44 protein-coding genes (1 of these 44 running past the window's edge) are annotated in these 57671 nt (G+C 30.3%); 22 read left to right on the top strand and 22 right to left on the bottom strand.

Annotated features, from left to right (window positions below; all coding sequences use genetic code 11):
• From sprA to ACN0WB_RS00185, 8 genes are all read left to right on the top strand, one after another.
• Nucleotides 1-6345: the 3' portion of a cell surface protein SprA gene (sprA, locus tag ACN0WB_RS00220; RefSeq protein ID WP_417427657.1), read on the top strand. The gene continues 726 nt to the left of window position 1, outside the view; only the last 6345 of its 7071 coding nucleotides appear in the window; its start codon lies off the left edge, out of view; it ends in the stop codon at nucleotides 6343-6345.
• A gap of 145 nt (nucleotides 6346-6490) precedes the next feature.
• The gene (folE, locus tag ACN0WB_RS00215; RefSeq protein ID WP_417427655.1) at nucleotides 6491-7156 is read left to right on the top strand and encodes a GTP cyclohydrolase I FolE; all 666 of its coding nucleotides are present in this window, start codon (nucleotides 6491-6493) and stop codon (nucleotides 7154-7156) included.
• Between the two features lie 73 nt (nucleotides 7157-7229).
• The gene (gene cysS, locus ACN0WB_RS00210) at nucleotides 7230-8693 is read left to right on the top strand and encodes a cysteine--tRNA ligase (RefSeq protein WP_417427653.1); all 1464 of its coding nucleotides are present in this window, start codon (nucleotides 7230-7232) and stop codon (nucleotides 8691-8693) included.
• Between the two features lie 171 nt (nucleotides 8694-8864).
• The gene (locus ACN0WB_RS00205; RefSeq protein ID WP_417427651.1) at nucleotides 8865-11519 is read left to right on the top strand and encodes a 4-alpha-glucanotransferase; all 2655 of its coding nucleotides are present in this window, start codon (nucleotides 8865-8867) and stop codon (nucleotides 11517-11519) included.
• A 108-nt stretch (nucleotides 11520-11627) separates the two neighbouring features.
• Nucleotides 11628-12560 carry a hypothetical protein gene (locus tag ACN0WB_RS00200; protein ID WP_417427650.1) on the top strand — a complete coding sequence of 311 codons (933 nt, stop codon included), beginning with the start codon at nucleotides 11628-11630 and terminating at the stop codon, nucleotides 12558-12560.
• 167 nt (nucleotides 12561-12727) lie between these two features.
• Entirely contained in the window at nucleotides 12728-13153 is a 426-nt protein-coding gene (locus ACN0WB_RS00195; protein ID WP_417427648.1) for a hypothetical protein, read from the top strand.
• Nucleotides 13154-13265: 112 nt separating this feature from the next.
• Entirely contained in the window at nucleotides 13266-15155 is a 1890-nt protein-coding gene (locus ACN0WB_RS00190) for a DUF3857 domain-containing protein (RefSeq protein WP_417427646.1), read from the top strand.
• Between the two features lie 21 nt (nucleotides 15156-15176).
• Nucleotides 15177-17114 carry a DUF3857 domain-containing protein gene (locus ACN0WB_RS00185; protein WP_417427644.1) on the top strand — a complete coding sequence of 646 codons (1938 nt, stop codon included), beginning with the start codon at nucleotides 15177-15179 and terminating at the stop codon, nucleotides 17112-17114.
• A 92-nt stretch (nucleotides 17115-17206) separates the two neighbouring features.
• Here ACN0WB_RS00185 and ACN0WB_RS00180 read toward each other — a convergent pair whose 3' ends face one another.
• Complete coding sequence (locus tag ACN0WB_RS00180) at nucleotides 17207-20368, bottom strand: UvrD-helicase domain-containing protein (RefSeq protein ID WP_417427642.1); 3162 nt, start codon at nucleotides 20366-20368, stop codon at nucleotides 17207-17209.
• A gap of 322 nt (nucleotides 20369-20690) precedes the next feature.
• On the opposite strand from ACN0WB_RS00180, the gene ACN0WB_RS00175 reads away from it, so the two are divergent.
• The gene (locus tag ACN0WB_RS00175) at nucleotides 20691-21473 is read left to right on the top strand and encodes a carboxypeptidase-like regulatory domain-containing protein (RefSeq protein ID WP_417427640.1); all 783 of its coding nucleotides are present in this window, start codon (nucleotides 20691-20693) and stop codon (nucleotides 21471-21473) included.
• Nucleotides 21474-21524: 51 nt separating this feature from the next.
• Nucleotides 21525-22256, top strand: coding sequence for an SIMPL domain-containing protein (locus tag ACN0WB_RS00170; protein WP_417427638.1), 732 nt, complete (start codon nucleotides 21525-21527; stop codon nucleotides 22254-22256).
• 13 nt (nucleotides 22257-22269) lie between these two features.
• On the opposite strand, the gene ACN0WB_RS00165 is transcribed toward ACN0WB_RS00170, so the two are convergent.
• From ACN0WB_RS00165 to ACN0WB_RS00140, 6 genes are all read right to left on the bottom strand, one after another.
• On the bottom strand, nucleotides 22270-22785 hold the full coding sequence (locus ACN0WB_RS00165; RefSeq protein WP_417427636.1) for a GNAT family N-acetyltransferase: 516 nt from the start codon (nucleotides 22783-22785) through the stop codon (nucleotides 22270-22272).
• Between the two features lie 3 nt (nucleotides 22786-22788).
• Nucleotides 22789-23010 (bottom strand): PspC family transcriptional regulator, encoded by a 222-nt coding sequence (locus tag ACN0WB_RS00160; RefSeq protein WP_417428736.1) that lies wholly within the window; start codon nucleotides 23008-23010, stop codon nucleotides 22789-22791.
• 88 nt (nucleotides 23011-23098) lie between these two features.
• Complete coding sequence (locus ACN0WB_RS00155) at nucleotides 23099-24361, bottom strand: DUF2851 family protein (protein ID WP_417427634.1); 1263 nt, start codon at nucleotides 24359-24361, stop codon at nucleotides 23099-23101.
• 90 nt (nucleotides 24362-24451) lie between these two features.
• Nucleotides 24452-24829 (bottom strand): GxxExxY protein, encoded by a 378-nt coding sequence (locus ACN0WB_RS00150; protein WP_417427632.1) that lies wholly within the window; start codon nucleotides 24827-24829, stop codon nucleotides 24452-24454.
• A gap of 99 nt (nucleotides 24830-24928) precedes the next feature.
• Entirely contained in the window at nucleotides 24929-26062 is a 1134-nt protein-coding gene (bshA, locus tag ACN0WB_RS00145; protein ID WP_417428735.1) for an N-acetyl-alpha-D-glucosaminyl L-malate synthase BshA, read from the bottom strand.
• Nucleotides 26063-26079: 17 nt separating this feature from the next.
• Complete coding sequence (locus tag ACN0WB_RS00140) at nucleotides 26080-27780, bottom strand: glycoside hydrolase family 3 protein (protein ID WP_417427630.1); 1701 nt, start codon at nucleotides 27778-27780, stop codon at nucleotides 26080-26082.
• Nucleotides 27781-27883: 103 nt separating this feature from the next.
• On the opposite strand from ACN0WB_RS00140, the gene ACN0WB_RS00135 reads away from it, so the two are divergent.
• Nucleotides 27884-28408, top strand: coding sequence for a hypothetical protein (locus ACN0WB_RS00135; protein WP_417427628.1), 525 nt, complete (start codon nucleotides 27884-27886; stop codon nucleotides 28406-28408).
• 29 nt (nucleotides 28409-28437) lie between these two features.
• On the opposite strand, the gene ribA is transcribed toward ACN0WB_RS00135, so the two are convergent.
• From ribA to ACN0WB_RS00095, 8 genes are all read right to left on the bottom strand, one after another.
• Nucleotides 28438-29055 (bottom strand): GTP cyclohydrolase II, encoded by a 618-nt coding sequence (ribA, locus tag ACN0WB_RS00130; RefSeq protein WP_417427626.1) that lies wholly within the window; start codon nucleotides 29053-29055, stop codon nucleotides 28438-28440.
• A gap of 33 nt (nucleotides 29056-29088) precedes the next feature.
• Nucleotides 29089-29520 carry a hypothetical protein gene (locus ACN0WB_RS00125; RefSeq protein WP_417427625.1) on the bottom strand — a complete coding sequence of 144 codons (432 nt, stop codon included), beginning with the start codon at nucleotides 29518-29520 and terminating at the stop codon, nucleotides 29089-29091.
• Nucleotides 29517-30128: a DUF4254 domain-containing protein gene (locus ACN0WB_RS00120; RefSeq protein WP_417427624.1), complete on the bottom strand. Its 612-nt coding sequence runs from the start codon at nucleotides 30126-30128 to the stop codon at nucleotides 29517-29519. The genes ACN0WB_RS00125 and ACN0WB_RS00120 overlap by 4 nt, the downstream gene beginning before the upstream one ends.
• 11 nt (nucleotides 30129-30139) lie before the next feature.
• A complete protein-coding gene (locus ACN0WB_RS00115; protein WP_417427623.1) occupies nucleotides 30140-30379 on the bottom strand; it encodes a twin-arginine translocase TatA/TatE family subunit in 240 nt (79 codons plus the stop codon).
• Nucleotides 30380-30408: 29 nt separating this feature from the next.
• A complete protein-coding gene (locus ACN0WB_RS00110) occupies nucleotides 30409-31965 on the bottom strand; it encodes a peptidoglycan DD-metalloendopeptidase family protein (protein WP_417427622.1) in 1557 nt (518 codons plus the stop codon).
• Complete coding sequence (locus ACN0WB_RS00105; RefSeq protein ID WP_417427621.1) at nucleotides 31962-32756, bottom strand: DUF4292 domain-containing protein; 795 nt, start codon at nucleotides 32754-32756, stop codon at nucleotides 31962-31964. Before ACN0WB_RS00105 ends, ACN0WB_RS00110 begins: the two co-directional genes overlap by 4 nt.
• 89 nt (nucleotides 32757-32845) lie before the next feature.
• Nucleotides 32846-33871 (bottom strand): sugar nucleotidyltransferase, encoded by a 1026-nt coding sequence (locus tag ACN0WB_RS00100; protein ID WP_417427620.1) that lies wholly within the window; start codon nucleotides 33869-33871, stop codon nucleotides 32846-32848.
• Nucleotides 33872-33929: 58 nt separating this feature from the next.
• The gene (locus tag ACN0WB_RS00095; RefSeq protein ID WP_417427619.1) at nucleotides 33930-35378 is read right to left on the bottom strand and encodes an oligosaccharide flippase family protein; all 1449 of its coding nucleotides are present in this window, start codon (nucleotides 35376-35378) and stop codon (nucleotides 33930-33932) included.
• 167 nt (nucleotides 35379-35545) lie between these two features.
• Between ACN0WB_RS00095 and ACN0WB_RS00090 the strand changes: the two genes are divergently transcribed.
• From ACN0WB_RS00090 to ACN0WB_RS00075, 4 genes are all read left to right on the top strand, one after another.
• On the top strand, nucleotides 35546-36880 hold the full coding sequence (locus ACN0WB_RS00090) for a dihydroorotase (protein ID WP_417427618.1): 1335 nt from the start codon (nucleotides 35546-35548) through the stop codon (nucleotides 36878-36880).
• A gap of 154 nt (nucleotides 36881-37034) precedes the next feature.
• Nucleotides 37035-39959: a M16 family metallopeptidase gene (locus ACN0WB_RS00085; RefSeq protein WP_417427617.1), complete on the top strand. Its 2925-nt coding sequence runs from the start codon at nucleotides 37035-37037 to the stop codon at nucleotides 39957-39959.
• 128 nt (nucleotides 39960-40087) lie between these two features.
• Nucleotides 40088-40966, top strand: a complete 879-nt coding sequence (locus ACN0WB_RS00080) for an SDR family oxidoreductase (protein WP_417427616.1) — start codon at nucleotides 40088-40090, stop codon at nucleotides 40964-40966.
• A 112-nt stretch (nucleotides 40967-41078) separates the two neighbouring features.
• Complete coding sequence (locus ACN0WB_RS00075) at nucleotides 41079-43298, top strand: M1 family metallopeptidase (protein WP_417427615.1); 2220 nt, start codon at nucleotides 41079-41081, stop codon at nucleotides 43296-43298.
• 228 nt (nucleotides 43299-43526) lie between these two features.
• On the opposite strand, the gene ACN0WB_RS00070 is transcribed toward ACN0WB_RS00075, so the two are convergent.
• A complete protein-coding gene (locus tag ACN0WB_RS00070; RefSeq protein WP_417427614.1) occupies nucleotides 43527-44105 on the bottom strand; it encodes a YdeI/OmpD-associated family protein in 579 nt (192 codons plus the stop codon).
• A gap of 105 nt (nucleotides 44106-44210) precedes the next feature.
• A complete protein-coding gene (gene clpB / locus ACN0WB_RS00065) occupies nucleotides 44211-46802 on the bottom strand; it encodes an ATP-dependent chaperone ClpB (RefSeq protein ID WP_417427613.1) in 2592 nt (863 codons plus the stop codon).
• Nucleotides 46803-47098: 296 nt separating this feature from the next.
• On the opposite strand from clpB, the gene ACN0WB_RS00060 reads away from it, so the two are divergent.
• From ACN0WB_RS00060 to ACN0WB_RS00040, 5 genes are all read left to right on the top strand, one after another.
• Nucleotides 47099-48187, top strand: coding sequence for an FAD-binding oxidoreductase (locus ACN0WB_RS00060; protein WP_417427612.1), 1089 nt, complete (start codon nucleotides 47099-47101; stop codon nucleotides 48185-48187).
• 281 nt (nucleotides 48188-48468) lie between these two features.
• Nucleotides 48469-48705 carry a hypothetical protein gene (locus ACN0WB_RS00055; RefSeq protein WP_417427611.1) on the top strand — a complete coding sequence of 79 codons (237 nt, stop codon included), beginning with the start codon at nucleotides 48469-48471 and terminating at the stop codon, nucleotides 48703-48705.
• Nucleotides 48706-48839: 134 nt separating this feature from the next.
• Nucleotides 48840-49781, top strand: a complete 942-nt coding sequence (gene paaA, locus ACN0WB_RS00050) for a 1,2-phenylacetyl-CoA epoxidase subunit PaaA (RefSeq protein WP_417427610.1) — start codon at nucleotides 48840-48842, stop codon at nucleotides 49779-49781.
• A gap of 93 nt (nucleotides 49782-49874) precedes the next feature.
• Nucleotides 49875-50792, top strand: a complete 918-nt coding sequence (hutG, locus tag ACN0WB_RS00045) for a formimidoylglutamase (protein WP_417427609.1) — start codon at nucleotides 49875-49877, stop codon at nucleotides 50790-50792.
• Nucleotides 50793-51015: 223 nt separating this feature from the next.
• Nucleotides 51016-52293 carry an aldehyde dehydrogenase family protein gene (locus ACN0WB_RS00040; protein ID WP_417427608.1) on the top strand — a complete coding sequence of 426 codons (1278 nt, stop codon included), beginning with the start codon at nucleotides 51016-51018 and terminating at the stop codon, nucleotides 52291-52293.
• Nucleotides 52294-52502: 209 nt separating this feature from the next.
• Here the strand turns inward: ACN0WB_RS00040 and pyk are convergent, their stop codons facing one another.
• From pyk to ACN0WB_RS00015, 5 genes are read right to left on the bottom strand one after another with little or no spacing between them, the layout of a single operon-like run.
• Nucleotides 52503-53948, bottom strand: coding sequence for a pyruvate kinase (pyk, locus tag ACN0WB_RS00035; protein WP_417427607.1), 1446 nt, complete (start codon nucleotides 53946-53948; stop codon nucleotides 52503-52505).
• On the bottom strand, nucleotides 53941-54411 hold the full coding sequence (locus ACN0WB_RS00030; protein WP_417427606.1) for an IPExxxVDY family protein: 471 nt from the start codon (nucleotides 54409-54411) through the stop codon (nucleotides 53941-53943). Before ACN0WB_RS00030 ends, pyk begins: the two co-directional genes overlap by 8 nt.
• Complete coding sequence (gene rnc / locus ACN0WB_RS00025) at nucleotides 54386-55153, bottom strand: ribonuclease III (protein WP_417427605.1); 768 nt, start codon at nucleotides 55151-55153, stop codon at nucleotides 54386-54388. Before rnc ends, ACN0WB_RS00030 begins: the two co-directional genes overlap by 26 nt.
• A gap of 9 nt (nucleotides 55154-55162) precedes the next feature.
• Entirely contained in the window at nucleotides 55163-56410 is a 1248-nt protein-coding gene (gene fabF, locus ACN0WB_RS00020; protein ID WP_417427604.1) for a beta-ketoacyl-ACP synthase II, read from the bottom strand.
• Between the two features lie 21 nt (nucleotides 56411-56431).
• Nucleotides 56432-56671 carry an acyl carrier protein gene (locus ACN0WB_RS00015; protein WP_417427603.1) on the bottom strand — a complete coding sequence of 80 codons (240 nt, stop codon included), beginning with the start codon at nucleotides 56669-56671 and terminating at the stop codon, nucleotides 56432-56434.
• Nucleotides 56672-56934: 263 nt separating this feature from the next.
• Between ACN0WB_RS00015 and gcvH the strand changes: the two genes are divergently transcribed.
• Both gcvH and ACN0WB_RS00005 read left to right on the top strand, forming a co-directional pair.
• Nucleotides 56935-57312, top strand: a complete 378-nt coding sequence (gene gcvH, locus ACN0WB_RS00010; protein WP_417427602.1) for a glycine cleavage system protein GcvH — start codon at nucleotides 56935-56937, stop codon at nucleotides 57310-57312.
• Complete coding sequence (locus ACN0WB_RS00005; RefSeq protein WP_417427601.1) at nucleotides 57305-57670, top strand: VanZ family protein; 366 nt, start codon at nucleotides 57305-57307, stop codon at nucleotides 57668-57670. The genes gcvH and ACN0WB_RS00005 overlap by 8 nt, the downstream gene beginning before the upstream one ends.
• The last annotated feature ends 1 nt before the right edge of the window (nucleotide 57671 follow it).

Here is a 57671-nt window from a genome sequence, read left to right as displayed (position 1 = left end):
GGAAATGTAAATATGCCACTTTCTACCAGTTTAATTAGAGGTTCTGAAAGTTTATTTGGTTTAAAAACTGAATTTCAATTGGGAAAAACTACGGGAACTTTGGTTTTATCACAACAGCAAGGAGAAGCTAGAAATATTGTCGTTCAAGGCGGTGGCGTTTTAAATACTTTTAAATTAAATGCGATTGATTATGAAGATAATCAACATTATTTTTTAGGACATTATTTTTTAAATAATTACGATAATTCCTTACTCAATTATCCACAAATAAATTCTAGAATCAATATTACAAGAATTGAAGCTTGGGTTTTAGATCAAGGTTCGGGAAATCTTCAGGAGCAAAAAGGTTTAATTGGAATTCGAGATTTAGGTGATGGCATTTCAGGTTATCCAGATAATTCTCAAAATAATTTATACCAAAGTTTACAAAATTTAGGTCCCACTTTGCGCGATGTAAATACAGCTTATAATGCAATCAATGGACAAAATTTACCAAATGCAAGCGGCGGTTCTGAAATTTACAAAGACGGAGAAAATTTCATTTTTAATAGAAAATCTCGGCGTTTAAGTAATAGTGAATTTACTTTTAATCCGCAATTGGGTTATATTAATTTAAACCAAAGACTCAATGACAATCAACTTTTAGCGGTTGCTTATTCTTATACGTTGAATGGTGACAATAAAGTTTATAAAGTTGGAGAATTTTCTGAAGAAAGTCCTGTAATTATTACCAAAGTTTTAAAACCAAATAACATTGTAAAAACCACTTCTCCGATGTGGGATTTAATGATGAAAAATATTTATCCATTAAATGCGAATCAAGTAAATTCCGATGGGTTTTTATTAAATGTTTTTTACCGCGATCCGCAAACAGGAGGGAAAGTAAATTATTTACCAAATACTCCAATTCAAGATAAAACTTTATTAAAATTATTTAATTGGGACCGTCTTAATTTAAATAATGATTTGCAAAGCAACGGTTCAGAAACGGGCGACGGAATTTTTGATTTTGTTCCGGGAATTACAATTGATGCAGAAAATGGAAAATTAATTTTTACTAAAGCAAAACCTTTCGGTCAATATTTGCAAAGCGTTTTAGGTACAAATGATCCGAATTATGTTTTTAATGATCTATATAATCAGCAAAAGCAAGTCGCTTCTGAAAGTAATCTCGCTTTAAGATATACTTTAGAAGGAAGATACAAAGGCGCGCAAGGAAGTGGAATTTCTCTCGGCGCAATTAATGTTCCGCAAGGTTCAGTAAAAGTAACTGCAAATGGCGTTCAATTAACTGAAGGACAAGATTATACGGTAGATTATTTATTGGGTTCAGTTAATATAATTAATGAAACTGTTAAAAACTCTGGACAAGCAATTAATATTTCATTAGAAAATCAACTCACTTTTGACACACAAAGAAAGAGTTTTTATGGTTTAAATTTGGAAAGAAAGTTTAATGACCATTTAACAATTGGTGCAACTGTTGTCAATTATGCAGAAAGACCTTTAACACAAAAAGTAAATTTTGGCGAAGAAGCGGTTAATAATACTATGTTTGGTTTTAATTTATTGTACAATAATCAATTTCCTTTCCTTACAAGATTAACAGATAAAATTCCTTTTGTAAATACAGAAGCGCCGTCTAATTTAAATTTCATGGCTGAAGGTGCGTATTTACTTCCAGGTCAAAATAAAGGAACAGATAATCAATCTTACATTGATGATTTTGAACAAACCACTTCTAAAATTTCTTTAAAAGATCCCTCTTCTTGGAGTTTAGCTTCCAAACCAGAACAAAATCAAAACGATCCTGTTTTTGCAGGCGCGGGTTTAAATGATAATATTCAAAATGGTTTTGGAAGAGGTTTGATTTCTTGGTATAATATAGATCCAAGATTTTACGGAGTCGGTGGAAAAGCTCCGAATGGAATTAATGCACAAACCGTTTCGAACCACGCTTCAAGAAGAGTTCAATTATCAGAATTATTTGATAACCGAGATTTTGTTGCAGGAGAACAAACTTACACCAATACTTTTGATGTCACTTATTATCCTACAGAAAGAGGACCTTATAATTTTAATCCTGCATTAGAAAGCACACAACAAAGATGGGCAGGTTTAATGAGACCAATTTCAGTGTCAAATTTTGTAAATTCTAATATAGAATATGTAGAATTTTGGTTGATGGATCCTTATGCGGATGGAAAAAATCTTGGAGCCGCTCCAAAACTTTTATTACAATTAGGAAATGTTTCTGAAGATGTTTTAAAAGACGGTAAACTACAATATGAAAATGGTTTACCAACGCCAAATGTTCCAGCAAATATTACCACAACAAATTTAGGAATTCAGCCAAATCAATTTCCCATTTTATATGCGTTTTCTACTGAAGGTGAAGAAAGAACTGCGCAAGATTTAGGCTTGGATGGATTAGACGATTTATCAGAAAGTGAAAAATATAATTTCACCGCAATAAATCCAGTAACACAAACAAATGATCCAGCTTCTGATAATTTTTTATATTATTTATCTGATAAATTTCAAGGTGTTTTAGCTGCTTCTTTAACAGACAGATACCGTTATTTCCGAAATCCACAAGGAAATTCTCAAAGTAATTCTTTGGAAGTTTCTTCACAAACTCCAGACGCAGAAGATGCAAATGGAGATTATAATTTAGATCAAAACGAAAATTATAATCAATATACAATTGATTTAACTAAAACTGATTTGGTAGTTGGTCAAAATAATATTGTGGATATGCGTGAAGTTAAAACCAAATTTCAAAACGGACAAATTGGAACTAATAAATGGTTTTTATTTAGAATTCCTGTTGCACAATATGATCAAAATTTCGGAGCGCATGATAATTCTATTTTAAATAATGTGCGTTTTGCAAGAATGCTTTTAAAAGGATTTGATCAAACCTCCACTTTGCGTTTTGGTACTTTTGATTTGGTGAGAAGTGATTGGAGAAAATACACAAAAAATATTGCGAGTTCTTCTGTAACATCCATTGATGAAGGAACTGCGGCTCCAGTAACTCAAAATAATAATTTTGATGTTGGAAGTGTTAATTTAGAAGAAAATTCTGGTGGAAAGCCGCCTTACGTTTTACCTCCGGGAATTGATAGACAAGTTTTAAGTGGAAATGCAGGAGCACAAAGACAAAATGAAGCGTCTCTTTATTTAAAAGCGACTGATTTACGTGACGAAGCGAGAGGTGTTTTTAAAAACACACAATTGGATATGAGACGTTACAAAAAATTAGAAGTTTTTGTACACGCAGAAGATTTGAAAAATTTAATGTCAAGTGATTTAGATCCAAATGCTAAATTCTTTATTCGTTTTGGAAGTGATGCGACAGACAATTATTATGAATATGAAGCTTCTTTAAAATACACCGCTCAAAATGCAAAATCGCCATTAGAAATTTGGCCGGTAGAAAATAATGTGAATTTAGAAATTCAAAAATTTGTAGAAGCGAAACAAAACCGAGATGATAATGCTGCAAATTTAATTACAGATCGCTACAATGATCCAACCTTTGGTGATAGTGACAAAAAAATATATGTAAAAGGACGCCCAAGTTTAGGAAATATTACAACCATAATGATTGGTGTTCGAAATAATTATAAAAATACCCAAGCAAAATCAGCACCGCTTCCTGGTCCAAAAGATTTAATTCTTTGGGTAGATGAAATGCGACTTTCTGGGATTGATAATAAAGGAGGTTACGCAGGAAATGCGTCTTTAAATTTTAACCTTGGAGATTTTGCAATAGTAAATGCAAATGGCTCTTTTTCAACCATTGGTTTCGGAAGTATTGTAGAAAAACCTGCAGAACGCTCTCAAAATAATAATTCTTCATTTAGTATAAATACGACGGTAAATGTGGATAAATTTTTACCAGAAAAATTAGGTTTAAAAATTCCTGTTAATTATTCTTATTCGCAAACCATTCAAGACCCAAAATACAATCCATTAGATAATGATATTGAATTTGCTAATGCTAAAAATAAAGAAAAACTTAAAAAAGTAGCACGAACTTATACACAACAAAGAAGTATCGGAGTTGTAAATCTGCATAAAGAACGTGTAAATACTACGAAGAAACCTAAATTTTATGATGTAGAAAATCTTTCATTAACAACGATTTATAACGACGATTTTTATCGTGATATTTATACCACAAGAAATTACCGCCAATATTTGCGGGGTTATGTAGATTACAATTTTAGTTTCAAACCTTATGTTGTTCGTCCTTTTAATAAAATGATAAGTGACACCGCAAAATCTTACAAATATTTACGTTGGATAAAAGAAATAAACTTTAATCCAGTTCCTACAAGATTATCTTTCCGAGCGGAGATTGATAGAAATTATAACGAACTTCAGTTTAGAAATATTGATGCATTGGTTTCTGGAATTCCAGGAAACGATTTTGATATAATTAAAAATAATAATTTCTATTTTGGATGGCAATATGGAATTGGATTTAACTTTACAAAATCCTTAAAATTAGAAATAAATTCTGCAATGCGAACTTTAAATGATAATGTGAATGTTTATAATATGAACACTTCCTCTATTTTTCAAGATCCTTTACGCGCAGGAAGACCAGTTCTTTACAATCACAGAGTTCAATTAAATTATAGATTGCCTTTTGAGTTTTTGCCCTATTTAGATTTTATAAATGCAGAAGTTGGTTATGGTTTTCAGTACAATTGGAATGCAAGATCAACGGTTTTATTGAACAGTCCAGATGGAAATTTAGGAAGTATCGGGCAAAACACAAATAATATTGTTGCGACTTCTACTGTAGATATTCCGAAATTTTTTAGCAAGTTTAAATATTTCCAAAAGATGAATAAAACTCTGCAAAAACGCCGTCAGGAAATAGATTCTTTAAATAATGTTTACACTAAAGAATGGTCCCAAAAAAATAAAAAATTCCAATTTAAAAATTATAAATTCAAAAATAAACTCACGCCTTTACAAGCAATTGCATTTGCTTTAACTTCTGTAAAACAACTCGATATTTCTTATAATGAAAATAACGGAATTGTACTTCCAGGTTTACTTTCTGCGCCAAATTGGTACGGTTACGGACAAACTTTAGGCGGACCAACTGCAGGTTTCTTACTTGGTTCTCAAGCGGATATTAGAAGAATTGCAATAGAACGCGGTTGGCTTTCAAATTCTACTTATTTAAATGATCCATACACAGAACTCAACAGTAAAAATCTGACTGCGAATTTGCAAATAATGCCCGTAAATGATTTTAGAATAGATTTTAATATTTTAAAAAATTACAACAGAAACTTTACGCAAGGTGGTTTTAATGTAGATGCAAATCCTTCAACTCCATTTTTTGATTTCTCTTATGGAAATGAATTTGTTTCCTATTCTCGCACGGCGTGGACTTTCAATACCGCATTTACGGATGGTGAAACTATTTATGATAATATAATTGCAAATGCTCGACAAATTTCCCAGTCTTATGGCGGAACAGTTGATGCAAATGGTTTTACCGACGGACATAGTCTTGCAAATGCCTATGTTTTAATCCCCGCTTTTCAAAATGCGATAGAAGGAAAAACAGGTTCTTCCCATCTCGGAGACGCAAAAAAATCTGCTTTTCCTATGCCGAATTGGAGAATTACCTATTCTGGATTAAAGAATATTCCGTTTATAAACAGCCAATTTTCTAAATTTGATATTTTACATTCTTATACTTCAACTTACACAGCCACAGGAATTCAAAGCAGTATAGATTATTATAATGCACAAAATACCGGCGGAAACAACCGAGATACTTTTGGTGATATTTTTAATCCTTATTCTTTTTCACAAGTCGGCTATGTTGAAGCTTTTGCACCGCTTATTGGAGGAGATTTTACGATGAGAAATAATTTCCAATTCAGAGTAATGTATAACAGAGATCGTGCATTTTTACTTGGTTTGGTTAATCATACTTTAACAGAAGATGCAGGAAATGAATATGTTATTGGTTTTGGATATCTATTAAAAGATTTACAACTTAATTTTAATTTTAAAGGAAAAGAGAAAAAAATAAAAAGTGATTTAAATATTCGTGGAGATTTTTCTTTACGAGATAGTAAAACTAAAATTACTAATATTTTAAAAAATGATTCACAAGTTACTGGCGGACAGAGATTATTATCGGTAAGACTTTCTGCAGATTATAATATGTCTAAAAACTTTAATTTAAAATTCTTTTATGATCAATTAATGACTAAATATAAGATTTCTACAGCTTTTCCACTTTCCACAATAAGAGCAGGAATTACTGCGACTTTCACTTTTGGAGGTAATGGATTTTAAAAACATTAGATTTTAATCTCACTTGGGCGTAAATTAAAAACAAAATCAAATTTCGTGGTCTTTGCGCTCTCTATGTGAAACTAAAGCGTGAAAGTATTTTTTTTAAATTAAATAATCTTAATTTTGTATTTAAATTAAAAAATTAATGTCAAATTTCACAGATAATGACGATGATGTTTTTACCGGACAAGAACATACGCCTTTAAGAGCAGATGCTTTTGAAAAATTACCAGCGGAAAAAATAGAAATTATTGCAGATCATTTTTCAAAAATAATGGAGACTTTAGGTTTAGATATGACAGATGATTCATTAAAAGATTCCCCAAAAAGAGTCGCAAAAATGTATGTAAATGAAATTTTCGGTGGACTTCTCCCTGAAAATAAACCGACTATTTCCAGCTTTTCTAATAAATACAAATACCGCCAAATGTTGGTTGAAAAAGACATTACAGTTTATTCTTTTTGCGAACATCATTTTTTGCCAATTATTGGAAGAGCGCACGTTGCTTACATTTCAAATGGCGAAGTGATCGGACTTTCTAAAATTAATAGAATTGTAGATTATTATTCTAAAAGACCACAAGTACAAGAACGTTTGACAATGCAAATTGTGGATGCTTTAAAAGAAGCGCTCGGAACTACGGATGTTGCATGTATAATTGATGCGAAACATCTTTGCGTAAATTGTCGTGGAATAAAAGACACGGCAAGTTCTACAATTACTGCAGAATTAAGTGGTATTTTTAGAAGCAATCCAATTACCCGACAAGAATTTTTACATTACGTTGGAAGCCACGCAAAAATTGATTAATATTTACTGAAATTAAAAAGTTAAATTTTTTATTTTCCCAACAACTGACAACTGAGAACTGACAACCAAAAATATGCAACTCAAAATATACAATACACTTTCCGGTGAAAAAGAAATTTTTAAACCCATCCACGAAAATAAAGTCGGAATGTACGTTTGTGGACCTACAGTTTACAGCAATGTGCATTTGGGAAATGTGCGCACTTTCTTATCCTTTGATTTTATTTATCGCAGTTTAAAATATTTCGGATACGATGTTCGTTACGTGCGAAATATCACAGATGCAGGACATTTAACCGATGATGGAGACGTAAATAACGACCGATTTGTAAAGCAATCTCGGTTGGAAAAATTAGAACCGATGGAAATTGTACAGAAATACACTGTTGATTTTCATAAAGTTCTAGAAGAATTTAATTTACTTCCACCAACAATTGAACCAACCGCAACTGGACATATTTTAGAGCAAATTGAATTAACACAACAGCTTTTAGACACTGGTTTTGCATACGAAAGTAATGGTTCTGTTTATTTTGATGTTTTAGCTTACAATGAAAAAGGCTTAAATTACGGCGAACTTTCAAAAAGAAATATTGAAGAATTATTTTCAAATACGCGTGATTTAGACGGACAATCTGAAAAGAAAAATCCGCAAGATTTTGCACTTTGGAAAGGTGCGTCACCCGCTCATATTATGCGTTGGAATTCTCCGTGGGGCGCTGGTTTTCCCGGATGGCATTTAGAATGTACTGCAATGAGCACTAAATATTTAGGAGAAAAATTTGATATTCATGGAGGAGGAATGGATTTAAAATTTCCACACCACGAATGTGAAATTGCACAAGGAAAAGCTGTGAATGGAACTGCTCCAGTAAATTATTGGATGCATGCAAATATGCTTACAATGAACGGACAAAGAATGAGTAAATCCACAGGAAATTATATTCTACCAGCGGAACTTATTTCTGGTGAAAATGATTTTTTTGAAAAAGCATTTCATCCGTCTGTTGTTCGTTTTAATTTTCTGCAGGCGCATTACAGAAGTGTTTTAGATATTTCAAACGAAGCAATGATTGCCAGTGAAAAAGGTTTGCAAAGAATTTTGGAAGCGGTAAAAATATTAAATAATTTCTCAGAAGTTTCCACAGAATCTTCTTTTGATTTTAAAGAATGGAAAACAAAAAGTGATGAAGCTTTAGCTGATGATTTTAATTCTCCGATTTTAATTGCGCATCTTTTTGAAGCGGTAAAATTTATATTTAATTTAAAAGAAGGAAAAGAAAAACTTATTTCTGAAGATTTAGAAAATTTAAAATTGGCTTTAAATAGTTATGTTTTTGATGTTTTGGGTTTAGAAAATTTAGAACAAAACAACAATTCTAAATTAGACCAAACTTTACAAGTTTTAATAGAATTGCGTAACCAAGCCAGAAAATCTAAAAACTTTGAACTTTCTGATCAAATTAGAGATCGACTTTTAGCAGAAGGAATTGAGCTGAAAGATGGTAAAGATGGAACGAGTTATCATTTAAATTAATTAATAAAAAATAATTCTTAAAACTCCGAAAAATTCTTTCGGAGTTTTTTATGTCTCAAAATGAGACTTACAACCAATTGGTTTTCAGTATTTAAACTATTTTTTTATTTTTAAATTCTCTAATATTTTTGATGATAAAATTCTTAATTTAGCATTCACAAACAAAAATTAATGAAACTGTATTTAAACATCAACTTCAATACGAAGTTTGGAGAAAAAATGGTTCTTCAAGTTACTGATGAAAAGTCCGAAATTCGAGAATACGAATTAATTTACACTGTAAATAACGCTTGGACTTTAGAATTAGACTATTATTCCAAAACTATTACATATCGTTATATCCTTAAAAATCAGGAAAATATTTTGCTTGATGAAGAGTATGCTTCACATTATTTAAATTTCCCAAATAACTTTAAAGAATATAAAATTTTTGATGTTTGGAATTTAAAAAACTTCCCAGAAAATTATCTTTGCAATAAAATTTTAGGAAATACTTTACAACCTTTTCAAGCAGAAAAAATAAGTATCTTAAAAAAACATTCCCATTTATTTAGACTTGAAGCACCACTTTATAATAAAAATTGGTCCGTAGTTTTGATGGGAAATGTAGATGGCTTGGGAAATTGGGATACACAAAAAACTTTAAAATTAGTACAAACTGATTTTGGGATTTGGGAAGTAGCCGCAGAAATCTATGCAGATTATCCTTTTCAATATAAATATGCCATTTTTGATAATGAATTAGATAAAATTATTGCTGTTGAAACTGGAAACAATAGATGGAGTGTAGAAAATAAAGATGATAATTTACTTCAAATTCAAGCAGATCATTACTTTAGATTTGGAATCCATCAACTTTATCACGCAGCTGGAGTTGCAGTTCCGGTTTTTGCTCTAAGAACAGAAAATGGTTTCGGAGTTGGAGAATTTTCAGATTTAAAAATTCTGGGAGATTGGGTGAAAGAAAGTAAACTTTCAATTATTCAGATTTTACCAATAAATGATACCACAGCAAATTACACGTGGACAGATTCTTATCCTTACGCAGCCATTTCAGTTTACGCTTTGCATCCACAATATTTATCCATAGAAAATCTAGATTTTAAATTAGATAAAAAATCTGCAGCTAAATATCTAAAAGAAAAAATAGATTTAAATGATTGTGAATTAATAGATTACGAACGTGTAATGTCTTCTAAATGGCAATATTTAAATACAATTTTTAAAGAACATAAAACTGAAATTTTAAAAGATAAAAATTTTAAAAATTTTCTTAAAGAAAATGAATCCTGGCTTTTTCCTTATGCTGCATTTTGTTTATTAAGAGATAAATATAAAACACCAAACTTTACACTTTGGAAAACTCATAAAAAATATATTGCGGGTAAAATTAATGCACTTTTTGTAGAAAAACACAAAGATTTTTCAACCGTGATGTTGCATTCTTGGGTTCAATACCAATTACATTTGCAACTTTCTACAGCGCGAGATTATCTTCACAAAGCAGGAATTTCAATTAAAGGAGATTTGCCAATTGGAATTTATAGATTTTCTGTAGAAGCTTGGACGGAACCAGAATTATTTGGAATGGATTTTCAAGCAGGAGCGCCGCCGGATAATTTTTCTGATTTAGGACAAAACTGGGAGTTCCCAACTTACAATTGGGAAGTGATGAAAAAGAATAATTACGCTTGGTGGAAAAATAGATTTAAAGCTTTAGAGCAATATTTTGATGCCATGAGAATTGATCATATTCTTGGTTTTTTTAGAATTTGGAGAATGCCGATGAGCGCAACTCAAGGGATTTTAGGCTATTTTTATCCAGCTGTCGCAGTGAAAATGGAAGAATTTAATGCGAGAAAAATTCCTTTTAATTTTGACAGATATTGCAAACCTTTCATTAATGAAGAAATTCTTTGGAATTATTTCGGAGAAGAAAAGCAAAATGTTGCAGAACATTTTATGTACAATTATTTTAATGGAAATTATACTTTAAAAGAAGAGTTCGACACGCAAAGAAAACTGAAAGATTATTTTGTGGAAAATCCACAAGGATGGAAGGAAGAGAAACTCATCAGTTTGTGTGCAAATGTTTTATTTCTGCAAGAGGAAACCAAAGACGATTACGTTTATCATCCAAGATTTAATGTTCATAAAACGGATTCATATAAATTTTTAAATGATTTTGAAAAGAATCAGATTTATAATTTGTACATCGATTATTTTTTCAAAAGACAAGATGGACTTTGGTATAAAAGCGCAATGGAAAAATTACCGCCCATTTTAAACTCCACAAATATGCTTATTTGCGGAGAAGATCTAGGTTTGGTTCCAGATTGTGTGCCGCAAGTTATGGACAGATTAGGATTAACTGCTCTCAAAGTTCAAAGAATGCCTTCTGATAATATCCCGTTTTATAATCCGAAATATGCAGGTTATTTAAATGTAGTAACTGCTTCTTCTCATGACAGTTCTACGCTTCGTCAATGGTGGCATGAAAATCGGGAACTCACACAAAATTATTTTAATAATCAGCTTCATCAATACGGAACCGCACCGTGGGATTTAACTCCAGATTTAGCAGAAATGATTATGAAACAGCATTTATTTAACGATGCGATGCTTGCAATTTTTCCAATTCAAGAGTTTTTCGCTTTAGAAAGTAAATTGACTAATCCAAAAATGGATAATGAAAGAATAAATCAACCCGATGTTTTCCCGCATTATTGGAGATATAGAATGCATATTAATTTAGAAAATTTAGTAACTGAAACAAATTTTAATAAAAAAATTGCGAGTTGGATTGTAGATTCGGAAAGAAATTAAACTTAAAGAAAATAATTATTTTAAAAAAGTTAAGCAAATGTGTTTAACTTTTTTTTGTTTTTATCATCTTAATTATAGAACGAATGAAAGTTCTTAAACTTTAAAAAAATGCAAAAAATATTAATTTCTACTTTATTATTGATGGCTTGTTTCAGTTTTGCACAGCAATATCCAGTAAATAACAATTACGGCAATTCTAATAATTATTCAAATAATAACAGTTATTATGGTGATAATTATGATTATCCAGATGATTATTATTATGATTATCCGACGGATTATTATCCATCAAGTTACTATCAAAGTTATTATAATGATTACCGAAATAGTATTATTTCAATTAATTGGCCAAAGTTTTTTAGAAAATACCATTTAAATAGATTTCAAATTGATCAGATAATTTACTTGAATCAATTGTATCCATCATTTAGCGTTTGGGATTCTTATTATGGAACAAATCCAGACAGATGGTATTATGAAAGATTTTATGCTTTGCAAAATATTTTAGGACCACAGATTTTTATAGTTTTTCAAAAACATTATTATCATGGCTATAATCCTGTAGTTTATTTTCAAAATTATAGAAAAACGTATTACGTTCCTCGTTATCATGTTCAAAGACAATATAGAAATGTAAATATTGTTCAGTACAAAGTTGATAGAAATAATTATAAAAATCCAAGAGCGAATAATGGTTTGTATGATCCAAATAATAGAAATACAAATAACAATTTGCAGAATAGAAATTTAGACGGAAACAATTCTACAAGACAAAATAATGGTTTCCGAAATGAAACTAAAAGTGAAAATTCACAATCTGTAAGAAATATAAATACTGAAAATACCAGAAATAATGGTTTTAGAACAGAAAGTAATTCAGAGAATGTTTCACCAAGAAGATATGAACCAAAAATGGATAGAAGTGAAAATAGCAGAATCCGTAATGAAAATTCATCAAGCCGAAATGTTGAAGTTTCTAATACTAGAAAAAGCGAAATAAGTAATAATTCTTCCAATTCAAGAGGTGGGGGAAGAAGATAAATAGGTTTATTAATTAGAGTTTTTAAGTGAGAGAATGAGCAAAATTTAATTTTGCTCATTTTTTAATAAATTTTAACAAAAATTTGTGATAATGGACTTTAACTTTGTTTCTATTAATTTATCAAAAAGAGGAATAAGATTTAATTATTAATTTAAAATAAAGAAAAATGAAAAAATTATTTTTAAGTATGGCTTTCGTAGGTTTAGGAACTTTCGCTATGGCGCAACAAACAGAATCTTCCACAAATAATATGAAACGTGGAGATATGAAGCAAAACATGGAAATGAAACAGCAAAAACATTTGGATAAAATGAAAACTGAACTCAACCTTACAGATGCACAAGTTTTAAAAATTAAAGCGCTTCAACAAAAAATGTCGGATGAAAGAAAAGCTAAAATGGCAGACAGAAAAGCAGCTAAAATGAATAAAAGAGGCGACGTAAAAAATGAAATGAAACAAATTCTAACTCCAGAACAATACACAAAATGGGAAACCAAAATGCATGATAAAATGGCAAAGATGAAAGGAAAAAGAATGAATAGAAAAAATGGTGGTATGAATAATAACCCCATGAAAATGGAAACAAAATAAAATTTCCATATAATAAAAATAAAGAGCAGAGTTTTTCTCTGCTTTTTTTATGCTTTTAATTAAAACTGACACAAATTTATTTATATTTGCTTTAACAAAAATTAACATTTAAATGTTCAAAAAATTATTTTTTCTCTTTTTCTCATTTTTCTTTTCATCCACTTTTAGCCAAGATCTTGCGATAAGTTCAATTCCAAATAATCTCCGTACAAATGCGTATGCCGTAATAAGAAATCATACAGAAAATTATACTGTAAATTCTGTAAAAGATATGGATATTACTGAAGAAACAACCATTAGTATTTTAAGTTCTAGCGGTGAAGATTATTCTGTAATAGGAATTCCTTATGATCCAAATACAAGAGTGAGCGATATAAAAGTGATGATTTATGACCGCGATGGAAAAGAAGTGGAGAAATTTTCGAAAAAAGATTTTTCTGATATTTCAAATAATCCATCAAATGCTTTGTATGTTGATGATCGGATTTTATATTTCAAACCAGTTGTGAGTCAATATCCTTACACATTGAAATATTCTTTCAGTACAAGAACTTCAAACACAGCTTATTTAAATTTTTTCAGACCGATAAACAAATATAATCTCGCTTTAGAAAAATCTCAAATTAACATTAATAATAAATCTGGAATTTTTTTAAACTCTAAATTTTATGATACTTTTTTAGCAAAAGTTTCAAAATCTGAAGTTGCAGGAATGTCACAATACACTTATGAAAATATTCCAGCGCTTGAATTTGAAACTTTAGCACCAAGTTTAGAAGTTCTTACACCGCATATAGATTTTGCTTTGCAGAAATTTACACTTGCAGGAAGAGAAGGAGATAACAGCAATTGGAGCACTTTAGGAAAATGGTATTATAATGATTTAATTTCACCGGTTTCTGCAATTACACCTGAAATTCAGAAAGAAGTAAATGATTTAAATTTAACTGGAACAACCTCAGAAAAAGTAAAAAAAATCTACCAATACATGCAAAGCAAAACCCATTATATTCTTGTCGCAATGGGAATTGGCGGATGGCAACCGATGGTCGCAGAAGATGTTCGGAAAAAAGGATATGGCGATTGTAAAGCTTTGACAAATTATATGAGAACTTTGCTTCAAGTGGCAGGAATTAAAGCTTATTTCTGTGTTCTAAATGATAATGCCTCTGCAAAATCTTATGATCAAGATTTTACTGAACTTTCTGGAAATCACGCAATTTTAATGATTCCCACAGAAAAAGATACCATTTGGCTAGAAAACACTTCGCAAAATATCGCATTCAATCATTTAAATTACACTTCTAATTACAGAAATGTTTTAGCGGTAAAAGAAGATGGAATTGAACTTGTAAAAACGCCAGTTTATAAACCAGAAGACAGCAAAGAAACTTTGAGATCTACGGTAAAAATTAATTTAGATAATAGCATTTCGACAGATTCAAAATTCACTTTTACCGGCGGACAATATGATTTAAATATGCCACTTTTTTATTATGATAATTCTGAAGTTAAAGAATCTTTAAAAAGGAGACATGAAAATTTACATATTCAGAATTTGGATGTAGTAAATCTTAATAATGATAGAGATAATGCAGAAATAAATTATGAATTAAAATTAAATGCTGCAGATTTTTCTAAAAAATTAGGAAATGATATTTTCTTCCGAGTAATGCCGTTTTATAGCGCTACAACTTTTTCTGCAAACTCAGAACGCAAATTACCCTTTGAAACTTCTTTTCCTTATCAAGATGATTATGAGATAGAATTTGAAATTCCGGAAGGTTATAAATTTTCTGAAATGCCAAAAAATCAAGAGATAAAATCTGAATTTGGTGCTTATTCAATTTCATATAAAAACGAAGATGGGAAATTAAAAGTGCATCGGATTTTAACCATAAATAGAGGCACTTATCCGAAAGAACAATTTCAAAACTATGTCAATTTTCGCAAGAAAACCGCAAGTTTAGATAATACAAAAGTTCTTATCACAAAATCTTAACATTAAATTAATTAAAGAAAAATGAAAATAAAATTATTGTTTTTATCTGCTTTTTTGTGCAGTATTTCCTTTTTTGCACAAAAACATGAATTTTTAAACGAGCCAAAATTAACAGTGGAAGATGTTCAAAATATGACGCCTTCCATCAAAGCTGATGCACCTGCGGAAATTCTTTATCGATCTTATCATTATAGAATAGATTATAATGGTTTTATGTACAGCGACGTAATTAGTAGAATAAAAATTTATGACAAAGATAAAGCAGGAGATTATTTAAATACTGAAATTTCACTTTATGAAGCTCCAACTGGAAGTCAACGTGAAAAATTAGCAAGTTTAAAAGCTTACACTTATAACTTTGTTGATGGTAAAATAAAAGAAACCAAAGTAGAAAAAGATTCTAAATTTAAATCTACAGAAGATAAAAATTATACCATTACAAAATTTGCATTTCCGGATGTAAAAAATGGTTCCGTTATAGAATACCATTATACAGTTGAAACGCCTTTTTATTGGTCGGTTCCAAAAGTGATGATTGAGCGAGATATTCCTGCGAAATACATTGAATATGTTTTTGAAACGCCAAAACAATTAGGTTATACCATTAATTATAAAGGTTCTTTGGCACCTACTTTTAGAGACGTACAAGAAAGAAATATTTATGGAGGAGATCATTTCAGTTACAGATTTGCTTATGAAAATGTCCCTGCTTACAAAGAAGAAAGTTTTGTAAGAAATAATGATAATTATAAAACTTCTATAAAAGCTGAGGTAAATTCGAGTAGCATAAATGGAATTTTTACAAGCTTCACTGTAACTTGGGAAGATGTTAGAAAAAGGTTATATAAAAATGAAAACTTTGGAGATCAGTTGAAAAAAATGTCAGCTGTTAAAAATATTCTTCCTGCAGAAATAAAAACAATTACAAACAATGTAGAAAGAGCGGATGCCATTTTAAAATTTGTTCAAAAAAATTATAAATGGAATAACGATTTGGATGTTGTAACCGATAAAGGAATTAAAAATTTGATTTCTACAAAAATTGGAAACAGTGCAGAAATTAATTTGTTATTGGTAATGTTAATGAAAGATACGGGAATTAAAGCAAATCCAATTGTTTTAGCAACTGTCGGGAAAGGACTTCTTCGTTCTTATGCGCCTTCTTTATCTTCTTTAAATTATGTAATTGCGGGCGTTGAAGATGGTAAAAATATCTTTTTATATGACGCAACAAGTAAGTTTTCTAGTAGAAATACAATTCCGCCACGTGCACTAAATTATCTTGGATTTTTAATGGATGAAAAAGAAGCAAAAGAATTGAATATTATTTATCCAGATAATAGCGAAACAGATTTGGTTGTAGATGCAAAACTTAATACCGACGGAACTTTTAGCGGTCACTTTTCTGATACAGACAAAAAATTATACGCAATGATGGCGGAAGAAGCGTATGCAGATAATAAAGAAGATTACCAAAAAGAATACAAAGACAGATATAAATTTCCATTTAAAAATATAAAATCCGGAACTGATGAAAACGGTGCTTTTTCCACTTCATTTGATTTTGATTCTGATACTTTTGTAGATGCAATTGGTAATAAATTGGTCTTCAATCCTTTGCTTTTTCTTTATTCTAAAAACCACGATTTTAATCAAGAAGAAGAAAGAAAAGCGCCTTTAGAATTTTATTCATCTTATGATAGAATTAAAAAAGTAAGCATCACTTTACCAGAAGGTTATGTTTTTGAAAACGTTCCGAAATCTAAAAAATTCAGAACGGAAGATAATTCTATTTCTTATTTGTATGATGTAACACAAGAAGGAAATAAATTAACCGTTGAAACTACAACTACAATTGATGATTCGGTTTTCCCGAAAGAATATTATCTGGCTTTCAAGCAAATTTTTGATAATATTACCAAAATGGAAGGACAAGTTGTAACTGCAGTTAAGAAATAAATTTTTCTAAACTTAATGATAAAAACTCTGCTAAAAAATTAGCAGAGTTTTATTTTTCCTAAATCCTAAATCCTAAATCCTAAATCCTAAATCTACACATAAACAATCTCAGTTTTCAAAACTTTTTTGCCTAATTTTTCTAAAACGCTTTTATAAGTTGAAACTTGTTTTTCATATTTTTTCTTTTTCTCATCGGTTTCTTCACCAGTTTTAAAATCCACAATCAACCAACCATTTTCTTTTTCAATTAATCTATCAGGTCTGTAAATTTCAGAAATTCCGTTTTCAGAAATCAAAATATCTTTTTCATTAATAATATTTAAATCAGAGTTGAAATAATCGGAATTCGCGGGATTTTTAATAATTTCTAAAATTCTTTTCGTAATTAGTTCTTTCTCATTTCGATTAATTATTCCGTCTAAAACATATTGTTCCAAAACAAAATCCACATCTTTTTCAGAATTTATTTTTGATAAAATTTCATGTGTGAAAATCCCCAATCTCACCTTTTCATTCCGAACTTGGTAATTTTTTGAAGGTGTTGCAATTTTCAAATTATTTTTAACTTTCGTTTTCTGCGTTAAAGAAGTAATACTTTTGGTATTAAATTTTTTCTCTTTTTTTATATTTTGCTTTTTGAAAGAACTATTTATTTCTGGATAAAGTTCTAATTCTTCTAAATTTTCAGGGTTTTTAGTTTCAATAAAATCTAATAATTCTAAGTGATTTTCGCCAGATTTGCTTTTATTTTGAAGATATAAAAAAAGTTGTTCTACAGGTCTTGTTGTCGCAACATATTGTAAACAATAACGATCGATTTTATTTTTATAAAAATTTCCAGAATTAAAATTCGCAATTTCTTCGTCATAACTTTCAAGTTTATCTGAAAAACCATCAATGTTAATAGATTTTAATTCTTCATAACCTTCCAAAGTAAGCCAATCATTTATTTTTTTGTCTTTGTTGCTATTTTTCATTGGTAAAAAAACCACGGGAAATTCTAAACCTTTTGCAGCGTGAATGGTCATTAATCTAATTGCATCAATATTTTCACTCGCTTGAATGGAAATTTTATGAGCTTCTTCCGACCAATATTCTAGAAAATCTTTTAAAGTATTTCCACTGTTTTGGCTGTAATTATAAAGCATTTCTAAAAAATTCAAGAGAAAATCGGTTTCAAAGTTTTTCACTGAAAACTCGTGTACAAAAAATTCTATTTCATTATAAAGATTCAATTTGGGTAAATCTTTCGGATTTAAATTTAATTGAAATTGCTCCAAAATATAATTTTCCAAAACATCTTGCTCTTTTATTTCTAAAAGTTTCAACATTTCTGCGGTAAAATCTTCAATGTAAATTCTTCCAGATTCTTTTAAATAATAAAACATTTTTACCAAATGTTGTCTGTTTTTCGGCTGAGATTTCCATTGGAGAAATTCTATTAAAGCTTTTAAGCTTAAAGATAAATCTAGCGTTAATCCTTTCTCAGAAATGGTTTTGATGTATTGTTCGTTGTCATTATAAAATATTTTTTCTTTCCCAAGAAGTTGAGAAAATTCTTTAATTTCATGACCTCCTCTGCAAAGAATTGTGATGTCAGAAAGTCCAAAACCATTATTCAAACATTCTTGAATATCTTTTTGCATTTGCGAAGTTGCCGTTTCAAAAAACTCCGAATTACTTCTGGAATATTCTTGCAAATTCACTTTTACGCGTCCTGCAAATTTTTTCTGTGCGTTTTGCTGTGCTTTTTCACTAAACAATTCTCTGTGTTCTGCTTCTAAATCTTTAGATAAAAAAGCATACAATTGATTATTAAAATCAACTATATTTTTTGCACTTCGCCAGTTATGTTCTAAAAATTCCAGACTTACCGGAATATTGGTTTTTTCATTTCTATTCAGAATATGGAGCATTATTTCACTTTCACCGCCACGAAATCTGTAAATACTTTGTTTTGGATCTCCAACCAAAGTGAAAGAATTTTCTTCAGAATTAATTGTGTGATCTCTAAGAGGCAAAATATTTTCCCATTGCATTTTTGAAGTATCTTGAAACTCATCTAAAAAGTAATGTAGATATTTTGTCCCGACTTTTTCATAAATAAAAGAAGACGGTTCGTTCTTTAAATTCTCATTAATTAAAACATTAAATTTTGAAAGTAAAACCAAATCATTTTCTTCTTCTATTAAAGCCAATTGATCTTGTATTTCTTTATTAATTTTTAAAGGCAATAATTCTTGTAGAATTTTTTCTTTTTTTATGGAAGAAATATAGTTTTTAATAATTATTTGCCGCGCTTCCAAAAGATAATTTAAGATTTCAAAAATTTCAGATTCTTTATGTTTTCCTTTTGTAGAAGCTCCTTTTTCGAAAACTAAATGGGCTCTTTGTTCATCACCTGGAAATGGGAAATCTTTCTTTTCTCCATTTGCAAATTTCAAATATTCAAAGAAAAATCTCCCTAATCCATTTGAATTTCCACCAGAGAAATCTACAATTTCGAGATTTTTTTCTTTTAAAATTTGGAGAGTTTCTTCAACTTTTTCTTTCGCAATATTTTGATGTACAACAATTTCAGCTCGCAATTTTATTTTTACTTTATCATAAATTTTCCAGTTGAAATCTTTGTTATTTTTCAGTTCTTCATAATGCACATCGCTCACAAATTGCTTTGCTTTTTTGTACAAACTTTTGTTGATGTAAACGCGTTCTTCGTTGTCTAATTTGTAATTAATGAAATCCATAAATGCTTCCGAAATGGTTTCATCTGCGCCAATTTTATCAAGCATTTTATCGACAGCTTCTATTAAAAAAGGTTCTGCTTGAATTTCTAAATTAAAGTTTTGAGCCAAACCCAATTCATTAGAAAAACTTCTAACCAATCTTGCATTAAACTTATCAATTGTTCCAATATTTAAAGTAGAATAATGGTGCAAAATATAATCTAAAACTTTCTTAGAACGGCGGTGAAGTTCGTCTAATGAAATTTCTTTGCCTTTTAATTTAAATTTTTGTTGAATTCCAAGTAGCGCTTCATTTTTCTTATAATCTTCTTTGGTGAAACTTTCTAGCCATTCTAGAATTCTAGATTTCATTTCATTCGCAGCTTTATTGGTAAAAGTTAAAGCTAAAATTTGACTAATTCCATCAGATTTTTCAGCAGACTCTAGACAAAGCATCAGAAGTTTTTGTACTAATGAATAGGTTTTCCCAGAACCGGCAGAAGCATTTATGGCGAAATAAGTTTGCATTTATTTTTATTAGAGTTGATGCAATTTAAGAAAATAAAAGATTTATTTAAAGTTAAATTTTGAGAAACATCTGCTTTTGTCATTCTGAACGTAGCAAAGCGAAGTGAAGTATCTTTTTTCTTTAATCTGCTCATTTAGCAAAATATGCGAGAGAAAGAAAAATCCCACGAAATCTACAAGAGATTTTTGTTTAATTATTAGATTTCTTTTGAAGAATTTTAAGATAATTTAAATTAATTATTTACCAAAAAATCTTAAAAAAGTTAAGTCTGGTTAAAATTTTAAATAAGAAGGATTTTCAATTTACATTTACACCAAACTAATGCCTTTGAAACAATATTTATTTTTTTTAATTTTTCTCTTTTCTTCTCACTATTTCTATTCTCAATCTTCAGTTTCGGGAACCGTTTTTAATGAAAATCAATTTGCGCTTTCTGGTGTTTTAGTTGTAAATATTAATACAGATGAGAAAACCGTTTCTGATGAATTTGGAAATTTTAAAATTAATGCAAATGAAAAGGATGAATTACGATTTGTTCGGGTAAATTATGATCGTGCATCTGTGAAAATTACTTCTGCCAATTTTATTTTTTCGGTAAAGATTTTTATGAGTTACACACCAGAATTAATTGAAACGGTAGATTTAAGTTTTGTCCCTTCTGGAGACTTGTCAAAAGATTCGAAAAAATTAAATAGAGTTGATAAAGTGGCACAATTAGAACAGGATATTGGTTTACCAAAATCACCAGAAAAGCCCAGAGAAAAACCCGCAGATTTAAAAAAATCTGTTTTATTACCAATTTTATTTGGGAATTTAAATGTTCAAGGAATTTATGATTTGGCGAGTGGAAAAGCGCGCCGACAAAAACGACTTTATAAATATCAGGATTTTCAAGAGAAAATAGAGTGGATAAAAACCAATCTAAAAGAAGATTTTTTTAAAGAAAATAATATTCCAGAAAATCAGATTTCGGATTTCTTAGGTTTTGCAATTAATACCAATTCCAGCGTTGTAAGTGGTTTTAAACAAAAAAATATTGATAAAGTTTCTTTTGCTTTAATACAAGTTGCCACAGAATATTTAAAAAAGAATAAGAAACAGTAGTTTTTTATGTTTAAATAATTTGCGTAAATTTATAGTTAAATAATCTCAATTATGAACAAATCAATAATCGCGATAAGTATTGCTGCACTTGGTTTTATCATTGGTTTGGCTTTTCTTGGAAATGCTATTAAAAATAGAAACCAATCTGACAATACAATTTCTGTAACTGGATTAGGATCAAAAGAGTTTACTTCAGATTTAATTACCTGGATTGGAAGTTTTACCAAAAATAATTTTGAATTAAAATCTGCGTATGATGATTTAGCGGTTGATAGAAAAGTGATTTCAGATTATCTCATTTCAAAAGGAATAAAACCGAGTGAAATGGTATTTTCCGCCGTTGATATTCAGAAAAATTACAATTATACGAATGATGCAAATGGCGCAAGTCATCAAACTTTTGCCGGATATAATTTATCTCAAACAGTTTCAATTGAAAGCAAAGAAGTACAAAAAATTGAAAATCTTTCCCGAAATATAACTGAAATTATCAATCGTGGAGTAGAATTTACATCTTCTGCACCGCAATATTTTTACACAAAATTAGCAGAAGTAAAACACGAAATGATTGCAAATGCCACAAAAGATGCAAAAGAACGCGCTGAAAAAATCGCAGAAAATGCAGGAGCAAGTTTAGGAAATCTTAAGAAAGCAACAATGGGCGTAATTCAAATTACAGCACCAAATTCTAATGAAGATTATTCTTACGGCGGAACTTTTAATACTTCTTCACGAGAAAAAGAAGCGAGTATAACAATAAAATTAGAATATCAAGTGAAATAGTTTTTTGAAAAAATTATTTCCGATAAACCACATCATAAATATTTTCAATAATTAAATCTAAATTTTCTACTTCCCAATTTGCGAAAAGTAATAATTCTAAATTTGTTTTTCCGTCGCCATAACTGGGTTGTACATAAGAATCTGAAATTTGATGAAAGCCATTTTTTAAATAAAAAGTAATTCGACGTTTTGCATTTTCATTAAAATTTTCTTTTTCAGTCTCTAAAATAATTTTAAAATAATCTCTTTCTAATTCTTTTAAAATTTCTTCCCCAAACTTTTGATTTCTATAACTTTCAAAAACTTCAAAGTGTTCCAAAAAAACAAAACCTTGTAATTCCCAAATGATTAAATAACCGATAAATTTCAACTCGTTTAATAAAGAGAGAACCTTCACATTTTCGTTTTTAAAAAGTTGTCTGAATTGTTTCTCACTTCGTCTTTCCAGTTCCGGAAAAGTGTTGCAATAGTTTTCGTATATATTTTTTACACGAAAATCTTCGAAATTTTTTATCTGAATAAATTCCATATTTTACAAATCAAAAACATTGGGTCTACGAAGAATAAACATATCTTTTATCCAAAGTGTAAAAGCTAAAAAAAGATAAATTAAAAAGAAAATTCCGACCGTAGCAAATGTAGAATAAATGAAAAATACGCGTAATTTCGAGACAGGAATCCCAAGTTTTGCGCCCATTCTGGTAAGAACACCAAACCATTCTCTTTCTATTTTGTGCCGAAAATTATTAATAATTTTAGGTTCTTTCATGTGTGATATATTTAGGAAAAAATCGCAAAATTCATACCTTCTTTTCGCAAATTTTTTCGAGAATTTTAATTCTTCAATTTTTTAATAATTGTAAACCAATGCTGCAATTTAAACATTTTTTTTGGACGCAGAAATTTTTATAATGGTACAGATATGCTTGACTTTCACGTGAAGAATCCATAGGAACTTTTAAATTTTGCCATGATGAAATAATGTTGTTTTTTTCAGCAGGAATTTCTGAATAAAAGTTTAAAATATTTTCTATAATTTCCTCGGAATTATTTTTATGATAATGGTATTTTAAAGGTAAAACTGCATTAATGATAATTAAATTAATAAAATTTTCGGTTATAATTTTAGCATTATTAATTGGCGAAATTTTTCCGAAATTAAAATGATTGTTCCAATAATCCGATGCTCTCACATTTTTAAAAATTAAAAATAAATCTGCTTTTGATTTTGCGGAAATTATTTTTGAAAACAGATTGGGTTGTGAAAAATAAAGATTTGCTAATTGTGAAAGCCGAATGGTTGGGAAATTTGGTGGTCGTAAACGTAAAAATTTTGGTTTAAAACTAAATTCAGAAAGCTGATATTTTGCTTTTAAAAATTCATATTCTCGTTTCCAAATCTGCATTTTTTCATCTTCAGGATTTTTTAACCAACCAAAAATCCCAAAAAATAAGGCTTCAAGTTGCAGATCATTTTGCTTAATTTTATTTATCAAATTAAAATCTATTTCCATTGCAAACTGTTGAAATATTTCTGCATTTACCTTTAAACCAAATGCATAAGCTAAGTTTTGAAAGAGAACTGCTTCGTAATTATTTTGTGTGGAAGATAATTGCAAACTTATTTTTTCGGATTTTTCATCTAATTTTTTGAGTAAAGTTTCATCAGTAAAATTAAAAGGAACTTTTTCTACATCAAAAATTTCTTCGCACGGAATGAAAGAAATCTCATTTAAAAGTTTAGAGTATTTTTCAATTATATTTTTATCAATATAATTTTTGAGTTCAAGCGTCGGAATATTTTTTGCGGAAAATTCATCAATATCTAAATCGTGTTCGTAAACAACATGTAAAATTAAATTGTCAAAATCCTGATTTCCCGAGTGTTGGTGGAAAATCCAATCTGAAGATTTCACGTGAAGTTCGATGTTTCCCGCTAAAATTAAATCATTAAATTTTATTTTTCCTTCCAGAAAATCGGCGCCAGAATTAAAATTCCACTGCCCGAAATTTAAAATTTCTAATAAATTTCCTTCAATATCTTTAAAATCAAAATTGTTGAAAATTTTGAAATTCCAAAGATATTGTAGCAGTTTTTCATTCATGATATTTCTGTTTCTCGCAAAGACGCTAAGTTTTTAGCGCAAAGGGCGCAAAGGTTACTATTGCTATTGGAAGATAAATTATTAAAAAAACTATAAATTGTTTACTACACGGTGGATTCCGTTTTTCAAAAGTTTAGTATTGAAATTTATCAGTAAGCCTAGTTTAATACCCGATAATTTTAAATAAGTTAATGTTTGTGCGAAATGAACTGGTGCCAAATTTTCAATTGATTTTACTTCAATCAATACTTTTTGATTAACTAATAGATCTATTCTATAGCCTATTTCTAAATTAATTTCTTTATAAATAAAAGGCATTGGAATTTGTTGCTTTACCTCATAACCGGCTTCTTTCAAATCAAAAGCAAGCGCATTTTCGTACGCGGCTTCCAGCAAACCAGCGCCAATATTTTTATGCAAATTCATTGCAATTCCGATTATCTTATAAGACAAATCATTTTCTGTCATTATCAAATTTTAAAGAAATAAATTTAATAATTTTTATTTTAAAAGTAATATTAATCTTTGCGCCCTTTGCGCTAAAAACTTAGCGACCCTGCGTGAAAACTATGCCTTGAATTTACTCAAAGTTTCCGCATACATTTTCTCATAAATTGGCAAAATGTTCTTTAAATCAAATTTCACCGCTTGTTTTTTCGCGTTCAATTTCATTTCTGCCAAAAGTTTTTCATCACTCAAAAGTTTGATCGTGTAATTGCTCATTGCTTCTACATTTCCAACTTCGGCTAAAAATCCAGTCACACCTTGAATATTTACTTCGGGAATTCCACCTGCATTTGAACTTATAACAGGAGTTGAAGCAGCCATAGCTTCCAAAGCGGCAAGTCCAAAACTTTCTTGTTCTGAAGGCAAAAGAAAAACATCAGAAAGTTCTAAAATTTTATATAAATCGTTCACCTTTCCCATCAAACGGATTTTATCCATTAATTCTGGATTTTCTTCCAAAAATTCATTGATGACTTCCATATCTGGACCTTCACCGATGATAATTAATTTTGATTTTATTTTTTTCTGAACATTTTTAAATATTTCTAATACTTCGGAAACTCTTTTTACGGGACGTAAATTGGAAACGTGAATTAAAATTTTTTCATCAGATTTTGCCAATTGTTTTCTTGAACAAATTTCAAAATTTGAAAATTCGGAATTATCTATAAAATTAGTAATTACTTGAATTTCTTTTTTAATATGAAACTTTTGTAAAGTATCTTTTTTTAAACTTTCAGAAACAGAAGTGATTGTGTCAGATTGATTAATAGAAAATTCAACTGCATGTTTGTAACTTGGATGTTGCCCAACTAAAGTAATGTCTGTTCCGTGAAGCGTTGTTACAAGCGGGATATCACGATTTATTTCTTTTAACATTTGCTTTGCCATAAATGCCGCATAAGCGTAAGGAATTGCGTAATGTGCGTGTAAAATATCTAATTTATAAAGATTTACGACTCTAAAAATCATAGAAGAAAGTGCAATATCGTAAGGTTGATATTGAAAAAGTGGATAAGTTTGCACGTTCACTTTATGGAAAAAAATATTGGGATTTGCTATGTCTAATCTCGCTGGTAAATTGCTGGAAATAAAATGTACTTCATAACCTTTATTTGCTAAAGACATTCCGAGTTCTGTTGCAACAATGCCACTTCCGCCGTAAGTTGGATAACAGAGAATTCCTATTTTTATCATTTTTATTTAATTATTTATTTTTGTGAAGTTGCTTTTAAATCCATTCCCATTCCTGCTTTTATATTTTCATTTACCAAAACTGGAATTCTCCCGTGAATTTTTGTTTCACCCAAAAGTGCTTTTGCAACTGCAGTTTGAGAATCATCGTTATTTTCATAAGCGACTAAAACCGTTGAAGTTTTAGAAATGTCGATATCTTTCAATGCATACGGACTTCCAAAAACGGTTAAAATGACGTTTTGGTTTTTATTTAATTCTGCTAAAATATTTTTACTTTCTTGTGAAATTTTGAAAGATTTATATGCAGTTGAATTGTCTTTATGAAAACCTACAATCACTTTTGAGTTTGCAGGAATAGTAGAAATTTCGGAAACTTTTTTTAGAATTACAGTTGTGTTTAAATTTAATTCTGAAAGAAAAGTGTCATAAGGTGCTTCTTCTAAAGGAACATAATAATAAGTTTCTTTGCACTTTAATGGCAATAAATTTTCTTTATTTTTAATTAAAGTTAATGCGTTGCTGTAAAGTTTTTGGGCTAATTTTACGTGCGTTTCATTATTCAAATCTTCATTAATATTTTCAGGATTTCTTGCTTCGTATTTTGTTAAACCTAAATAATATTTAGTTAATAATATTTTCTTCACACTTTCTTCCAATCTTTTTTCAGAGATTTCACCGTTGTCGATTGCTTGTTGAATTAATCTTTTTGCTTCTACAACACCGTAAGAAAAAAGTAAAATATCATTTCCTGCTTTAAAAGCCATCGCATCAACTTCTCCTGGTTTATATCTTTTTGCGACTGCGCCCATATTTAATGCATCGGTAATTATTAAACCTTTATATCCAAATTTTTCTTTTAAAAGTTTGGTTACAATATCATAAGAAAGTGAAGCAGGGATTTTTTTACTTTCCAATTTCGGAACGTACAAATGCGCGATCATAACTCCACCAATTCCTTTGTGTATTAATGCTTTAAAAGGAGCTAATTCTACAGCGTTTAAACGAGCGAGAGAATGGTTTATCACAGGTAAATCTAAATGAGAATCTGTATCTGCATCGCCATGTCCGGGGAAATGTTTCATCGCGGCTAAAATATTATGGTCTTGTAAACCTTCAAAATAAGCGGTTGCAGATTTTACCACATTTTCAACTTCTGAGCCGAAACTCCGATTTCCAATTATGGGATTATTTGGATTTGTATTTACATCTACAACTGGCGCAAAATCCCAATTAATTCCCATTCTTTTGCAATCTTTTGCAATCTGGGAAGTCATTTCATAAATTAATTTTTTATCTTGAATTGCACCTAAAGTTATCGCCCAAGGAAATTTGTGTGCCTTTGCAATTCTTTGGAAAAGTCCCCATTCTGCGTCCATACCAATCATTAATGGCACTTTTGATTTTTGCTGAAATTCATTAACTAAATTAATTTCCTTTGCGGCATCATCTTGCATTAAAATTAAACCACCAATTTTTTCTTTTTCTACTAAATTTCTAACAAAATTAATGTGTGCTTCATCTTTATTTGTGTAAAGTGCAATGATGAATAATTGTCCTAATCTTTCATTTTGATTTAAATTATTATAAGTTTCATTTACCCATTTTTGCGCTTCTTTTTGTTCTTTAGAAGACAAGTTTTTGGGTAGATATTGCGCATTTAAACTCGGAGAAATAAATGTAATTAATATAAAAATAACAAGAAAATAATTTCGCATAGACTAATTTGGTTTAGAAACAAAATTACGTTTTTTAATTATTTTAAAGTGGCACTTAATTGGTATATCTTTTGAAAGTAAAAAACAAATTAAATTTTAAAAAATGAAAAAAATAGTTTCTCTCGCCATAATCGGTTTATTGGCTTTTAGTGTATTAAGTTGCGACCGAACAAATGATAATGTGCAACAAGTGCAAGATAATGATACTTATTCTACAGCATATGATTTAAATAATGTTAGTTTTGTTAAAGATAATAATGGAGATTATACCATTTCTAGAAACTTTAATAATCCATTGGTAGAAAGTGACGTAGTTTTAATTTTCAGAAAATCAGGAACTACAAATAATGGAAGTCCAGTTTGGCAATCAATTCCAAGAACGCTTTATTTAACGCAAGGAGAATTAGATTATGACTATGATTTTAGTAGAGTGGATATTCAAATTTATGCTGGTGGAACTTTTGATCCTGGTTTAGCTCCCACTTATATTAATAATCAAACTTTTAGAGTCGTTGTAGTTCCTGCAGCAACTGGAAGTAAAAATACAAACGCAAATGTAGATCTAACGAACTATGAAAGTGTTGCGAAATTTTATAATATTAAAGAATCTAACGTGAAAACCTTGTAATATTAAATTAAAATAAAAAAAGCAGTTGATTATTCAACTGCTTTTTTCTTTTCCATATTCTCATCTTTTAAAAGATGTCCAAAATAAGATTTTTTTACATCTAGATAACTTTTGCTTTCTTTTGTAGAAGGAATTTGCAGAGGAATTCTAGAAATTAAATTAATATTACTTTTTTCTACAGCTTCCATTTTTAATGGATTATTAGTAAGTAAATTTATTTCCTTAATGCCGAGTTCATTTAGCATATCTATTGCAATATTAAAATTCCGGTCGTCTGCAGGTAAACCTAATTCTAAATTAGCTTCTACAGTATCTAAACCTTGTTCTTGTAATGCGTAAGCTTTTAGCTTATTAATTATTCCAATATTTCTTCCTTCTTGTCGAAGATAAATTATTACACCACCATGTTCATGAATAAATTGCATTGAATAATCAAGTTGTTTTCCACATTCACATTTTTTGGAATGAAAAACTTCTCCGGTAATACATTCGGAATGGAAACGGACATTTACAACTTTCTTTAAATCTGTACCTTCTGCAATAATTGCCATATGTGGCATCCAATTATTTTCAACTTCTGAAAACGCAATTATTCTAAAGTTTCCAAATTCTGTGGGAACTAAAGATTCTGCTTGTTTTGTAATCATTTATAAGTAAATATTTTTTATTCTAAAGTGAATTTAATTAATAGATTCCAATAAATTGATATTGGTTTTAATTCTGACCATATAGCGATTTAAAATATTATCTTGGTCTTTATTTAAATGTTTGCGTAATATTTGAATTTTTTTGTAAGAACTTACATATTCTTTATACGCATTTTTCATCGCTTTTTGATCTTTTTTGGAGTAGGCAATAACATAATTGTTTAGTGAAATTTTCAAATTATGGACTTCCTTATTTAAATTTTTATTTTTAAATTTTGGGAAAGAAGCAATAAGATTAGTGATTTCAGATTGATACGCAATTGCTTCAGTTTTTACATCTGCATCGCTTGAAGGATATAAATCATTAGAAACATTATCTGAGATTGGAGATAGGTTAATTTTTTCTGCAGTACAACTTACTAACAAGAGAGCAAAAACCAAAGCTACACCAATATTTCTTTTCATTTTTTTGTTTTTTGATATAAAATCGGATTGAGAGATTCATCATTATACATTTTCATTTGTTTGTATAATTTCATCTTTACAATTCCGTTCTCAATATCAATCAACAATTGGTCTATAGCTTGTGATAAATCTTTATGTTGTTCTAACAAAATATTTAATTTATCTTGACATTTTTCTCTATGTTCTACAGAAGCGCTTTCGCGTTCTGCTTCTTGTTTCATGTGATATACTTTCAAGGCTAAAATTGATAAGCGATCTACTGCCCAAGCAATAGTTTCGGTATTTATTTTCGCATCTACTTTCGGAGTGATATTTTCGTATTTCTTAAAAAACCAAGCATCAATATATTCTACTAAATCTGTTCGCTTTTGATTAGAAGCATCTATTCTTCTTTTTAATTTCAAAGCTTCAATTGGATTTATGTCTTCTTCTCTGATGATATCTTCTAAATGCCATTGAACGGAATCAATCCAGTTTTTTGCATACAAAATTTGTTCCAAAGAGGCTTCCTCATAAGGATTTTCGTTCAAATAATTGACGTCATCATGAACGTGATAATGCTCCACGGATTGGTTAAAAACCTTCCATGCTGTTTCAGAAAAAGACATGATTATGTTTTTTAGCTCGGATTATTAGTATTTTCTGTAGTATTATTTACAGGATTTGGATTATTCACTGGTTGTTCTGTAGTAGGTTTTTTATTCTCATCTTCTTTCACTGCATCTTTAAATTCTTTAATACCAGAACCCATTCCGCGCATTAATTCAGGAATTTTTTTACCACCAAAAAGTAAAATTAAAATTAAGGCAATTATTAAAATGTGTTGCCAAGATAAAGAAAGTATTGTAATTGTAATCATTTTGTAAATTTTAACAAAGTTATATTATTTTAATTTGAAATCCATCCTAAAGGATCTACTGGTTTTTCTCCATTATAGATTTGAAAATCTAAAGTATAGGTACCATCGAAATCTTTTCCCACCTCTCCAATTACAGTTCCTGCAGCCACGTTTTGATTGGCGGAAACATTTGTACTGGAAAGGTTGCTATAAACTGTGAAATAATCACCGTGTTTAACAATAACGGCTCTTAAATCTCCATTTTGAATAACTCCTGTAACCACTCCGGGGAAAACGCATTGTGCTTTTGTACCAGGAGCTACTGCAATTCTTATTCCTGCATTATCTTCTACAATACCTTTTAAAAAAGGATGTGGTTGTCTTCCGAATTTGTGAGTAATAGTTCCTCTCACAGGCATACTTATTCTCCCACGATTCGCAGCAAAATTATTCCCAGCTAAATTAATATTCACACCGTAGTTTGTATTTGCTTTGGTTTCCGCAGCTTTTTTCTTCTCGTTCTTACTTTTTTCTAATTCAGCTTCTGCAGCACGTGCATTTGCAGCTTTGTTTGCAGCTATTCTTGAAGCATTTTCTGCTGCAGCAGCTTCTTTTGCAGCCGTCACTCTTCGTTCTTCATCTTTTGCGTTTGCATCTGCTCGTGCCGCATCTGCAGATCTTTTGCGTTCATCTTCTGCTTTTTTTGCAGCTAAATCAGCAGCTTTTTTCGCTTCTAATTCTGCTATTTTTCTTTCTTTTTCTAAAGCGTCTGCTTTTGCTTTATTTTCTGCGTCAATTCTGGCTTTTTCTCTATCTGCAGCAATTTTTGCCATTCTCACTCTTTCTGCTTCGGCTTTTTTTTCTGCTTCAGCTTTTGCTTTAGCTAATTTAATTTCTTCATTAATAATTGTTCTAATCTTTGCTTCTAAAGCTTTAGATTCTGCTTGTTTTTGTCTAATCTGAGCGGTAAGTTGTGCTTCATTGGCTTTAAAATCGGCTAAAAGTTTTTCTTTTTGCTGTCTTTCAATATTAATGGTTTGTAAGTCTTTTTGTTGGTTAGAAAGAAGATTTTCTTTTTCTTTCATCGATTTTTGCCGAGAAGCTATAGATTTTTTAAGTTTTATTGCGGCGTCGGTTATTTCTGCTGCTTTTTTATCTTGATAATCTGCGTACTGTTTTAAATATTGAACGCGTCGAAGAGCTTCTCCTAAATTTTTTGCAGATAAAATAAATGTTACTTTATTTTGAACGCCTTTATTTTTATAAGCATTTACCAAAACTTCCGCGTAATTTTTTCTTAAAATAGCAAGCTCTCTATTTTGTCTATTAATTTCTAATTGACGAAGATAAATATCATCTTCAATTAAATGTTTTTCTTTTTGTGTATTGTTATAAACTTTTTCTCGAAGCTGAATTTTTTGATTTACTCCAATTAAATAAGCAGCGGAAAGTCTAGATTCTTTTTTAGTTTTGGCTAAAGTTGCATTAATACTAGAAATTTGTTTTTTTAATGTGGCATTTTGCTGTTGCAATTGTTCTTTTTGCTGAGCAGAAAGATGACTTACAAACAAAAGCCCGATAAAAAAAAATACTTTCCTAATCATCATTTAATAACAGTTTTCTTATAATTATTGGGAACAGAATACGGTGTATCCATTTTAGAAAAATCAAATTTCGTATTTTCTAATAAAATTTCAGTTCTTTTCTTCCCATTTATAATAATTTTAACGTTTTTCGGTAATGAAATATTGTTATTCACTTCCCAATTGCTGTAATAAACTTCTAGACTATCTTCAGAATTCACATCATTAAGAGTAACATTAGAAAGTTGAAAATCTGGAGTATAATTCATTTTAATTTGATACTCACTTTCTTTGCCATTGCTTCTTATAATTTGATTTTTTTCTGAGGTTAATTGATAGACTTCTGCATTCTTCGTCAATTTAAAATCATTTTCAATAATTGGAATAAAAGTTTTCCCGATTAATAAATTTTGCAAAGATTTTAAATCAATAAAATTAACATTCAAAAGCTGATTTAAATATCCAAAATCTGAATCTATATAAGTTTTATTATACTTTTCATAAGCTTGAATACCATTATTAGTGGCAATTCCGCGCGCAACATTTAAAAATAAAGCCGTTAAATTTAACCATACTTTTTCATCTTTTTCCAAATATATTGTTGCGTCTAAAGTAGGAATAAAGCTACCATTTTCTATATTTACTCTACTATTAATTTTCAAAGCATCATAGTTTGCATCTTTCAAAATTTCATTATAAAAGAAGGTATTGGAAACAATTGTTGCATTAATATCAGTTGGTGTAGTGCTTACAACTTTGGTTTTGCAAGAAGAAAGAAATAAACCGATAAATATTAAAATAATATATTTTTTCATAAAACTTATTTAAACCCAGGATTTAACAATATTTACGCCAAATTTTTAGGTTTAATGATGCTGTTTTTATTTACGAAGGCTAAGAGCTATTAGTTTCCTCCTTTAGATAAAAAATCTAAAACAGAAAAGTCTCCTAAAGAAATTTCTCGAGCAACGCCATAATATTCTGCGGAATTACCAATCATAGAATTGCTAAGATTTCCGTGATCAATGGTTGTATTTTCTTGAATTAATGAATTGTCAATATTAGAATTAATAATTATGGTATTGTTTCCTAAAGAAACACAAGGACCGATTTTAGAATTTTTTATTTTAACATTTTCACCAATAAAACAAGGTGGAATTATCATACAATTTTCAATTTGAGCAGAAGTAGGAAAGTGAGACATTTCTTCTTTCTCATATTGTAAAACTTTGCCGTTTGTTTCTACGGTTGCATTTTTGTTTCCACAATCCATCCAATCATCTACTTTTCCAAGAGAAAATTTCGCCCCTTTCTGACGAAGATTTTCTAAAGCTCTTGTTAATTGATATTCGCCGCCTTCCATTATATTATTGTCCATAATATAATTGATTTCTTCCATTAATTTTTCTGCACTTCGGAAATAATAAATCCCTATAATTGCCAAATCTGAAACAAATTCTTTTGGTTTTTCTACAAAATCTGTGATAAAACCATAATCGTCTAATTTTACCACTCCAAAAGCAGATGGATTATCTACTTTTTTCACCCAAATTACACCATCAGAATTGGTGTCAAGAATGAAATCTGCTTTAAATAAAGTATCTGCAAACGCAACTACCACATCACCTTGCATAGAATCTTCTGCACATTTAATGGCGTGAGCTGTTCCAAGTGGATGTTCTTGAACATAAATGCTTCCTTTTGCACCTAATTCTTCAGCAATTTTTAATAAAGATTCTTCAACTTCAACTCCAAAGTCGCCAATAATGAAAGCGATTTCATCAATATTTTCTCCGGCAACTTTTGCAATGTCTTCTACTAATCTTTGTACAATTGGTTTTCCTGCAATTGGGATTAAAGGTTTTGGAACCGTCAAAGTATGTGGTCTTAATCTGGAACCTCTTCCAGCCATTGGAACTATTATTTTCATCTTTATTTATTAAAGTTATTTTTAATCAGAAATGCAAAACTACTATATTTTTCTAAAATTATTTAATAAGTCTTTTTAATTGGTCTTTTTCTACAAAAGTAATGACTGCAATATACAGCAATAATAAAGCATTTCCAATAATTAAATTTCCATTAAAAACATAGAAAGAAAGCACGGAAAATAAAATACTTCCGCCTAGATAAAGCAAAATTTTCTTCATGTGATAAGGAACTGGATAAAAATATTGTCCTAAAAAATAAGAAACCGTCATCATAGAAAAATAAGAGAAAAATGTTGCCCAAGTTGATGCCCAAAATCCATATTTAGGAATAAAATAAACATTAATTCCTACTGTAACAATAGCGCCTAATAAAGAAAGATATGCGCCAAATATTGTTTTGTCTGATAATTTATACCAAACCGACATATTAAGATAAATCCCAAGAAAAACAGCCGCCATCAAAACAATCGGCACAATTGGAATTCCAATATTATACGCAGGATTTCTTAAATAAAAATGGGCAAGCCAATTTAGATTTGCACATAAGGCTAAAAGAATTACGCAATTTACAACCACAAACATGTCCATTAATTTCGCATAAGATTGACCAGAATTCTCGTTTTTTGCGTGCGAAAAAAAGAAAGGTTCAATTCCTAATAAATAGGCTTGTCGAAACAAAGTAAGGAAAGTAACAATTTTGCAAACTGCGCCGTAAATTGCCATTTGTTCGGTGTTGATTCCGTTCGGTAATAAATATTTTAAAAATTGGCGATCCATAGTTTCATTTACAACACCAGCTAATCCCGCAACAGTTATTGGCCAAGAATAAGCCATCATTTTTTTCCATAAAGACCAATCGAAAGCACCAAATCGAACTGTTTTTAATTCTTGAAAAAGAAGAAGAAAAGTAACTGCACTTGCAACTAAATTGGCGACAAAAACATATCCAATTCCAAATTTTGGATTGTAAGTAAATCCTAAAAAACCTGTATTTCCTAATTTTGGAAGGAGAACTAAAAAAAATAAAACCAAAAGAAAATTAATAACACCATTAATAATTTTAATGACTGCATATTTTTTAGGTCTTCCAGTTTTTCTTAAAATCACAAAAGGCATCGTGCTTAAACCGTCTAAACCCAAAACACAAACAATCATTAATAAAAGATTGACTTGATCTGGTGTTTTAAAAGCAATAGCTAGATCTGTTTGGAAAATGTTGGAAAAAATAACAAAAATTAATGAAGCAAAAACTACACTTAAAGTCGATGTAGAAATGAGTTTCTGAGAATTTTGCTCTTTTTCTGCAAAACGGAAAAAAGTGGTTTCCATCCCGTGAGAAAGCAGAACAATAATAATTCCTGCCACAGAATAAAAATCTATAAAAGGAGCTAAAGCAGTTGGACCAAATCTCGCTGTAACAATCGGCGAAATGATAAATGGAAAAAGTCGGATTATAACCGTGCTTAAACCATAAATTGCAGTTTGTCCCAATAATTTCTTATACAAAATCTACTAAGTTTTTTGCAAATGTAATTAAATAGATTTGAGATTAAAAGATTTGAGAATAGAGAGTGAAAATAGACAATATTATTTGTTTTAAATTTTTAAATTTGTGGAAAGGGCTTTCAAGCAAAGTCTTCCTATCCAAAACTACAAATATCGAAGTAGAATAAATGAAAATCTTAATTAAAAACGCCACACTCATTAATGAAAATCAAATTTTTAAAAGTGATTTGTTGATTGAAAATGATTTAATTAAAAAAATATCAAACGACATTTCTGAAGAAAATTTAGACAAAATAATTGACGCTTCCGGAAAATATATTTTGCCCGGAATTATTGATGATCAAGTGCATTTTCGCGAACCTGGTTTAACTTGGAAAGGCGATATTGAAAGTGAATCTCGCGCAGCAATTGCAGGTGGAATTACAAGTTTTATTGAGCAACCAAACACGGTTCCAAACGCCGTAACGCAAGAAATTTTAGAAGAAAAATATAAAATTGCTGCAAAAAATTCTTACGCCAATTATTCTTTTATGATGGGTGGAACGAATGACAATTTGGAAGAATTACTAAAAACAAATCCAAGAAATGTCGCAGGAATAAAACTTTTTCTCGGTTCTTCGACCGGAAATATGTTGGTTGATAATCCTGAAACTTTAGAAAAAATTTTTTCAAAGGTAAAATTGTTAATTGCCGTTCATTGCGAAGATGAAACAACGATAAGAGAAAATTTAGAAAAAGCGAAACAAGAATTTGGCGAAGATATTCCAGTGGAAATGCATCCAATTATTAGAAGTGAAGAAGCGTGTTATATTTCTTCTTCAAACGCGATTGAATTGGCTAAAAAAACTGGTGCGAGATTGCACGTTTTTCATCTTTCGACCGCTAAAGAAATGGATTTATTTAGAAATGATATTCCCTTAAAAGACAAAAAAATTACGGCCGAAGTTTGTATTCATCATTTAAGTTTTTCCGATAATGATTATGCAGAAAAAGGAAATTTCATCAAATGGAATCCTGCAATAAAAACGCAAAAAGACCAAGATGAACTTTGGAAAGCGCTTTTGGATGATAGAATTGATGTGATTGCAACTGATCACGCGCCGCATACTTTGGAAGAAAAATCTAAAAAATATTTGCAAGCGCCTTCTGGCGGACCTTTAGTGCAACATGCTTTAAATCAAATGTTGGAACATTATAAAAATGGAAAAATTTCTTTAGAAAAATTAGTTCAAAAAATGTGTCATAATCCAGCCATTTTATTTGAAATAGAAAAACGTGGATTCCTAAAAGAAGGTTTCAAGGCAGATTTGGTTTTGGTAGATTTAAATGAAGAATATACTGTTTCTAAAAAGAATATTTTAGCAAAATGCGGATGGAGTCCGTTTGAAGGAAAAACTTTTCATTCTAAAATCACACACACTTTCGTTAATGGAAATTTGGTTTTCGATAACGGTGAAATTAACTCTGATAAATACGGAGAAAGATTACTTTTTGAAAGATAAATTTTAATCCAAATCCCAAACATCCAAAAAAATTATATTTTTCTTCTTAGTAAAACCTAAAAAATTATGAAAAACATTCAGGTTTAATATTATATTGAAACAAATATCAAAAATTTAATTACATTTACTTCACATTAAAAAAAACTTTATTAATATGATAAAAAAATCGTTACAATTTCTACTTTTATTTTTGGTAGTCCATCTTTTTGCCCAAGATAAATTTGAATGGAAGACAGCAACAGACGGCGGTTACACGTACAAATACGTTTCCAACGACCCGATGAAAGCCAGGTTTTACACCTTGAAAAATGGTTTAACTGTAATCTTAAGTCCAACTCCAAAAGATCCAAGAATTCAAGCTTATGTCGCAGTAAAAGCGGGAAGTAAAACAGATCCTGCTACAAATACAGGTTTGGCGCATTATTTAGAGCATATGCTTTTTAAAGGAACCGATAAATACGGCACTTTAGATTGGGCAAAAGAAAAACCCCAATTAGACAAAATTGATGCGCTCTATGAAACTTACAATAAAACAACAGATGACGCGAAAAGAAAAGCTATTTATAAAAAAATAGATTCTGTTTCTGGTGTTGCAAGTAAGTTTGCAATTGCGAATGAATATGACAAATTAATGTCTTCTATGGGTGCACAAGGAACGAATGCTTTTACAAGTTTTGAGCAAACTGTTTATACAGATGATGTTCCAAGTTCTTCTATTGATAAATATATTACCGTTCAATCGGAACGTTTTCGTAATCCAATTTTAAGATTATTTCACACAGAATTAGAAGCGGTTTATGAAGAAAAAAACCGTGGTTTGGATAGTGATGGAAATCAAGTTTTTGAAACACTTTTTGCCAATTTATTTAAAAAACATAATTACGGTAAACAAACGACAATTGGAACAATTAAAGATTTAAAAAATCCTTCATTAATAAAAATTAGAAATTATTTCCACACTTATTATGTTCCTAATAATATGGGAATTATTATGTCGGGAGATTTTGATCCAAATGAAGTAATCGCAAAAATCGATGCGTCATTTAAAAATATGGCTTCTAAACCAGTTCCAAAATATACTTTTGAACAAGAAAGTCCAATTACATCTCCAATTATTAAGGAAATTGTTGGTCCAGATGCAGAAAGTTTAACAATGGGTTATAGACTTCCCGGTAATAAAGATAAAGATGTTTTAATTGCAGATTTAGTTGGGCAAGTTTTAACTAATGGAAAAGCGGGTTTATTAGATTTAAATTTAGTTAAAAAACAAAAACTATTACGTGCGTCTGCATTTACTTATACTTTAATTGATCACGGTGTGCTTTATTTATCAGCTTCACCAACAACTGGTCAATCTTTAGATGAGGTGAAAACTTTGCTTTTAGGTCAAATTGATAATTTGAAAAAAGGAAATTTTGACGATGATTTAATTACATCTATTGTAAATAATATCAAAAAAAGTAAAATTTATGAAAGTGAATCTTACGGAAGTCGCGCTAGTTCTTTGATGGATGCTTTTACTTCAGAATTAAACTGGAGAGATCAAGTGGCTTATGTAAATGATTTATCTAAAATTACAAAAGCAGAAGTAGTAAATTTCGCTAACAAATATTTAGGAGATAATTACGTTGCAGTTTTTAAAAGAAAAGGTGAAAAGCAAAACCGTGAGAAAGTTGAGAAACCACATATTACAGCCGTTTCTACCAATCCAGATAAGCAATCTCCGTTTGTAAAAATGGTAGATGATATGCCGAATAATCCATCAAAACCTGTGTTTTTAGATTATAATAAAGATTTACAAAAATCTAAATTGGGCGCTGCAGATGTATTGTATGTTCCAAATAAAGACAACTCTATTTTCCGTTTAAAATACAGATATAAAGTAGGAACTTATAATGATTTAAAAGAATCTTTAGCTGCAAGTTACATTCAGTTTTTAGGAACTGATAAAATGTCTGCGGAACAGATTTCCAAAGAATTTTATAAAATTGCTTGTAGTTTTAATATTTCTTCTGGTCCAGAATATACTACAGTTTCTATCGAAGGTTTACAAGATAATTTCGGAAAAGCAGTTGAGCTATATGAATCTATCATTAATAATGTGAAACCAGATGACGCCGCTTTAGCAAATTTAAAAGCAAGAATTAATAAAAGCAGAAAAGACAGTAAATTAAATAAAGGTGCAATAATGCAAGGTCTTACAAACTATGCGATTTACGGCGCAGATAATAAATTTAATTACACTTTGTCCGCTAAAGATTTAGAAACAACTACTTCACAAGAATTGGTAGATCATTTGAAAAATCTAAATAATTATGAGCAAACTATAATTTATTATGGACCACTTGCTTTAAATGATTTGGTTTCCACTTTGAAAACAATGCACAAAGTTCCAGAAAATTTTGCTGTTGCACCCGCTGAAAAAGTATTTAAACAAGTGAAACCAGCAAATAATCAGGTTTTATTTGCAAATTATGATATGGTTCAAGCAGAAACAAGATGGATTAGAAATACCGATTCTTACAGCCCAGACAAAACTACTTTGGTAAATGTTTATAATAATTATTTTGGTGGCGGAATGGGTTCTATTGTTTTTCAAACCATCAGAGAAAGTAAAGCTTTAGCTTACAGCACTTACGGTTATTATGTAAGTCCACAGAAAAAAGACCAAGATTATTATATTTTGAGTTATGTGGGAAGTCAAGCGGATAAATTTAATGAATCTACCGCTGCAATGAATGAGCTTTTAACAACTTTACCAAGTTTAGAAGGCAATTTATTTTTAGCAAAAAACCAAGTAAAAAAAGACATCGAAACGGAAAGAATTACGCAAGATGGTATTATTTATAATTATTTGGCTGCGAAAGATTTAGGTCTTAATGAAGATATTCGTAAAAAAGTTTATGCGCAAGTCGGAGATGTTTCGATGGGGGATTTAGAAAAATTCCATGATGAATATTTCAAAAACAAACCATACACTTACGCAATTGTTGCTTCTGATAAAAATGTAACGATGGAACAATTGAAAAAATTGGGAGATGTAAAAGTCTTGACTTTAGAAGAGATTTTCGGGTACTAAATTTTTTTAAATATTATTTTAAAACTGCAATCTTTGGTTGCAGTTTTTTTTATTTAATAACCAATACATTTTAATTAATTTCTCTTTCCAAAAAATTAATCTTAAATTTAAACCTAAATAAAAATAGCATGAATTACACACAACCAATGCTTCGTGAAGACGCATTAAAAGATAAAGTTGCCATCGTAACTGGAGGTGGAAGCGGACTCGGAAAAGCAATGACCAAATATTTTCTGCAACTCGGAGCAAAAGTCGTAATCACTTCAAGAAATTTAGAAAAATTACAAAATACAGCAAAAGAATTAGAAGATGAAACGGGTGGAAAAGTTTTGTGCGTTGCGTGTGACGTAAGAAATTGGGACGAAGTAGAAGCCATGAAAGACGCCGCAGTAAAAGAATTTGGACAAATTGATATTTTGCTGAATAATGCTGCAGGAAATTTTATTTCACCGACAGAAAGATTAACGCATTCCGCATTTGATTCTATTTTGGATATTGTTTTAAAAGGAACAAAAAATTGTACACTTTCCGTTGGAAAATATTGGATTGAAAATAAAATTCCGGGAACGGTTTTAAATATTGTAACAACTTACGCATGGACAGGTTCCGCTTATGTCGTTCCTTCCGCTTGTGCAAAAGCCGGTGTTCTCGCAATGACACGAAGTTTAGCTGTAGAATGGGCAAAATATAATATTAGATTTAATGCAATTGCGCCCGGTCCATTTCCTACAAAAGGAGCTTGGGAAAGACTTTTACCAGGAGATTTAGCAGAAAAATTTGATATGCGTAAAAAAGTACCGTTAAGAAGAGTAGGAGATCATCAAGAATTGGCAAATCTTGCGGCATATTTGGTTTCAGATTTTTCAGCTTATGTAAATGGAGAAGTTGTTACAATTGATGGTGGCGAATGGTTGCAAGGCGCAGGAGAATTTAATATGCTCGAACAAATTCCGCAAGATATGTGGGATATGATGGAAGCGATGATTAGAGCGAAGAAAAATTCCTAATTTTTTTTTAATTATACTTTTAAATAGAATTAAACCAATTTAAACAAAATAAAATTCGCTTGTAACAAAACCCAATAAACTTCATACTTATATTATCTAAAACTTATAAACAATGAATTTTTCCAAACCAATTTTGGCTTTTGCAATTGCTTTTTCAGCGCTTGCTTTTGCACAAGACAAAACTTCGAAGTATGATTACTCAGAAGCTTTCAAACAAGATTTTTATCAAAACAACGCTACTGAAACCCGTTCTGCGAGCGGACAACCCGGTCATAATTATTGGCAAAACAGTGTTAATTATAACATAAAAGCCAATTTAAATGAAGCAAAAAAAGAAATTACTGCTTCTGTAGAAGTTTCCTATACGAATAATTCTTATGATGATTTGGGATTTCTTTGGTTACAGATGGATCAAAATTTATTTAAAAAAGATTCTCGTGGAAATGCTGTAATCCCAATTTCTGGAAGTAGAAACGGCGCACACGGTGAAACTTTTGATGGAGGTTACAATATTTCTAGTATCGAAATTATTTCCGAAAATGGAAAGAGTTTAAAAGTAAAACCAACTTATACTGTTGTAGATACAAGAATGCAAATAGATTTGCCACAAGAATTGAAATCCAAAGGTGGCGAAATAAAATTTAAAATTAATTATTCTTTTACTTCCCCTGATTATGGTTCAGATAGAATGGGAGTAAATGATACTAAAAACGGAAAAGTTTTCACAGTTGCGCAATGGTTTCCAAGAATGTGTGTTTATGATGACATTATGGGTTGGAACACACTTCCTTATTTAGGTGCAGGAGAATTTTATTTAGAATATGGAAATATTGCTGCAGAAATTACAGTTCCTTCTAATCATTATGTAGTTGCTTCTGGAGAATTAGAAAATCCAAAAGATGTTTATACAAATCAACAATTAAAACTTTGGGATCAAGCAAGAAACAGTGATAAAACTGTTACAATTAGATCTGAAGCTGAAGTAAATAATGCCGCAAAAACTGCAAACGGAACAAAAACTTGGAAATTTAAAATAGAAAATGCAAGAGATTTTGCATGGGCTTCTTCGCCCGCCTTTATTTTGGATGCTGCGAGAATTAATTTACCAAGTGGCAAAAAATCTTTAGCAATTTCTGCTTATCCAGTGGAAAGTGCAGGAAATGGAGCTTATGGAAGATCTACAGAATATGTGAAATATTCCATAGAAAATATGTCTAAAAGATGGTATGAATTTACTTATCCTGCAGCTACAAATGTTGCTGGAAATGAAGGTGGAATGGAATATCCAGGAATTGTTTTTTGTAGTTATAAATCTAAAGGAAAAAGTTTGTGGGGCGTTACAGATCATGAATTTGGACACAACTGGTTTCCAATGATTGTTGGTTCTAACGAAAGACGTTTCGCTTGGATGGACGAAGGTTTTAATACTTTTCTTAATGGAATTTCTAGTGATGATTTTAATAAAGGAGAATATGCAGATACACAAGATTTAGGAAAATCTGCTTTTTTCTTGGAAAATGAAAGATTAGAACCCGTGCTTAATGCACCAGATAATATGAAAGAAGCCAATCTTGGCATTTTAGCTTACTACAAACCTTCCGCAGGTTTAAATATGTTACGTGATAATATTTTAGGCGAAGCAAGATTTGACAAAGCTTTTAGAACTTACATTCAAAGATGGGCGTTTAAACATCCACAACCTGAAGACTTTTTCAGAACTATGGAAAATGTTTCTGGGGAAGAATTGGATTGGTTTTGGAGAGGTTGGTTTATTAATAATTGGAAAATAGACCAAGCTGTAGATGACGTAAAATACGTAAATGGGGATGCTAAAAACGGTGCTATAATTTCTATTTCAAATTTAGAAAAAATGCCAATGCCGGTTGATGTAGAAGTGAAATTTAAAGATGGAACAACTCAAAATATAAAATTACCTGTAGAAATTTGGAAAAGAAATGTGAATTGGTCTTTCAAAGTAAATTCTACAAAAGAAATTGCGAGTGTAACTTTAGATCCAAAAAGTACCGTTCCAGATATCAATAGAAAAAATAATGTTTGGACTTCTGATAAATTAGTAAAAGTAGATTCAATAAATTTATCAGATTATGTTGGTGTTTTTAGTAGCAAAAAACTTCCAATAAAAATCACTACTAAAAACGAGAATGATCAATTAATTATTGAAGCAACGGGACAACCCGCTATTCCATTTGAATATTTAGGAAAAGATAAATTTACATTTTCGCAAGCTGGAATAGATATTCAATTTGATGCGGACAAAAAAGGCTTTACTTTATTACAAGGTGGTCAAGAATATAAATTTACTAAAGAATAAAAAATTAAAAAATAATTGATAACAAACTTCTCCAGAAATGGAGAAGTTTTTTTATTTTAAAAAAAAGTGTATAATTTTTTAAAAACTTAAAAAAAGAAATCCCCGTTAAATAAAAATTTAAGGAGATTCCAAACACAAATGATGAAAATAAGTTTTTGATTCATCAAAAATTGAGCCATTTTTGATATCAGGAAAGTTTAAAAAAACTTAAAGTTTTATAAATAACTATTAATCATTCAAACCTTTTCCTTCCAAAATTCTTCCAATGTTTTTCTCAATTCTTTGTTCTCGCGTTTTAGATTGTTTTGCGCTCGCGAAGAAAAGTAGATAAGCGCGTTGTCTGCCGGGAGTTAACTTTTCGAAAGCTGATTTTAAAGTAGAATCTTCTTGTAAAACTTGGGAAAATTCTTCTGGCATTTCAAATTCTTCTGTTTTTTTTAGTACTATTTTTTCGCCAGATTTTTCAATTTTAATTGCTTCTTTTAAATAATTTTCTATAATTTTTTCTAAATTTTTTATTTCTTTTAAACTAGTAAATCTCAATTGCATAGTAGCTTGAGTATTTGCTGATTGCTGAATTAAGATTTTTTCAGAATCTTGCATTAATGCGCCTTTAAAAAATAAAATCGCACAATAATCTTTAAACTGATGGATTAGAAAAACATTTTTTCCATTTAAAATATAGGTTGCTTGTCCCCATTTTAAATCCTCTTCCAAACCCGTTTTTAATGCAATTTTTCGTAATTCTTTTATTTCGCTTTGAAATTTAGTTGGCTTTTCAAACAAGAAATTTACTTTTGGATTCATGATTTTTAAAATTTTAATCTAAGATAATAAAATAAAAAATCCGTCTCCAAAAATTGAAGACGGGTTTCAAACACATTAATTAATCAATTATAAAAATTAATTTTATTATTCAACAGGTCGGAAAACTAAACCGCTTTCTTCAAAATAATCCAACGTAATTCTGTCTCCATCATTTACATTTCCCGCTAGAATTTCTTTAGATAATTTATTTAAAACTTCCTGTTGAAGAACTCTTTTTAAAGGTCTTGCGCCAAAAACAGGATCATAACCTTTATCGGTAATATATTTTATCGCGTCGTCTGTAGCGGTCATAAAAATACCACGGCTTTCCAACATTTTATTGAAACCATGCAATTGGAAATGAACAATTTTACCAATTTCTTTTCTGCTTAAAGGTTGGAAAAGCACAGTTTCATCAATTCTATTTAAAAATTCGGGACGCAAAGTTTGTCTTAATAATGCAAAAACTTCTTCTTTTGTTTTATCTACAATTTCTACCACATTTTCTTCCGTGATATTTTCAAAATTCTCTTGAATAATTTGGGAGCCTAAATTGGAAGTCATGATGATAATTGAATTTTTAAAATTCACCACTCTTCCTTTATTATCAGTCAATCTTCCATCATCCAAAACCTGCAAAAGTGTATTGAAAACATCGGGATGCGCTTTTTCAATTTCATCCAATAGAACCACTGAATAAGGTCTTCTTCTCACAGCTTCGGTTAATTGTCCACCTTCATCGTAACCTACATAACCGGGAGGAGCTCCAACTAATCGCGAAACAGAATGTCTTTCTTGGTATTCGCTCATATCAATTCTCGTCATATTATTTTCATCATCAAACAGAAATTCTGCGAGTGCTTTTGCCAATTCGGTTTTTCCAACACCGGTTGTTCCGAGAAATAAAAAGGAACCGATTGGTTTTTTTTCATCATTTAAACCAGCGCGATTTCTTCTAATTGCATCTGCAACAGATTCAATTGCTTCTTCTTGTCCAACAACGCGTTTGTGCAATTCATCTTCCAAATGCAATAATTTTTCACGTTCAGACTGAATTAATTTTGTCACCGGAATTCCCGTCCATTTAGAAATGACTTCAGAAATATTTTCTGCAGTTACTTCTTCTTTTATTAATTCATTTTGGTGATTTTGCATTTCCAATTCTAAAGTTTGCAATGCATCTTCTTTTTCTTTGATTTTCCCATATTGAATTTCTGCAACTTTTGCGTAATCTCCAGCTCGCGAAGCGCGTTCTGCTTCGAGTTTCAAACTTTCAATATCTTTTTTAAGACTCGTTAAATCTTCAGATTTTTGTTTTTCTTTCAACCATTTTGCATTAATTTCGTTTCTTTCTTCCTGAAATTTTGCAATATCTTCTTTTAAATGATTGACACGAATATCATTTCCTTCATTTGAAATTGCTGCTAATTCTATTTCCATTTGAATTAATTTTCGGTCTAAAACATCCAATTCTTCTGGTTTAGAATTAATTTCCATTCGTAATTTCGCTGAAGCTTCATCAATTAAATCAATCGCTTTATCTGGTAGAAAACGGTCAGAAATATAACGTTGTGATTGTTCCACGGCAGCAATTATGGCTTCATCTTTTATTCTTACTTTGTGATGCGCTTCGTATTTATCTTTAATTCCACGCAAAATAGAAATTGCGTCTTCGGTATCTGGTTCTTCCACCATTACTTTCTGGAAACGTCTTTCTAAGGCTTTATCTTTTTCAAAATATTTTTGATATTCATTTAAAGTGGTTGCACCAACTGCACGAAGTTCACCTCTCGCTAAAGCAGGTTTTAAAATATTTGCTGCGTCCATCGCGCCTTCTCCGCCGCCTGCGCCAACTAAAGTGTGAATTTCATCAATAAATAAAATAATTTGTCCAGCAGATTTTATAACTTCATTCACAACAGATTTTAACCGCTCTTCAAATTCTCCTTTAAATTTTGCACCTGCAATTAATGCGCCCATATCTAAAGAATAAATAGTTTTGTCCATTAAATTTTCGGGAATATCTCCTGAAATAATTCTGTGCGCAATTCCTTCTGCAATTGCGGTTTTCCCAACTCCTGGTTCTCCAATTAAAATTGGGTTATTTTTTGTTCGTCGTGAAAGAATTTGCAAAACTCTTCGGATTTCTTCATCTCTTCCAATTACTGGATCCAATTTTCCTTCCGCTGCGAGTTCATTAAAGTTTTTAGCGTATTTATTTAAAGCTTGGTAAGTTTCTTCAGAACTTGCGGAAGTTGCTTTGCTACCTTTTCGTAATTCTTTTATTGCTAATTCGAGGGCATTTTTAGTAACGCCCATATCTTTCAACATTTTTGAAACTTCAGAATTTGTTTCAAATAAAGCTAACCAAAGATGCTCAATTGTTACAAATTCGTCGCCCATTTTTTTGGCAATATTTGGTGCGTCTAATAAAACTTTGTTTGCCGATTGCGATAAGTAAACATTTCCACCTTCTACTTTTGGTAATTTTTCAATATTCTCTCTGTTTCTCTCGCGTATTAAATTGAGTTCTGCTTCCGATTTCTTCATTAAGAAAACGGAAATATTTTCATCGGACTGCAAAATGCCTTCTAATAAATGTTGCGGTTCTATGCTTTGATTCCCAAATTCCATTGCCACTTGCTGTGCTTTTTGTATAGCTTCTTGGGATTTTGTGGTATATTGATTAAGATTCATATTTAAAATTTGTGATTGTATTTTCTTTACATCAAAAGTCATACAATTTTATATATTATAATTATAATCGACAAAATTTCCGAATTTCATAAAATTAATTCTAAAATAAACGACAAAATTTCTTCTTTTTTAGAAAATAAAAAATACAATCTAATCACACTTAAAGATTTTTTGCCCATATGAAGTAGAAAAATGTATAAGACTATTTTGATTCTCCTGAAAATTAATCTTTTAAACTCTGCTTTGCTTTTCTTATATTTGTTTTTAGAGATTTATTTAAAAATTTAATTAAAATAATGCAGCATTTCCACGATTTAAAAGTTATTAATTATAAAAAAGAAACCAACGATTCTGCTCATATTTCATTCGAGATTCCAGAAAATTTGCGCTCACTTTTTCAGTTTAAACAAGGACAGTATTTGAATGTTAAATTGATGCTTAATGGAGAAGATTTGCGCCGTTCTTATTCTATTATTAATGCACCAACTGATGGAAATTCTGAACTAGAAATATTGGTAAAACATTTAGATGATGGTAAAGTTTCTACTTTTTTAAATCAAAATTTAAACTTAGGAGACGTAATAGAAGTTTCGCCACCAGCTGGACATTTTTATACCAATTATCATAAAAGCAATCAAAAAACTTATATCGGTTTAGCTGCAGGAAGTGGAATTTCGCCCGTTTTATCAAATTTATTAGAAGCTTTGCATCAAGAACCAAAAAGTACTGCTTTTCTTTTTTTTAGCAATAAAAGTTTTAATGATATTATTTTTAGAGAAAGAATTGATAATTTAATTGAAAAATTTCAAGGAAGATTTAAAGTGGTTTATCTTTTATCTCGGGAAAAGCACTTTGAAGATGAACTATTTGAAGGTAGAATTTCTGCAGAAAAGTTAGAACAATTATTTTTAAGATTCCCAGAAATTAATGTAAAAGAAAGCAATTTCTTTCTTTGTGGACCATCTGAAATGATAAAAAATATTTCTACTTATTTAAAAAATGATAAAAAAGTGCCCTCTTTGCAAGTAATGTTTGAATATTATTCTGCGCCCGATAATGAAGAAAATGCAGAAATGAGTGATGAGTTTAAAGCCATTCCGAATTTAGAAAGTATGGTCACTTTAATTATTGACGATGATGAATATTCGTTTCACCTGAATTCTAAGAAAAATAGTATCTTAGACCAAGCGTTGAAAGACAAACTTCCCGTTCCATTTGCTTGTAAAGGCGGCGTTTGTTGCACTTGTAAAGCGCAGGTTTTAGAAGGAGAAGTATTTATGGAAAAGAATTTTGCATTAACAGAAGATGAAGTTGAACGCGGTTTTGTTTTGACTTGTCAATGTCATCCAACAACCAATATAGTCATTTTAACTTATGATGTCTAAAGGAATCTGAAAAATTTGAAATGTGTTAATTTGAAAATTATAAAATATATTTTTCCGATTTTAACGGTAATTTTGGTTCTGCTTGATTTATGGTTTGCTTTTCAATTAAAGGGAAGTTTAAATTATATAAATAGCGAAAGAAACATTAATTTTATCCAAGAAACTGCGTGGTTTAGTTTAAATATCGCTATAATTCTTTTAATTATAAATTCAATTTATATTTTGATTTTATCATTAAAGTATTTTAATAAACATCTATTTTCTTTTAAAAAATAAAAACTATGGAAACCTGGAAATTTGTGTCATATATTGAGATCGACAAAGAATTTAAAATTAGCGGATTAAATATTTGGAATTTTTATTGGTCTTGTTCTGACAGGAAAATTGAAGTCATTTCGCCTAACGAAGGACAGATTTATTTTTTTAACGAATATGAAATAAGCGATGGAAACAAAACAGTAAATTTTGTAGCAGGTGAGTTTTCAGATGGTCAAGTGGGAATCTATATCAAAGATTAAATAGTGGAAAGAAAATTGCTTTAAAATAGAAATAAATATATTAGCACATCGCTAACTTAATATTAAATGAGAAAGATTTTACAAAATATTTTTATATCTAAAATCTAAAATCTCACATCTAATTTCTTAATAAAATGGAACAAGAAAAGTTTTTAGAATACGTTCAAGCTGAAAATAAAGTAGAACCAAAAGATGTAATGCCGGAAGATTACAGAAAATTATTGGTTCGGCAAATCTCACAACACGCCCATTCGGAAATTGTTGGAATGCTTCCTGAAGCAAACTGGATTTCTCGTGCGCCAAGTTTACGCCGAAAAATGGCACTTTTAGCAAAAATCCAAGATGAAGCGGGACATGGACTTTATCTTTATGCCGCATCCGAAACTTTAAATAACGGCACAAATGACGCAGACCGTGATTCTACTTATAATGAAATGCTTTCCGGTCGCGCAAAATATTCCAGTATTTTTAATTATCCCACACTTTCTTGGGCAGATATTGGAGCAATTGGTTGGCTTGTAGATGGAGCAGCTATTATGAATCAAGTAATGTTAATGGGAAATTCTTTTGGTCCATATTCAAGAGCGATGGTGCGGATTTGCAAAGAAGAATCTTTCCACCAAAGACAAGGTTATGAAATTTTAATGACACTTTGCAAAGGCACAAAAGAACAAAAAGAAATGGCGCAAGAAGCTTTAAATAGATTTTGGTGGCCGGCTTTGATGATGTTTGGTCCAAATGATACAGATTCTCCCAATTCTCAAAAATCTATGAATTACCGCGTAAAACGCGAAAGTAATGATGATTTAAGACAAAGATTTGTAGATGTTACAGTTTCTCAAGCCGAATTTTTAGGTTTAAAAGTGCCCGATGAAAATCTAAAATGGAATGAAGAAAGACAACATTATGATTTTGGAGATTTACCTTGGGATGAATTTATGGAAGTTTTAAAAGGAAATGGACCTTGCAACAAAAAACGTTTAGAAACCAAAAGAAAAGCGCAACGTGAAAATCTTTGGGTAAAAGAAGCAGCGACGGCTTTTGCGGCGAAGCAAGAGAATTTGAAAATGAGTTAATTTGATAATTTGAAAATGTAAGTTTTTATTTATCGATTGGAGCAATAATCTTTTCTCATAAATTTTTTACTTAAAAAAATAAAATCAATAATTATGATTTGGCAAGGACGTTTCGACGGCGAAGACACATTATCACAAAGAATTTTTCAGCGCGTAAAAGTTGAAAATAATTTTGAAAATATTTCGGAGAACGATTTTATTCTTCAAGGTTTTGCCGTAGATGAAGGCGTAAAAAGAAATAAAGGAAGAGTCGGCGCGAAAGACGCTCCAGATATTATCCGGAAAAATATGGCTAATTTTCCGGTTACAACACAAAATTTTTCTTTAAAAGATTTCGGAAATATTACTTGTGAAAATCAAAATTTAGAAGAAGCTCAAAATAAATTAGCAGAAAATGTTGTAGAAATTTTAAATAAAAATGCAAAATCTATCGTTCTTGGAGGTGGTCATGAAGTGATGTTCGCACATTATTCTGGACTTAGAAAAGCTTTTCCGAATAAAAAAATTGGCATTATAAATATTGATGCACATTTTGATAACCGAGAAATTATTCCAGAAATAGGCGCAACTTCCGGTACAGGATTTTTTCAAATTGCTCAAAATGAAACGCTGAATTCTCTTCATATCGGGATTCAAAAAAACTCAAATACTTTAAAATTATTTGATTTTGCCCATCAAAATAATATGAAATATATTCTTGCAGAAGAACTTTTTTTTGAAAATTTAGCCCAGATTTATGAAAAAATAAATACATTTTCATCTTCAGTAAACGTACTTTATCTCACCATTTGTATGGACGTTTTCAATGCTTCAATTGCACCTGGAGTGAGTGCTGTAGCTTATAACGGGATTTTTGCAGACGCCACTTTTATGCATTTTTTCCGACATATTTTAAAAAATCCAAAATTATTGGCGATGGATATTGCGGAAGTCAATCCAAGTTTAGATTTTCAAGAAAAAACATCACGTCTCGCGGCGAGTTTGGTCAATGAATGGTTTATGGCAGATTAAAAATTTTAGGAGCAAGACGGTTTAGTTTCTCCAAACTTTTTTCCCGCTTTCCATTCCAATCCCGCCGAGGCGGGGATTTCCGTTACAATCGGGGCTAGAAAGACGAGTATCGTTTCTTTCAATTTTTCTTAGGCACAATCTATGATGCATACAGAATAATTAAATCAAATAAAATTGACAATCCTCAATTTTTTCACGAAATTTAGGTTTTTACTTTAATAAAATGAATTTACAAAAATCACAAGACGCATTCAATTCCTGGAAGCAAATCTCTTTTACAGAAAGACAAAAATTATTTTTAAAATTTGCTGAAATTCTGAAAGATAGAAGTGAAGATTTTGGTAAGATTATTACTTCCGAAATGAACAAACCAATTTCACAAGCCATTTCAGAAATTAAGAAATGCGCAAAAATGATGGAATTTTATGGAACTTCTGAAAATACTTTAGAAAAGAAAGTGATTGAAAGTGATTTTGGAATTTCAGAAGTTTACCGAGAACCGATGGGTGTAATTTTAGGAATTATGCCGTGGAATTATCCTTTTTGGCAAGCTCTAAGATTTGCAGTTCCAACAATTTTAGCAGGAAATGTTGTGGTAATGAAACACGCTTCAATTTGTGAAAAAACTGGCGATACTTTACAAAAATTATTTAAGGAAGCAGGTTTTCCAGATTATGTTTTCACACATCTTAAGATTTCACACGACGCAATAAAAATACTTTTAGAAGATCCAATTTTAAAAGCTGTAAGTTTAACGGGAAGTGAAACCGCTGGAAGTTCTGTTGCTGCAAATGCGGGAAAAAATATAAAAAAATCTGTTTTAGAATTGGGTGGAAATGACGCATTTATAGTTTTAGATGATGCCAATTTAGATGAAGCAGCAAAAAGTGCAGCTCTTGGAAGATTGCAAAATTGCGGACAAACTTGTGTGGCTGCAAAACGATTTATTATTCAATCTTCAATTTACGAAGAATTTATGAAAAAATTTATTGCAGAATTTAAAACTTATAAAGTAGGAAATCCGATGGAAAAAGACACTAAAATTGCAGGAATGGCGAGAGCAGATTTATCACTTGATTTAGAAAAACAATATCAAAATGCTTTGGAAAATGGTGCGGAAATTATAGTGCCTTTAGAAAGAATTGATGAAATTTCTTTTAAACCAGGATTGATTAAAATGAAAGTGGGAAATCCCGTTTTAGATGAAGAATTATTTGGTCCGTTAGGAATGGTTTTAGAAGCTGAAACAGATGCAGAGATTTTAGAATTAGCAAATAACACAAAATTTGGTTTGGCAAATGCAGTTTGGTCTACAGATAAAAACCGATTGAATTTCTTCATGAACGGATTGCAAAGTGGCACAGTTTCCATCAATCAACTTACAAAATCTGATACGCGTTTTCCTTTTGGTGGAACAAAAAATTCTGGTTACGGAATTGAATTATCTCTTGAAGCGCTTAAAGAATTTACTACAACCAAAACGGTTTTAGGAAATTTTTAAATTAGAGTCTTTCATAATAAAAATAGAATTTCTAAGTTACAAACTCCTTTGTAAGAAGCGATAAACCGCGTAAGCGATAGAAATGGAAAGCCCGGAATAAAAATTTTGCCCAGCTGGAAAAGCTGGGCAAAATTTTTATGAGGACTTGTAATGTATAGCGCGACCCGAGTTGCTGCAAAAGCTTTGGCGAGGGATACGCTCAAATTTTTTTAAATAGTTGTCAATCTTAAAGTATTGGTTTTTCCATCTACATTTGCGGGTGTTGCATTTAAATTGATGACGTAATCACCATTTTCCACAAAACCATAATGGTGCGCAAGTGTATTAACTTGAACGATGGTTTCATCGGTAGATTTATTCATATCATAAAAATACGCATGAACGCCCCACAAAAGATTGAGCATTGTAGTAACGCGTTTATTTGCGCTAAAAACGATGATGTGAGAATTTGGGCGGTGCGCAGAAATTTGAAAAGCGGTATAACCAGAATAAGTTAAAGTTACAATAGCTTGAACATTTGTGGTTTTCGCAATTCTCACAGCAGCAAGACAGATTCTGTTGGTTAAAAATCTTTCGTCAATACAATTAATATCTTTTTCTATTGGGGAATTTTTGTTTTGATAGAAATTAGTTCCTTCAATATTTTTCACTATTTTCGCCATATTTGCAACAACTTCAACGGGATATCTTCCCACAGAAGTTTCGCCAGAAAGCATTACTGCATCTGCGCCATCAAGTACGGAATTTGCAACATCATTCACTTCGGCTCTTGTTGGAGTTAAGCTATTGATCATTGTTTCCATCATTTGGGTGGCAATAATTACAGGTTTAGAATGAAATCTTGCTTTTTCTACCAAAGTTTTTTGAATCGCAGGAACTTCTTCCATAGGAACTTCTACTCCTAAATCTCCACGAGCAACCATTATTGCGTCACATTCTATAAGAATTTCTTCGATGTTTTTTACGCCTTCGGGTTTTTCTATTTTGGCAATAATTGGTGTTTTTTGTTTGTTGGTTGGATGATTTTTTATGATTTCTTTTAAATCAATAATGTCTTGCGCATGACGTACAAAGGAAAGTGCAATCCAATCCAATTCTAAATCTAAAATAAAATTTGCATCTTCAATATCTTTCTCTGTAAGCGCAGGAAGTGAAACATTTGTGTTTGGTAGATTTACTCCTTTTTTAGAACTTAGCGGTCCACCTTGTATTGTTTTGGCTTTTACAGTGTCTTTTTCATTGGTTTCAATAACTTCTAAAACGAGTTTTCCATCATCAATTAAAATTTTCTCACCAACTTTTACATCTTGTGGAAATTTCTGATAAGTCATATAAACTTTTTTAGAATTTCCTTCTATTTTCTCATTTGTGAAAGTAAGAATATCTCCAGGATTTAAATAAGAGCCTTCTTTTACAACTCCTACACGAAGTTTTGGACCTTGTAAATCACCTAAAATAGAAATTGTATAGCCGAATTCTTCATTTATTTCGCGGATTAAATTAACGTTTGTTCGCACCAAATCATAATCTGCATGGGAAAAGTTTATTCTAAAAACATCTACTCCAGCTTTTACCATTTCTAGCATAATTTCTTTTGTAGAAGATGCAGGTCCTAAAGTGGCGATGATTTTAGTTTTCTTTAAATATTTATTCATAGTATTGTATTAGTTCGTAGCGTTCATCTATTGAACTTAAAGGAAAAGTTTGGATATTAAACACAAAATTTTCAGGCATCAAAATTAAGGAAAATTCATCAATTAAATCTGAAGTTTTAATTAGATAATCTACATCTTGCAATTCACTAAATAAATAAGAGGTTTCTTCTTCAAAATTGAAGAGTTCTTTTTCTTCTTTAATTTTATGACTGATTGCAGATTTATTGCTTAAAATTTGAATACAGTTTTTGCTTAAATGATGGTAAGCCTCGAAGCGTGGAAAGTTGTATTGGTAAAATTCTCCGTAGATAATTAAATCTTTTATTCTAGAAAATTTGAAGGCATTAAGTTTGTTGATTTTATAAAATAATTCGTGTGCCGGAAGTTCTTGCGATAGCCTTAACAGACCCAAGTTTGTAGTTTCTTCCTCTTCTTCATCAAGAAATAATTTTTTGGTTTTCAACAATATTTTCTTTTTTATTTAGAATATAAAATGCCCGTTGCGCAGCTTTTTCTTCTGCTTTTTTCTTAGAACTTTCTGTGGCGTTTGAAATGTTTTCATTTTCTAAAATAACATGGCTTCTATAGACTAAATTATTATTTGCATGTATTTCTTGGCAAGTTTCATAGCAGATATTTAGCTTTTTTTTCTGACTCCATTCTAAAAGTAAACCTTTATAACTTATAATTTTATTTTCAAGTTTATGGATATCGATTGGTTTTAGTAGTCTTTCCAGAACTATTTTATGACAAAATGTATAACCGAAATCTAAATAAATAGAGCCAATAAGTGCTTCTAATAAATTGCCTGAAATATTTTCACTTAAAGTTAGGGATTTATTATTTTGAATTAAATTTTTTAAATCAAGTTCATCTCCCAATCTATTTAAATTTTTTCGATTGACAATTTTTGATTTCATCTGAGTTAAATAACCTTCATTAGATAAAGGATATTTTTCAAAGAGATAACAGGAAATAATAGTGCCCAAAACAGAATCGCCTAAAAATTCTAAGCGTTCATAATTTCTTTTATTTTTTAATTGAGTTGAAGTTCGAAGAGAAAAAGCTTCTTTGTAAATTTCTAAATTCTCTATTTGAAGTCCTATAATTTTTTCTACCTGTGACTTGAAAAAGTAATCGTTTTCAGAATAATTTTTCTTTTTGTCCTTTAAAAGGAGTTTAGAAAAATACTTCTGGATTTCCATAAATGAAGTTTAGATTTTAGAAAATAAAACGCATGCATTATGACCGCCAAAACCAAAAGTATTGCTCATAGCGATATTTACATTTTTATTTACCGCTTTTTCAAAAGTGAAATTAAGGCGAGAATCTATTCTTTCATCATCTGTAAAATGATTAATTGTTGGAGGAACAATAGAATTTGTGATACTTCCTAGAACAGCAATAGCTTCTATAACTCCAGCTGCTCCCAACAGATGTCCGGTCATAGATTTTGTTGAATTTATTTGTATATCATAAGCATGATCTCCCAATAATTTTGAAATTGCATTAGATTCTGCAATGTCTCCAAGTGGAGTAGAAGTTCCGTGCATATTAATATGATCTACTTCTTGTGTTGAAACACCTGCGTCTTCTAAACAATTTTTCATCACCAAATAAGCGCCTAATCCTTCTGGGTGTGGAGCTGTCATGTGATGTGCATCTGCACTTAAACCACCACCTTTTAATTCAGCATAAATTGTAGCGCCCCGTTTTTTAGCGTGTTCATATTCTTCTAAAATAATAGAGCCAGCTCCTTCTCCTAAAACAAAGCCATCTCTGTCTTTATCAAATGGTCTGGATGCTGTTTTAGGATCATCATTTCTTGTAGAGAGCGCCATCATCGCATTAAAACCACCCACACCACTTGCCGTAACTGCAGCTTCTGAACCGCCACAAACAATAACATCTGCTTTTCCAAGTTGAATCAACATTTTTCCATCAATTAAAGCGTTTGCAGATGATGCACACGCAGAAACGGTAGTATAATTTGGACCGTGAAAACCGTATTCTATAGAAATATGACCCGGTGTAATATCTGCAATCATTTTAGGAATAAAGAAGGGATTGAATCTCGGTATACCTCCAGATTCAGCCCAACCTAAAACTTCTTTTTCAAAAGTTTCAAGCCCACCAATTCCTGAACCCCAAATAACTCCAATCCGATTTTTATCGCAATTGTCATCAATAATTCTAGAATGTTCAACTGCTTCTCGTGCAGCGACAATACCAAACTGGGTATTACGATCCATTTTTTTAGATTCTTTTTTATCAAAATAATTTAAAGGATCGAAATTTTTTACTTCGCAGGCAAATTTTGTTTTAAAATTAGTAGAATCAAAAAGAGTAATAGGAGCAGCTCCGCTCACACCTTTAATAAGGCTTTCCCAGTATTCCTTTGCATTATTGCCAATTGGCGTTATAGCACCAAAACCAGTGACAACTACTCTTTTTAATTCCATAAATTCTAAATTCTACAAGTGTTATTTGTTTACTACTTCCTCTATATAGGCAATAGCGTGACCTACTGTAGTAATTTTTTCTGCTTGATCATCTGGTATTTGAATATTAAATTCTTTTTCAAATTCCATAATTAATTCTACAGTATCTAAAGAATCCGCGCCTAAATCATTAGTGAAACTAGCTTCTTTAGTTACTTCTGATTCTTCAACGTCAAGCTTATCCGCAATGATAGCTTTTACTCTTGATGCAATGTCTGACATAATTTTAATTTTTATTAATAATTGTTAATGTTGCAAATATATAAAATTCTTTAAGATTATAATTTTTTTTGCTTTTTAAATGTTAAAAAAATTTAGATATTGTTTTAGATTAAAATAAAAATTAATTAAAAATGGATGTTACCTTCATCTATATTATGTTCTTTCTATGCTATATTAAATTAATTTTAATTAGTACTTTAATACATTTGTCTATTAGGATATTTGAATTAAATTTGCTTAATCTAATTTTTAAATAATTAATTATGAATATTCCTGTAGAATTAAATTACACAAAAGACCACGAATGGGTAAAAATTGAAAATAACATTGCCACAATTGGTATAACCGATTATGCACAAGGGGAACTTGGAGATATAGTTTTTGTTGATGTAGATAGTGTTGAGGATGAATTGAACGAAGGTGATGTTTTTGGAAGTGTAGAGGCAGTAAAAACTGTTTCTGATTTATTTTTGCCTTTATCAGGAAAGATTGTAGAGTTTAATAGTGCATTAGAAAATAACCCCGAGCTCTTAAATTCTGATCCTTATGGAAAAGGCTGGATTGTAAAATTAGAATTGAAAGATGGATTTTCAAAAGAATTACTTTTGAATTCAATAGAATACCAAGAAGTAATTGGATAAATTCCGTGGTTTATTTAGAAAAATAGTTTTGCCCATTTATTGGGCATTTCTTACTTATATGCTTCTTAAACCTGGAATTGAAAATCAAGAATATTGGTTTATGTTTCCAGGAATAGATAAGATTATTCATCTTAGTATATTTGCATTTCTAGGATTTTGTATTTCTATCTCATTTATAAGATTGCATTTTTTTTATTTTCTTCTGATTATTCTCTTATATGGTATTTCCACCGAAGTCTTACAAGAGGTAATGGGATTAGGTAGATCATTTGAATTTCTTGATATTTTAGCTGATATTTTAGGATCACTGATTGGATATATAATTTATAAATTCGTTTTAAAATATTTTTTCAATTAAG

Source organism: Halpernia sp. (assembly GCF_048269545.1).
GTDB lineage: Bacteria > Bacteroidota > Bacteroidia > Flavobacteriales > Weeksellaceae > Halpernia.
This window is presented reverse-complemented; position numbering and strand designations above follow the sequence as displayed.

Coding starts and splice junctions, on each gene's coding strand:
- folE (WP_417427655.1), top strand. CDS start 6,491: ATGTCAAATTTCACAGATAATGACGATGATGTTTTTACCGGACAAGAA.
- cysS (WP_417427653.1), top strand. CDS start 7,230: ATGCAACTCAAAATATACAATACACTTTCCGGTGAAAAAGAAATTTTT.
- ACN0WB_RS00205 (WP_417427651.1), top strand. CDS start 8,865: ATGAAACTGTATTTAAACATCAACTTCAATACGAAGTTTGGAGAAAAA.
- ACN0WB_RS00200 (WP_417427650.1), top strand. CDS start 11,628: ATGCAAAAAATATTAATTTCTACTTTATTATTGATGGCTTGTTTCAGT.
- ACN0WB_RS00195 (WP_417427648.1), top strand. CDS start 12,728: ATGAAAAAATTATTTTTAAGTATGGCTTTCGTAGGTTTAGGAACTTTC.
- ACN0WB_RS00190 (WP_417427646.1), top strand. CDS start 13,266: ATGTTCAAAAAATTATTTTTTCTCTTTTTCTCATTTTTCTTTTCATCC.
- ACN0WB_RS00185 (WP_417427644.1), top strand. CDS start 15,177: ATGAAAATAAAATTATTGTTTTTATCTGCTTTTTTGTGCAGTATTTCC.
- ACN0WB_RS00180 (WP_417427642.1), bottom strand. CDS start 20,368: ATGCAAACTTATTTCGCCATAAATGCTTCTGCCGGTTCTGGGAAAACC.
- ACN0WB_RS00175 (WP_417427640.1), top strand. CDS start 20,691: ATGCCTTTGAAACAATATTTATTTTTTTTAATTTTTCTCTTTTCTTCT.
- ACN0WB_RS00170 (WP_417427638.1), top strand. CDS start 21,525: ATGAACAAATCAATAATCGCGATAAGTATTGCTGCACTTGGTTTTATC.
- ACN0WB_RS00165 (WP_417427636.1), bottom strand. CDS start 22,785: ATGGAATTTATTCAGATAAAAAATTTCGAAGATTTTCGTGTAAAAAAT.
- ACN0WB_RS00155 (WP_417427634.1), bottom strand. CDS start 24,361: ATGAATGAAAAACTGCTACAATATCTTTGGAATTTCAAAATTTTCAAC.
- ACN0WB_RS00150 (WP_417427632.1), bottom strand. CDS start 24,829: ATGACAGAAAATGATTTGTCTTATAAGATAATCGGAATTGCAATGAAT.
- ACN0WB_RS00140 (WP_417427630.1), bottom strand. CDS start 27,780: ATGCGAAATTATTTTCTTGTTATTTTTATATTAATTACATTTATTTCT.
- ACN0WB_RS00135 (WP_417427628.1), top strand. CDS start 27,884: ATGAAAAAAATAGTTTCTCTCGCCATAATCGGTTTATTGGCTTTTAGT.
- ribA (WP_417427626.1), bottom strand. CDS start 29,055: ATGATTACAAAACAAGCAGAATCTTTAGTTCCCACAGAATTTGGAAAC.
- ACN0WB_RS00125 (WP_417427625.1), bottom strand. CDS start 29,520: ATGAAAAGAAATATTGGTGTAGCTTTGGTTTTTGCTCTCTTGTTAGTA.
- ACN0WB_RS00120 (WP_417427624.1), bottom strand. CDS start 30,128: ATGTCTTTTTCTGAAACAGCATGGAAGGTTTTTAACCAATCCGTGGAG.
- ACN0WB_RS00115 (WP_417427623.1), bottom strand. CDS start 30,379: ATGATTACAATTACAATACTTTCTTTATCTTGGCAACACATTTTAATA.
- ACN0WB_RS00110 (WP_417427622.1), bottom strand. CDS start 31,965: ATGATGATTAGGAAAGTATTTTTTTTTATCGGGCTTTTGTTTGTAAGT.
- ACN0WB_RS00105 (WP_417427621.1), bottom strand. CDS start 32,756: ATGAAAAAATATATTATTTTAATATTTATCGGTTTATTTCTTTCTTCT.
- ACN0WB_RS00100 (WP_417427620.1), bottom strand. CDS start 33,871: ATGAAAATAATAGTTCCAATGGCTGGAAGAGGTTCCAGATTAAGACCA.
- ACN0WB_RS00090 (WP_417427618.1), top strand. CDS start 35,546: ATGAAAATCTTAATTAAAAACGCCACACTCATTAATGAAAATCAAATT.
- ACN0WB_RS00085 (WP_417427617.1), top strand. CDS start 37,035: ATGATAAAAAAATCGTTACAATTTCTACTTTTATTTTTGGTAGTCCAT.
- ACN0WB_RS00080 (WP_417427616.1), top strand. CDS start 40,088: ATGAATTACACACAACCAATGCTTCGTGAAGACGCATTAAAAGATAAA.
- ACN0WB_RS00075 (WP_417427615.1), top strand. CDS start 41,079: ATGAATTTTTCCAAACCAATTTTGGCTTTTGCAATTGCTTTTTCAGCG.
- ACN0WB_RS00070 (WP_417427614.1), bottom strand. CDS start 44,105: ATGAATCCAAAAGTAAATTTCTTGTTTGAAAAGCCAACTAAATTTCAA.
- clpB (WP_417427613.1), bottom strand. CDS start 46,802: ATGAATCTTAATCAATATACCACAAAATCCCAAGAAGCTATACAAAAA.
- ACN0WB_RS00060 (WP_417427612.1), top strand. CDS start 47,099: ATGCAGCATTTCCACGATTTAAAAGTTATTAATTATAAAAAAGAAACC.
- ACN0WB_RS00055 (WP_417427611.1), top strand. CDS start 48,469: ATGGAAACCTGGAAATTTGTGTCATATATTGAGATCGACAAAGAATTT.
- paaA (WP_417427610.1), top strand. CDS start 48,840: ATGGAACAAGAAAAGTTTTTAGAATACGTTCAAGCTGAAAATAAAGTA.
- hutG (WP_417427609.1), top strand. CDS start 49,875: ATGATTTGGCAAGGACGTTTCGACGGCGAAGACACATTATCACAAAGA.
- ACN0WB_RS00040 (WP_417427608.1), top strand. CDS start 51,016: ATGAATTTACAAAAATCACAAGACGCATTCAATTCCTGGAAGCAAATC.
- pyk (WP_417427607.1), bottom strand. CDS start 53,948: ATGAATAAATATTTAAAGAAAACTAAAATCATCGCCACTTTAGGACCT.
- rnc (WP_417427605.1), bottom strand. CDS start 55,153: ATGGAAATCCAGAAGTATTTTTCTAAACTCCTTTTAAAGGACAAAAAG.
- fabF (WP_417427604.1), bottom strand. CDS start 56,410: ATGGAATTAAAAAGAGTAGTTGTCACTGGTTTTGGTGCTATAACGCCA.
- ACN0WB_RS00015 (WP_417427603.1), bottom strand. CDS start 56,671: ATGTCAGACATTGCATCAAGAGTAAAAGCTATCATTGCGGATAAGCTT.
- gcvH (WP_417427602.1), top strand. CDS start 56,935: ATGAATATTCCTGTAGAATTAAATTACACAAAAGACCACGAATGGGTA.